65 protein-coding genes and 1 tRNA gene (1 of these 66 running past the window's edge) are annotated in these 53,111 nt (G+C 63.3%); 35 read left to right on the top strand and 31 right to left on the bottom strand.

The window, feature by feature from the left end:
• The 4 genes in view from GGQ90_RS14295 to GGQ90_RS14280 are tightly spaced (each overlapping or abutting the next) and all read right to left on the bottom strand, a layout consistent with a single transcriptional unit that may run on beyond the window.
• Nucleotides 1–480, bottom strand: the 5' portion of a protein-coding gene (locus GGQ90_RS14295; RefSeq protein ID WP_188082760.1) for a DUF3164 family protein. 207 nt of this gene lie to the left of the window's left edge; 480 of the gene's 687 nt are visible here — the first part of the coding sequence; it begins with the start codon at nt 478–480; the stop codon falls past the left edge of the window.
• Nucleotides 477–644, bottom strand: a complete 168-nt coding sequence (locus GGQ90_RS14290) for a hypothetical protein (RefSeq protein ID WP_188082759.1) — start codon at nt 642–644, stop codon at nt 477–479. The genes GGQ90_RS14295 and GGQ90_RS14290 overlap by 4 nt, the downstream gene beginning before the upstream one ends.
• Nucleotides 641–853, bottom strand: a complete 213-nt coding sequence (locus tag GGQ90_RS14285; RefSeq protein ID WP_188082758.1) for a hypothetical protein — start codon at nt 851–853, stop codon at nt 641–643. Before GGQ90_RS14285 ends, GGQ90_RS14290 begins: the two co-directional genes overlap by 4 nt.
• Nucleotides 850–1,104, bottom strand: coding sequence for a hypothetical protein (locus GGQ90_RS14280; RefSeq protein WP_188082757.1), 255 nt, complete (start codon nt 1,102–1,104; stop codon nt 850–852). Before GGQ90_RS14280 ends, GGQ90_RS14285 begins: the two co-directional genes overlap by 4 nt.
• A gap of 310 nt (nt 1,105–1,414) precedes the next feature.
• Here GGQ90_RS14280 and GGQ90_RS14275 point away from each other — a divergent pair, with 310 nt between their 5' ends.
• Together GGQ90_RS14275 and GGQ90_RS29315 are read left to right on the top strand one after the other, a co-directional pair.
• The gene (locus GGQ90_RS14275) at nt 1,415–1,750 is read left to right on the top strand and encodes a type II toxin-antitoxin system RelE/ParE family toxin (RefSeq protein WP_188082756.1); all 336 of its coding nucleotides are present in this window, start codon (nt 1,415–1,417) and stop codon (nt 1,748–1,750) included.
• A gap of 9 nt (nt 1,751–1,759) precedes the next feature.
• Entirely contained in the window at nt 1,760–2,059 is a 300-nt protein-coding gene (locus GGQ90_RS29315) for a helix-turn-helix domain-containing protein (protein ID WP_188082755.1), read from the top strand.
• 109 nt (nt 2,060–2,168) lie between these two features.
• On the opposite strand, the gene GGQ90_RS14265 is transcribed toward GGQ90_RS29315, so the two are convergent.
• From GGQ90_RS14265 to GGQ90_RS14245, 5 genes are all read right to left on the bottom strand, one after another.
• The gene (locus tag GGQ90_RS14265) at nt 2,169–2,741 is read right to left on the bottom strand and encodes a hypothetical protein (RefSeq protein WP_188082754.1); all 573 of its coding nucleotides are present in this window, start codon (nt 2,739–2,741) and stop codon (nt 2,169–2,171) included.
• A 19-nt stretch (nt 2,742–2,760) separates the two neighbouring features.
• A complete protein-coding gene (locus GGQ90_RS14260) occupies nt 2,761–3,216 on the bottom strand; it encodes a LexA family transcriptional regulator (RefSeq protein ID WP_188082753.1) in 456 nt (151 codons plus the stop codon).
• Between the two features lie 72 nt (nt 3,217–3,288).
• The gene (locus GGQ90_RS14255; protein WP_188082752.1) at nt 3,289–5,298 is read right to left on the bottom strand and encodes an ATP-binding protein; all 2,010 of its coding nucleotides are present in this window, start codon (nt 5,296–5,298) and stop codon (nt 3,289–3,291) included.
• Nucleotides 5,299–5,402: 104 nt separating this feature from the next.
• Nucleotides 5,403–5,696: a hypothetical protein gene (locus GGQ90_RS14250; protein ID WP_246428249.1), complete on the bottom strand. Its 294-nt coding sequence runs from the start codon at nt 5,694–5,696 to the stop codon at nt 5,403–5,405.
• A 53-nt stretch (nt 5,697–5,749) separates the two neighbouring features.
• Nucleotides 5,750–5,941, bottom strand: coding sequence for a hypothetical protein (locus tag GGQ90_RS14245; RefSeq protein WP_188082750.1), 192 nt, complete (start codon nt 5,939–5,941; stop codon nt 5,750–5,752).
• Between GGQ90_RS14245 and GGQ90_RS29030 the strand changes: the two genes are divergently transcribed.
• Nucleotides 5,940–6,107 (top strand): hypothetical protein, encoded by a 168-nt coding sequence (locus GGQ90_RS29030; protein ID WP_223178259.1) that lies wholly within the window; start codon nt 5,940–5,942, stop codon nt 6,105–6,107. The two genes, GGQ90_RS14245 and GGQ90_RS29030, sit on opposite strands and share 2 nt — an antisense overlap.
• A gap of 198 nt (nt 6,108–6,305) precedes the next feature.
• Here GGQ90_RS29030 and GGQ90_RS14240 read toward each other — a convergent pair whose 3' ends face one another.
• From GGQ90_RS14240 to GGQ90_RS14230, 3 genes are all read right to left on the bottom strand, one after another.
• Nucleotides 6,306–7,100 carry a hypothetical protein gene (locus tag GGQ90_RS14240; RefSeq protein WP_223178258.1) on the bottom strand — a complete coding sequence of 265 codons (795 nt, stop codon included), beginning with the start codon at nt 7,098–7,100 and terminating at the stop codon, nt 6,306–6,308.
• Between the two features lie 75 nt (nt 7,101–7,175).
• Nucleotides 7,176–7,457, bottom strand: coding sequence for a zinc ribbon domain-containing protein (locus GGQ90_RS14235; protein WP_188082748.1), 282 nt, complete (start codon nt 7,455–7,457; stop codon nt 7,176–7,178).
• A gap of 32 nt (nt 7,458–7,489) precedes the next feature.
• Entirely contained in the window at nt 7,490–7,906 is a 417-nt protein-coding gene (locus GGQ90_RS14230) for a helix-turn-helix domain-containing protein (RefSeq protein WP_188082747.1), read from the bottom strand.
• An 84-nt stretch (nt 7,907–7,990) separates the two neighbouring features.
• On the opposite strand from GGQ90_RS14230, the gene GGQ90_RS14225 reads away from it, so the two are divergent.
• Nucleotides 7,991–8,254: a transcriptional regulator gene (locus GGQ90_RS14225; RefSeq protein ID WP_223178257.1), complete on the top strand. Its 264-nt coding sequence runs from the start codon at nt 7,991–7,993 to the stop codon at nt 8,252–8,254.
• Nucleotides 8,255–8,401: 147 nt separating this feature from the next.
• On the opposite strand, the gene GGQ90_RS14220 is transcribed toward GGQ90_RS14225, so the two are convergent.
• Complete coding sequence (locus GGQ90_RS14220; RefSeq protein ID WP_188082745.1) at nt 8,402–8,599, bottom strand: hypothetical protein; 198 nt, start codon at nt 8,597–8,599, stop codon at nt 8,402–8,404.
• Nucleotides 8,600–8,974: 375 nt separating this feature from the next.
• On the opposite strand from GGQ90_RS14220, the gene GGQ90_RS14215 reads away from it, so the two are divergent.
• The 16 genes from GGQ90_RS14215 (at nt 8,975) to GGQ90_RS14140 (ending at nt 18,055) form a co-directional block, all read left to right on the top strand.
• Nucleotides 8,975–9,472, top strand: a complete 498-nt coding sequence (locus GGQ90_RS14215; protein WP_188082744.1) for a hypothetical protein — start codon at nt 8,975–8,977, stop codon at nt 9,470–9,472.
• Between the two features lie 105 nt (nt 9,473–9,577).
• Nucleotides 9,578–9,781 carry a hypothetical protein gene (locus GGQ90_RS14210; protein ID WP_188082743.1) on the top strand — a complete coding sequence of 68 codons (204 nt, stop codon included), beginning with the start codon at nt 9,578–9,580 and terminating at the stop codon, nt 9,779–9,781.
• Nucleotides 9,778–10,179 (top strand): helix-turn-helix domain-containing protein, encoded by a 402-nt coding sequence (locus GGQ90_RS14205; RefSeq protein ID WP_188082742.1) that lies wholly within the window; start codon nt 9,778–9,780, stop codon nt 10,177–10,179. The genes GGQ90_RS14210 and GGQ90_RS14205 overlap by 4 nt, the downstream gene beginning before the upstream one ends.
• On the top strand, nt 10,169–10,375 hold the full coding sequence (locus GGQ90_RS14200; protein ID WP_188082741.1) for a hypothetical protein: 207 nt from the start codon (nt 10,169–10,171) through the stop codon (nt 10,373–10,375). Before GGQ90_RS14205 ends, GGQ90_RS14200 begins: the two co-directional genes overlap by 11 nt.
• Before the next feature lie 23 nt (nt 10,376–10,398).
• On the top strand, nt 10,399–10,644 hold the full coding sequence (locus GGQ90_RS14195) for a hypothetical protein (RefSeq protein WP_223178256.1): 246 nt from the start codon (nt 10,399–10,401) through the stop codon (nt 10,642–10,644).
• Nucleotides 10,641–10,883, top strand: coding sequence for a DUF2312 domain-containing protein (locus tag GGQ90_RS14190; protein ID WP_188082739.1), 243 nt, complete (start codon nt 10,641–10,643; stop codon nt 10,881–10,883). Before GGQ90_RS14195 ends, GGQ90_RS14190 begins: the two co-directional genes overlap by 4 nt.
• The gene (locus GGQ90_RS14185) at nt 10,880–11,209 is read left to right on the top strand and encodes a hypothetical protein (protein WP_246428248.1); all 330 of its coding nucleotides are present in this window, start codon (nt 10,880–10,882) and stop codon (nt 11,207–11,209) included. Before GGQ90_RS14190 ends, GGQ90_RS14185 begins: the two co-directional genes overlap by 4 nt.
• A gap of 160 nt (nt 11,210–11,369) precedes the next feature.
• Entirely contained in the window at nt 11,370–11,798 is a 429-nt protein-coding gene (locus GGQ90_RS14180; protein WP_246428254.1) for a hypothetical protein, read from the top strand.
• Nucleotides 11,799–12,264: 466 nt separating this feature from the next.
• Nucleotides 12,265–14,388: a ParB/RepB/Spo0J family partition protein gene (locus GGQ90_RS14175; protein WP_188082737.1), complete on the top strand. Its 2,124-nt coding sequence runs from the start codon at nt 12,265–12,267 to the stop codon at nt 14,386–14,388.
• A gap of 23 nt (nt 14,389–14,411) precedes the next feature.
• Entirely contained in the window at nt 14,412–14,723 is a 312-nt protein-coding gene (locus GGQ90_RS14170; RefSeq protein WP_223178255.1) for a hypothetical protein, read from the top strand.
• The gene (locus GGQ90_RS14165) at nt 14,720–14,947 is read left to right on the top strand and encodes a hypothetical protein (RefSeq protein ID WP_188082735.1); all 228 of its coding nucleotides are present in this window, start codon (nt 14,720–14,722) and stop codon (nt 14,945–14,947) included. Before GGQ90_RS14170 ends, GGQ90_RS14165 begins: the two co-directional genes overlap by 4 nt.
• Nucleotides 14,944–15,264: a hypothetical protein gene (locus GGQ90_RS14160; RefSeq protein ID WP_188082734.1), complete on the top strand. Its 321-nt coding sequence runs from the start codon at nt 14,944–14,946 to the stop codon at nt 15,262–15,264. Before GGQ90_RS14165 ends, GGQ90_RS14160 begins: the two co-directional genes overlap by 4 nt.
• Complete coding sequence (locus GGQ90_RS14155; RefSeq protein ID WP_188082733.1) at nt 15,261–15,485, top strand: hypothetical protein; 225 nt, start codon at nt 15,261–15,263, stop codon at nt 15,483–15,485. Before GGQ90_RS14160 ends, GGQ90_RS14155 begins: the two co-directional genes overlap by 4 nt.
• A 10-nt stretch (nt 15,486–15,495) precedes the next feature.
• Nucleotides 15,496–15,720 (top strand): hypothetical protein, encoded by a 225-nt coding sequence (locus GGQ90_RS14150; protein ID WP_188082732.1) that lies wholly within the window; start codon nt 15,496–15,498, stop codon nt 15,718–15,720.
• Nucleotides 15,717–16,343 (top strand): J domain-containing protein, encoded by a 627-nt coding sequence (locus tag GGQ90_RS14145; RefSeq protein ID WP_188082731.1) that lies wholly within the window; start codon nt 15,717–15,719, stop codon nt 16,341–16,343. The genes GGQ90_RS14150 and GGQ90_RS14145 overlap by 4 nt, the downstream gene beginning before the upstream one ends.
• 122 nt (nt 16,344–16,465) lie before the next feature.
• On the top strand, nt 16,466–18,055 hold the full coding sequence (locus GGQ90_RS14140) for a recombinase family protein (RefSeq protein WP_188082730.1): 1,590 nt from the start codon (nt 16,466–16,468) through the stop codon (nt 18,053–18,055).
• Here the strand turns inward: GGQ90_RS14140 and GGQ90_RS14135 are convergent.
• The 4 genes from GGQ90_RS14135 to GGQ90_RS14120 all read right to left on the bottom strand — a co-directional run bounded on the left by GGQ90_RS14135 (nt 18,046) and on the right by GGQ90_RS14120 (nt 21,520).
• Nucleotides 18,046–18,117, bottom strand: a tRNA-Thr gene (locus GGQ90_RS14135). The two genes, GGQ90_RS14140 and GGQ90_RS14135, sit on opposite strands and share 10 nt — an antisense overlap.
• Nucleotides 18,118–18,145: 28 nt before the next feature.
• On the bottom strand, nt 18,146–19,003 hold the full coding sequence (locus tag GGQ90_RS14130) for a hypothetical protein (protein ID WP_188082729.1): 858 nt from the start codon (nt 19,001–19,003) through the stop codon (nt 18,146–18,148).
• Complete coding sequence (locus GGQ90_RS14125) at nt 19,000–20,313, bottom strand: replication-associated recombination protein A (protein WP_188082728.1); 1,314 nt, start codon at nt 20,311–20,313, stop codon at nt 19,000–19,002. Before GGQ90_RS14125 ends, GGQ90_RS14130 begins: the two co-directional genes overlap by 4 nt.
• 28 nt (nt 20,314–20,341) lie before the next feature.
• Nucleotides 20,342–21,520 (bottom strand): glycosyltransferase family 4 protein, encoded by a 1,179-nt coding sequence (locus GGQ90_RS14120; RefSeq protein WP_188082727.1) that lies wholly within the window; start codon nt 21,518–21,520, stop codon nt 20,342–20,344.
• 123 nt (nt 21,521–21,643) lie between these two features.
• On the opposite strand from GGQ90_RS14120, the gene GGQ90_RS14115 reads away from it, so the two are divergent.
• Both GGQ90_RS14115 and GGQ90_RS14110 read left to right on the top strand, forming a co-directional pair.
• Nucleotides 21,644–21,862, top strand: coding sequence for a hypervirulence associated TUDOR domain-containing protein (locus GGQ90_RS14115; RefSeq protein WP_188082726.1), 219 nt, complete (start codon nt 21,644–21,646; stop codon nt 21,860–21,862).
• A 72-nt stretch (nt 21,863–21,934) separates the two neighbouring features.
• A complete protein-coding gene (locus tag GGQ90_RS14110) occupies nt 21,935–22,588 on the top strand; it encodes an MOSC domain-containing protein (RefSeq protein ID WP_188082725.1) in 654 nt (217 codons plus the stop codon).
• Nucleotides 22,589–23,154: 566 nt separating this feature from the next.
• Here GGQ90_RS14110 and GGQ90_RS14105 read toward each other — a convergent pair.
• The gene (locus tag GGQ90_RS14105; protein ID WP_188082724.1) at nt 23,155–23,610 is read right to left on the bottom strand and encodes a universal stress protein; all 456 of its coding nucleotides are present in this window, start codon (nt 23,608–23,610) and stop codon (nt 23,155–23,157) included.
• 189 nt (nt 23,611–23,799) lie between these two features.
• On the opposite strand from GGQ90_RS14105, the gene GGQ90_RS14100 reads away from it, so the two are divergent.
• From GGQ90_RS14100 to GGQ90_RS14085, 4 genes are read left to right on the top strand one after another with little or no spacing between them, the layout of a single operon-like run.
• Nucleotides 23,800–25,110 (top strand): pyruvate dehydrogenase complex dihydrolipoamide acetyltransferase, encoded by a 1,311-nt coding sequence (locus GGQ90_RS14100; RefSeq protein ID WP_188082723.1) that lies wholly within the window; start codon nt 23,800–23,802, stop codon nt 25,108–25,110.
• Nucleotides 25,110–25,511, top strand: a complete 402-nt coding sequence (locus tag GGQ90_RS14095) for an acyl-CoA thioesterase (protein ID WP_125998523.1) — start codon at nt 25,110–25,112, stop codon at nt 25,509–25,511. Before GGQ90_RS14100 ends, GGQ90_RS14095 begins: the two co-directional genes overlap by 1 nt.
• Nucleotides 25,512–25,552: 41 nt before the next feature.
• A complete protein-coding gene (lpdA, locus tag GGQ90_RS14090) occupies nt 25,553–26,968 on the top strand; it encodes a dihydrolipoyl dehydrogenase (RefSeq protein WP_188082722.1) in 1,416 nt (471 codons plus the stop codon).
• The gene (locus GGQ90_RS14085; protein ID WP_188082880.1) at nt 26,946–27,587 is read left to right on the top strand and encodes a phosphatase PAP2 family protein; all 642 of its coding nucleotides are present in this window, start codon (nt 26,946–26,948) and stop codon (nt 27,585–27,587) included. The genes lpdA and GGQ90_RS14085 overlap by 23 nt, the downstream gene beginning before the upstream one ends.
• Here the strand turns inward: GGQ90_RS14085 and GGQ90_RS14080 are convergent.
• From GGQ90_RS14080 to GGQ90_RS14030, 11 genes are all read right to left on the bottom strand, one after another.
• Nucleotides 27,561–29,003, bottom strand: coding sequence for a DUF2142 domain-containing protein (locus GGQ90_RS14080; RefSeq protein WP_188082721.1), 1,443 nt, complete (start codon nt 29,001–29,003; stop codon nt 27,561–27,563). The two genes, GGQ90_RS14085 and GGQ90_RS14080, sit on opposite strands and share 27 nt — an antisense overlap.
• A 515-nt stretch (nt 29,004–29,518) precedes the next feature.
• Entirely contained in the window at nt 29,519–30,466 is a 948-nt protein-coding gene (locus GGQ90_RS14075) for a hemolysin family protein (protein ID WP_188082720.1), read from the bottom strand.
• Nucleotides 30,467–30,474: 8 nt separating this feature from the next.
• Complete coding sequence (ybeY, locus tag GGQ90_RS14070) at nt 30,475–30,987, bottom strand: rRNA maturation RNase YbeY (RefSeq protein WP_188082719.1); 513 nt, start codon at nt 30,985–30,987, stop codon at nt 30,475–30,477.
• Nucleotides 30,988–31,011: 24 nt separating this feature from the next.
• A complete protein-coding gene (locus tag GGQ90_RS14065; RefSeq protein WP_188082718.1) occupies nt 31,012–32,013 on the bottom strand; it encodes a PhoH family protein in 1,002 nt (333 codons plus the stop codon).
• Nucleotides 32,014–32,114: 101 nt separating this feature from the next.
• Nucleotides 32,115–33,479 carry a tRNA (N6-isopentenyl adenosine(37)-C2)-methylthiotransferase MiaB gene (gene miaB / locus GGQ90_RS14060; RefSeq protein ID WP_188082717.1) on the bottom strand — a complete coding sequence of 455 codons (1,365 nt, stop codon included), beginning with the start codon at nt 33,477–33,479 and terminating at the stop codon, nt 32,115–32,117.
• A gap of 9 nt (nt 33,480–33,488) precedes the next feature.
• On the bottom strand, nt 33,489–34,247 hold the full coding sequence (locus GGQ90_RS14055) for a lysophospholipid acyltransferase family protein (protein ID WP_188082716.1): 759 nt from the start codon (nt 34,245–34,247) through the stop codon (nt 33,489–33,491).
• A gap of 4 nt (nt 34,248–34,251) precedes the next feature.
• Nucleotides 34,252–34,674 (bottom strand): Fur family transcriptional regulator, encoded by a 423-nt coding sequence (locus GGQ90_RS14050; protein WP_188082715.1) that lies wholly within the window; start codon nt 34,672–34,674, stop codon nt 34,252–34,254.
• Nucleotides 34,675–34,800: 126 nt separating this feature from the next.
• A complete protein-coding gene (locus tag GGQ90_RS14045) occupies nt 34,801–35,226 on the bottom strand; it encodes a Ros/MucR family transcriptional regulator (RefSeq protein ID WP_188082714.1) in 426 nt (141 codons plus the stop codon).
• Nucleotides 35,227–35,337: 111 nt separating this feature from the next.
• The gene (locus tag GGQ90_RS14040) at nt 35,338–35,820 is read right to left on the bottom strand and encodes a GNAT family N-acetyltransferase (RefSeq protein WP_188082713.1); all 483 of its coding nucleotides are present in this window, start codon (nt 35,818–35,820) and stop codon (nt 35,338–35,340) included.
• A complete protein-coding gene (tsaB, locus tag GGQ90_RS14035) occupies nt 35,817–36,443 on the bottom strand; it encodes a tRNA (adenosine(37)-N6)-threonylcarbamoyltransferase complex dimerization subunit type 1 TsaB (RefSeq protein ID WP_188082712.1) in 627 nt (208 codons plus the stop codon). Before tsaB ends, GGQ90_RS14040 begins: the two co-directional genes overlap by 4 nt.
• 88 nt (nt 36,444–36,531) lie before the next feature.
• Entirely contained in the window at nt 36,532–37,110 is a 579-nt protein-coding gene (locus GGQ90_RS14030; RefSeq protein ID WP_188082711.1) for a NifU family protein, read from the bottom strand.
• 101 nt (nt 37,111–37,211) lie between these two features.
• On the opposite strand from GGQ90_RS14030, the gene GGQ90_RS14025 reads away from it, so the two are divergent.
• The 5 genes from GGQ90_RS14025 (at nt 37,212) to GGQ90_RS14005 (ending at nt 45,276) form a co-directional block, all read left to right on the top strand.
• Nucleotides 37,212–37,682, top strand: coding sequence for a pyridoxamine 5'-phosphate oxidase family protein (locus tag GGQ90_RS14025; RefSeq protein WP_188082879.1), 471 nt, complete (start codon nt 37,212–37,214; stop codon nt 37,680–37,682).
• A 280-nt stretch (nt 37,683–37,962) separates the two neighbouring features.
• Nucleotides 37,963–39,345, top strand: coding sequence for a DEAD/DEAH box helicase (locus GGQ90_RS14020; protein ID WP_188082710.1), 1,383 nt, complete (start codon nt 37,963–37,965; stop codon nt 39,343–39,345).
• A gap of 218 nt (nt 39,346–39,563) precedes the next feature.
• Complete coding sequence (locus GGQ90_RS14015) at nt 39,564–42,461, top strand: M16 family metallopeptidase (protein ID WP_188082709.1); 2,898 nt, start codon at nt 39,564–39,566, stop codon at nt 42,459–42,461.
• Nucleotides 42,462–42,856: 395 nt separating this feature from the next.
• Nucleotides 42,857–44,137, top strand: a complete 1,281-nt coding sequence (locus GGQ90_RS14010) for a Xaa-Pro dipeptidase (protein WP_188082708.1) — start codon at nt 42,857–42,859, stop codon at nt 44,135–44,137.
• Nucleotides 44,134–45,276, top strand: coding sequence for a glycosyltransferase family 4 protein (locus GGQ90_RS14005; protein ID WP_188082707.1), 1,143 nt, complete (start codon nt 44,134–44,136; stop codon nt 45,274–45,276). The genes GGQ90_RS14010 and GGQ90_RS14005 overlap by 4 nt, the downstream gene beginning before the upstream one ends.
• Here GGQ90_RS14005 and GGQ90_RS14000 read toward each other — a convergent pair.
• On the bottom strand, nt 45,273–45,860 hold the full coding sequence (locus GGQ90_RS14000; protein ID WP_188082706.1) for a TetR/AcrR family transcriptional regulator: 588 nt from the start codon (nt 45,858–45,860) through the stop codon (nt 45,273–45,275). The two genes, GGQ90_RS14005 and GGQ90_RS14000, sit on opposite strands and share 4 nt — an antisense overlap.
• A 116-nt stretch (nt 45,861–45,976) precedes the next feature.
• On the opposite strand from GGQ90_RS14000, the gene GGQ90_RS13995 reads away from it, so the two are divergent.
• The 4 genes from GGQ90_RS13995 to GGQ90_RS13980 all read left to right on the top strand — a co-directional run bounded on the left by GGQ90_RS13995 (nt 45,977) and on the right by GGQ90_RS13980 (nt 52,408).
• Nucleotides 45,977–47,176: an efflux RND transporter periplasmic adaptor subunit gene (locus GGQ90_RS13995; RefSeq protein ID WP_188082705.1), complete on the top strand. Its 1,200-nt coding sequence runs from the start codon at nt 45,977–45,979 to the stop codon at nt 47,174–47,176.
• Between the two features lie 3 nt (nt 47,177–47,179).
• Nucleotides 47,180–50,359, top strand: a complete 3,180-nt coding sequence (locus tag GGQ90_RS13990) for an efflux RND transporter permease subunit (protein WP_188082704.1) — start codon at nt 47,180–47,182, stop codon at nt 50,357–50,359.
• A gap of 2 nt (nt 50,360–50,361) precedes the next feature.
• Nucleotides 50,362–51,780 carry an efflux transporter outer membrane subunit gene (locus GGQ90_RS13985; protein ID WP_188082703.1) on the top strand — a complete coding sequence of 473 codons (1,419 nt, stop codon included), beginning with the start codon at nt 50,362–50,364 and terminating at the stop codon, nt 51,778–51,780.
• A 94-nt stretch (nt 51,781–51,874) separates the two neighbouring features.
• Entirely contained in the window at nt 51,875–52,408 is a 534-nt protein-coding gene (locus GGQ90_RS13980) for a methylated-DNA--[protein]-cysteine S-methyltransferase (RefSeq protein WP_188082702.1), read from the top strand.
• Nucleotides 52,409–52,604: 196 nt separating this feature from the next.
• Here GGQ90_RS13980 and GGQ90_RS13975 read toward each other — a convergent pair whose 3' ends face one another.
• On the bottom strand, nt 52,605–52,982 hold the full coding sequence (locus GGQ90_RS13975) for a hypothetical protein (RefSeq protein WP_188082701.1): 378 nt from the start codon (nt 52,980–52,982) through the stop codon (nt 52,605–52,607).
• Nucleotides 52,983–53,111 lie beyond the last annotated feature (129 nt).

Below are 53,111 nucleotides of genomic sequence, written 5' to 3'. Positions count from 1 at the left end.
AAAGGCGCGGTTGATGATCGCGCGGATCTCGATGCGGCTGTCGGCCGACCATTCGCGCAGGCACTCATCGACGATGCCTTTGGCGACCTGCAACTCGGGACCGAACTCGATGGCCTCTGCCACGGCCACGACGATCTTGAACAGGCCGTCATAGCTGGTGAAGGTGAGGTTGCCCTTCGATCCGCCACGCTTGGCCTGATATTCCTGCTCCAGCAGTTCGACGAACTCGTCGACATCGTCGAAGCTATGCTGGCGAAACCGCGCGACCTGGGCAGAGAGGGGGAGGGCAAATCCGACGATCTTGCGGACCAGCTCGTCCTGCAGCTTGTCGGCCGACTTGACCGCGCCGTCGGGGATCAGCCCGCCGTCAGCGTTGGTCCAGTAGATCGCGCCATCGATCTCGCGGCGCCCGGGCGGGGGAGACACAGCGCCGTCGCCGGGGGAAGCGCTCGCTGTGCCGCCGGGAGATACGCCGGTCATGCGCAGGCGCTCCCGGCGATGCGCTGGGCGGTTGGACAGGCGGGGTGACCAGATTGCGATCGCGCAACGTGGCCAAGCAAGGCGCGCATCAGCTTCTTGCCGACGCGCATCTCGCCCTCGCCCTGGGCAAGCCGGTGCAGCTGGGCGAGATCCTGCCCGTTCACGCTGCAGCTGCCTTGCGCAGGTCCACGATGCGCGGCCAGCGATAGCCGATCGGCTCCATCTCTGGTTCGGGGCTCAGGATCAGCCCGCCGCGCGCGACGCGCATCGGCCGCTCAATGCCCAGTGCATCCTTCATGATGCGATAGGGCGTGCGACCATAGCCGCGCGCTTTCAGGCCGCGGATCTCCATCCGGCGGGGGAGGCTGCTCATGGGCTTTCCTTCAGTACCAGGCTTCGGACTTGTTGCCCTGCGTCCGCCGATAGCGCGGCTTTCCGCTCGAAGGGGGCGACGATGGAAGCGGCGATGGCCCGGGCCCGCTCTTCCAGGTTCGCCAGACGATCGTCGTGGCGGCCACGGTGGGGCAGCAGGGCATCGTGGATCAGCCGGTCCAGCGCATGGCTGGCATTTTCAAGGCTTTCAGGGATCGAGGGCCGGGGGGAAGCTCGATCGTTCGTGGCCATGGCGGGCCTCCATCGACGCAAAAAGCCCGCCGACCTGGGGGATCGACGGGCTCTGGACGCAGTTCATGCGGGGTCGGATTTGCCAGTTACGTGGCCATTTGGGGAGGCTCGTTTTCGTAACGGCCCGCATTTTCTTCAGCGATTGACAAAATGTACCATATATGGCACATGCAAGCCGACCGGGCAGTGGTCCGGGTGTATGCTCAGATTGAGCAGAAGGTAACCGCGGCAATAATGCCGCAAAACCGCGGCGATCCCGCCGCATGTAATGGAGGACCGTATGAGAAAGAGACGATGTTAGGAGCCAAATATGTACCAGGTGGTGTTTTATCGGACTGCAAGCGGTAACGATGTAGTCCAGTCATTTCTTCGCAACTTACCCAGTGACGATAAGAAGGCGGTTGGCGCAGACCTCAAGACATTGCAGTTCGGATATCCCATTGGGATGCCGCTCTGTAGGTCATGCGGCCCTAAGCTTATGGAGCTTCGCAGCTCTTTGCCTTCCAAGCGAGAACTTAGGCTTCTCTGGTTTTTCGACAAGGCATCACAGCAGATTGTGGTCGTGCATGCCTTTATTAAGAAAACCCAAAAAACGCCAAATCAGGATCGCGAACTGGGGGAAAAGCGCAGGAGTGAATGCGAGTAGGAGTATAGAATGGTGGAAACAAGGGATCGGCTTGATCCCCGCGAATTTTCGTCTCTCGACAGCTGGCTGGATGAGGAAGGCATTCGTGAAGAAGTAACCGCCGTGGCGATTAAGCGTGTAATCGCCCATACCCTTCGTGAGGCAATGAAAGAACAGGGCCTCACGAAGGCTGCCATGGCATCTAGAATGCAAACCAGCAGAACCCAGCTTGATCGGGTGTTGGATCCCAACGAACATAATGTGACGCTTGATACGCTCGCACGCGCTGCGAACAGCATTGGGCGGAAGCTGGTGGTGGAACTGGTTTAATTCAGTTCCGCCCCTTTTTCAGTCATACTGGTACCCGCGACTTGAGCGGTGCCGCCTGCGCTTCACTGCTGACAAGTCGGCCTATCCGCCTGACTGTCGAACCGCGTTCCTAGAACAGGCCCGCCTGCGCGGCGGCAACATCCGCCTCGCTGACGTCCCGGCGCACGTGCATATGAATCCGCGCCCACAGGTGAAGCCCATCGACCAGCATCTTGCGGGCCCGGCGTACATGCATGCCATGGGCGGCTGCGGCGCGGACCAGGCCGACATCATGCACGATGACATCCAGCAGCATGGTGGCGCCGGCGCCGATCTGCGCGCGCCAGCGGGAATAGGCCATCTCGCTCCAGACGGCGCCGAGTGCTTCGTGAAAGGCATGATCATGGCGGGCGTCGTCGATCCGTGCTTCCAGGCTGCAGGTCCGAACGTTGGCCACGGCCATGATCCGCTCGGCCGCCGCCGCTATTTCCTGTGACCAGGCCAACTCGTCATCCGACAGATATCCCGACGCGTGCAGTCGCGCGATCGCGCCGGCACGGCGCTGTCGATGCGCCTCATGCGTTTCTGGCGTCCCCGCATTTTTGTGATGCCATCGGTCGAGCAGCTTCGCGCGCGCCTTGCGGAAGCCGCGCTCCTCGATCGCGCGCGCGGGATGGCGCCCCGCCCACGCGCGCCGGCCCATCTCCGCATGGCTCAGCCCTTTATAAGGACCTTCCTTTATCAAATTCCCCGTCATGCCCGTCCCGCTCATCAGATTGGCCGGCACCATGCACGCACGGGTGCGCGGGCGGGAGGCTCGCATTCGTAACGGTATCTGCGCTGACGACCAGGCGGCCGTCCTGGTCCAGGTCGATCAGGGGTGTGCCCGGCGGGTTGATGATATAGCCGCGTGCTTCCAGTTCTCGCAGCACCATGTCCGCATGATGGCGCGAAGGGATGGTACCGCCCTTTTTGCCGGGCGTGCGATGAACCAGCTGCTCGCGCTCCAGCTTGCGGATTGCGTCCTGTACGCGCGCCTTGTTGGTGTGGCATGCGGCCGCGATCGCGGAGAGCGACGGCCCGGAAAGGTAGCGATCATGATAGTCGCAAAGGAACCGATAGACCTGATCTTTCCGGCTCGGCATGTCCGGCGCCAGGCGGACCGCCTTGATCTCCATGCTCCACGCCTCCCTGCTTGCGGGAATGTATGGAGGATACGCTTGAAAATCCAGTAAGTCGGCCGTCTCAGATCAATGCTGGGTTGAAACGCCGGGCTGTGTATCGCCATCGGATGCGATCCGCTTGAAAAGCTCGACGATAGACATCGGGCAGAACTCGGGAAGGGTGAAGATGACGCGTTTCACCACTTGGAATTTCGGCCCCTCAGCCAGTCTGTTTGCTTTCAGCCAGGGAAGCTTTGCGACCACGCGTTCTTCCAAGGGGTGAGCGGGATATTGCGCCATTGCTGTCGGCACTTCGATGCTTCGCCCATTTCGGTAGAGGACCTTTGTGATGTCCCCGGCCTTGTCGAAGCCAAGTGTGTCATATGCAATGACGTCAGCCAACTGTTGTAGTTCCGAGTCAGGGCATTCTGTGACTTGGGTAATCCTAGGGTGGGGTTCTGGGAATTTGCGCTCATAGATCGCGAGCAATGCGAGCAGCAGCGGATCCAGAATTACGTTTTCCAGCGCATAATGCGTGCCTTCGGCCAGCACGAACACGGGGCCTTGGTCTTCTGCTTTCAAATCCCAGTCGACGACACCGTAAACATTCCCCTCGGTGACACCATGTACGGCGCTGACGATCTTTCTCACAATCGCGCAACCAGTGTTGATGTCGGTTTCACCGACTTTGACGTCCTCGGTCGAAGGTTTGATCTTAAGTCCGCAACTGGAGAAAACGAGGTTCCGGGGCAACCCAAGGTCAGCGGCCAGTACGCCGTGCAGTTCATTGAGAACCATTGTATCGACGTCGCTTTCGGTGAAAACCTGTCGATTGGCATTGACGTTGATGGATAGCGTCGGAATGCCGAAAGTCAGTTTTCTTATGGCCGTCTGGCGGTCGATTTTCTGAGGCGCGGTAACACCTTCCAGCTTCTCATAGATGCAGTCGCCCGGAGCAACGGCAACGGTGGTGGGGGTGTGCGTGGCGATGATGCATTTTATTCCGCGCTTCAGCACGAACTCTCGGTGGATCGCTTCCAGCCATGTTTGCACCATCGGGGGGTGTAGGGACGCGTCGACTTCGTCGAGCAACAGCAGCTTTGGATGTGCCTTCCTCATCGACCGCGGATCTCCCTGAAAGAAGGACAGCAGGAAGCGCAGGATTGTCGTTTCGCCCGATGAGAGGCTGCTGATGTCGACCATGGCGCCGGTCTTTGTATGTCTCAGACGAAGTGGCCACTTATCAGATTTTATTAGATTGGTATCGTCATTATGAGGAATTGTGTAAGGCAAATTAAACTGCTGCATCAATTCAGATAGCTCATCTGCTGGGTTTGGCCCGTATTTTTTTATAAACTCTTCATTCGTTAGGGCGGGCTGGCCACGGTGTCGCGCGTATCTCACTGTGTGAATGTCATTTTCTAGCTCAAGAACGTTGTATCTATGGAGGACGTCGGCAAAATTAATTTCCAGTGAATTGACATCTATTCCTTCTACGTAAATTGAGAAGTCGTCATACTTTACGTCGAAAACTGAACATTGGAGTGTTTCTGCTGTCGCGCGCAGAGCACTATTGAATTGGGCTGAGGCATGATCGTAGCGCGCGCCTCTGCCAGGGAACGCATTTTCGGCCTCTGTGAAGGCGTCTCGTACAGCATGTTCTGCGTCTTCCACTTCAAAAGCTGTTATGAAATGTTCAGGGCCAAGGCTCCATTCGTCCCAATCTTCGGGAAGAACCTTGTCATCGGTAGCGAGAATTCCTGTTAGGATGCGACGAGGCGTACTGAGCGCTGAGGACCGCCGCGCATCGAAGCTTGCCTGGTCCAATCTGAATTCTGGCGGAGGGATTTTCTGCCATTTAGCAAGATCCGACACTCCAGCGATCGAAATTGCCATGCTATCCAGCATGACAACGTCTTTGAGCTTTCCTCCAGTTTTAACATCGAGATCTTCAACGGAAATATTTCCATGCATTATACTCTGCAGGAGCTGGCTTTTGCCTGATCCGTTCGGTCCAATAATCACCGTAAAATCGGGAAGTTCAAAAGGATCGCTGCATTTGATGGATCGATATGATTTAGAGCAAATTAGCTTCAAGTCACTCCCTCCCCTGTTGGTGTGAGTTGCGCAGGCTCGCTGGATGATAATCTTCTGAATGCGTAGTTATGCAGCTGGTATCGACGGCGGTAAAGTGTGGTTGATCATGGCAGTGGATCCAGCATCTCCAGGATCCGTCCGCGCACGGCTGAAATGGCGTCGGCGGCGTCATCCGTCCGATCCTCCCAATCTTCGCCGCCCAATGTGCGGGCGACCTCCTCGACGATCGCAGCATGATCGCTGACGGCCGCGCGAATGATCGCGTCGATTACACGGACCATGCGAAAACTCCCGTCGATCTCGACGGAGGTGCCATGACTGCTCACGCTTTCGTCGCCCAGCTGCCGGCGCAATTCGTCCAGCGCCGCATCGGTTACCTTCTGTCGGAAGTCATCCATCGCGATCATCCTCCTGTTGAACTGGTTCGACCCGGCCGCCCTGGTACCGGCCTTCAACGCTCGAAATAGCGTGACCGCGCGAGGATGGCCTCGCCCTGCGCGGTAAGGATGTCGCCGCCCAGCAAGGTGCGGATCAGATTCTTGTTGATCAGCTCCGCGCGAGATCGGGGCGCGATAGCCAGGCCGCGCTTGACGCGGTGAAGCGCAAGCAGATCTTCGTCGGTCAGCCGCAATTGCCTATCCATGCTCGCTGCGCCTCCCGCGACAGGAAAGGCAGGGGCCGATATCGGCAAGGGTGCCGCCGCCGCTCACAGCAGCTTCACCGCCACGACCAGCATGATCAGGATCAGCGAAGCCACAACCATGCCGCCGCTGAAGATTTCCGGCCGCCTCATTGGGGGGCCGTTTTGATGGACAGGATTTTTCGCTGGGGCTTGGTGGCGTGCTCTGCCGCGTCCGCCTTTTGCCCGGTTGCTATTCCCCCCTCATTTCGGTCGGCGCAATCACCCCTTTGCTTGATGATGTCCGCCAGATCCCCGTTTTCAACAGCATGATCCCCCGATCTGCTCACCTATTTTCTCCCGCTTGAATCTGATCGTTGATGACGGCTTACTGCGGTCGGTCCGCCTCCGGATCTATTCCCGCGGCAATGAGACTTCTTTCGAGCTCCAGTTGTTCTTTCTTCCGTTCATCTCTCGGTGGAGAGGAGGTGGTCGCATAACTCCCTTCCTTTGCTTGTATCGAAGGCTGCTGCACGGAAGCTCGATGCTTCGGTTCGATATGCTGATCCCTTTTATTAGATCTATCCGCACCGACCGTTGGGCCTAAGCTTACGCTGCTGCGCAGTTCGCTATGGCCAGCGCTTCGAGCAGCGTTATCTGCGGCATCGATCGCTGAGTTCATGGCCTCGTCTGCAGCCCGCGCGGCATTTTCAGCTGCACTTTCAATATTGATCTCATCGGGCACGGTCTGCCTCGTCACTCCCGTAATTCCAAAAACGACCAGAACAATCACCCCGACAACGATCACGCCACCTATGATACGCTTGTTGCGCTCAACTTCATCTGGAAGAGGGGAAATGTGACCATTCGCATCCGCAACAGGACTTCTCTGATCTGGCGCAGCTAGTGTGCCCGCGACATCGTCTCTTTCTGCGACTGTTGGCCTCGCAGCTGCATTGCCACGCAGCCGACCGTCCAATACCCCGCCAACAAGCAGAATGCAGCCACCCAAGAAGAGCATCCCTCCACCATGGAATACAAGCTCCCGTAGTTGTGCGCGCGGCATGTTGTAGGTTGCCGTGGAGCGGCCGGAGCCGACGAGGGAGCCGCTATATGGCATCGTCACCATTTCTGGGGTGGTGACCGTCGACGGCATGAACATCAGCGCGAAGGCAGCGATCACAAAGCCAATGCCGATTAGACCTAGTCCGCAATACTTCATCCGTCCCCCCAACATCGATGCGATGGATGCCGTCGCTCAAGCCTTAGTCTTGGGAGCTTGGAACTCATGACCGCAATGTTTGCATACCAGTGCATCCGGTTTCACCAACTCGGCGCAACGTGGGCATTTCTTGCTGTCACCGGCGGCGATTTTGGCGGCATCGGCTTTTTGCTCGTTGCCCATGAAGAATGCTGCGATAATTCCAAATGGGCCGAATAACAGACCGACTACAAAGCCGATGGGGCCACTGCCGCCTTTGCTAGAGGCAATCATCGCCGCGATCCCGCCGCAGACGAGCCAAACAATTACGAACTCCATTTCCCCCACCCCTATGATTTAATGGATGCGTGTCATCGTTCCTCGCCGTTATCCAAGCCAGGCTCGCTGTCTTCCCCCCGATAACCCCGCGAGGGGGCATGCACCGTGTCTGACGGCGTGCCACCTCCCGCCATCGACCGCGCTATTTGCAGCAGGGCGCGGCGATCGGCCGGGGCGAGGTGACCGAAGTGTTCCATCATTTCCCGAGATTCAGAATCCGCAGCAGGGGGAGCGGGCGCATCCTCGTTTGGATCATCGACCTCGCCCTCTAGGTAGGCTGGCGTCGTCCCCAGTTCGCGCGCAATGCGATGCAGATAGCGCGAGCCGCTACTGGCACCTTGGAATAGCTTGGCAATCGTCTGTTGAGAGACGCCCACGCGCCGCGCCAGTTCTGCTTGGGAGATCTGGCGCTCTCCCATCACATCTCGCAGGCGGTCAGAATAGATCATCGCGCGATTTTACACCCGTGGTTGTGGCACGAAATTGAATTTGTGCTCTTGACTGGCCATCAACCTAGGTTGTAACAACCCTGTATGAATCAGAAATCACCCATGGTTGTTACTGCGCCTCGCATTGCTGAGGCTTTGGGGTCGCAGTCGGCGCTCGCCAGGCTTTGTGGTGTGAGCCAGCAGTCCGTATCTAAATGGGTGCTGCGCAATAAGGAGCTTCCCGCCGAACATGTTCTCGCCGTGGAACATGCCACCGGCATTTCGCGCCACGATCTGCGCCCGGATATCTACCCGCGCGAGGCCAGCGCCGCTGCCGGCGACGATCGTATCGAAGGGGTGCGGCCATGAGCTCACCCTTCACGCCCGAACAGGAAGCGCGCTTGGTCGAGCTCATCCGCGAGCACTGCAAGCCTTACGATGCGGCGCTCGACGTGGTCATGGCTGTGACTGAGCTCTCGCGCCAGGCGACTGTGTCGCGCAGCTGGCGCTTTGGGGTCACGCGGTCGGATCGTCCAGTCGAAGATGCTGGTGGAGATCCGAAATGAAGCGGCCCACCTCGCCCTCTTGGCCGCTGCCTTGCGCAGCCACGGCGATCTGCTTGCAGGTTTCATCGAAATGCTCGCGGCTGATCGCGCCGGTGCGGACCAGCCCTGCCAGTACGCCGCGCAGGATGACTGCTGTCGCCTTGTCCATGAAGTTTGCCTTTCGTGTGGTTGTGGCATTTCACACGATAGCCGGAAGGGGCCGGGCGTCCAGCCCGGCCCTGGAAGGTCCAATTTCTCTGCGCGCGCGCCGTTCATATTCCGGCGCTATCGCCGCTGCACCGCCCCGTCTCGGGCGTTCGCCGCACGCTTTTGCCCGCTTCCTTACCCCCGGCTCCCGACGTCGACCCGACTTCGCCGGGCAAACTGCCGCCGCCGGCACTGATCTGAATAACCGTCCGGCGGCGGCTCTTCTCTTTCCGATGGGGCGCGCCGGTCGCTCCGGATCTGCTGCAGCCAATCTGGTCGATGGCGCGCGGTCCATCCCCTGCCTTCGGGTCGCACCTTTGCGGGGAGCCGGCAAATCATGACCCTGTCACGTCCACCCTTGTCCCTGGATGCCGCGCTGGCGCGCATCGCTGGCCAGCTGCCCGGCGATTGGGAAAGAATGGCCGCGCTGACCGGCTATCAGAAACGTACCGTCCAGAAATGGGGGGCGTTCGATGTCGCCTCGGATGAGGGGGAGGCGCGGGACATTCCGATGCGCGCCGCCATCGTCCTGGATATCGAATATCGCCGCGCCGGCGGCGCCGGTCGCCCCATCTACGACGCCTATGGCTATCTGCTGGGTGTCGACGAGGAAGAGCGTTTTGCCGATGCCTTCGACATCCTGCGCCACGCGGTCGATGTCGTGCGCGAAGTGGGCCAGGCCAAGGCCGCCCTGCTCGAGGCCGCTTTGCCCGACGCGACCGACGCCGATCGGCGCGATGCGCAGCGCGAAATCATCGAAGCGATCGAGGCGATGAAAGCCGCGCTGCTCAATCTGGAGCGGCAGACGCCGCCGCGCCTGGTGGCGCCGCCGTAAGGCGCGACCAGCGGCCCCCGCCGAAACGAACCGCCACCAATGCCCGGCCGGCCCGATGCGAATGCGCGCTTTCGGGAAGGCTTTTCTGTCGCCCGGAGTATCGTCATGAAAACCGATCGCCTGCTGCTGTCTGAGTTTCGCGCCGCCCTCCATGACATGGACAGCGACCTGATCGGCGTACGTCTGAATATCTGTCCCGGCGCCCGCTCCGCAGCGATCGAGCGGGCACGTGCCCACCTCCGCGCAGCAATCGGCGAACTGACCGACGTCATGGCTGGTCCGCTGCTCGGGGATCGGACGGCGGCATGATGACGCCGGGCAGCTATCTCAAACTGCGCCGCCAGGCGGCGGGCCTGTCGGTCGACGATGTCGCCGGCCTGGTCCATACCGCCCCGCATCTGGGCGCCTTCGATCGCTCCGCCTGGATCGGGCGGATCGAAAGCGACGTCGCCGCCATCAGCCCGGATGTCGTGCGCGCACTGGCGTCCGCTTTTCGCTTCGATCGGCGTGTGCTGCTGCGGCTGATCGATCTGCGCAGCTACGGCACCGATATCGGCGTCACCCCGCGCATCTGCGCAATCTGCGCCTGCAGCGACGCCGATCCGTGCCTGGACGAACAGACCCACCGGGCCTGCGCCTGGGTCAGTGCCGATCTCTGCAGCGGCTGCGCGCCCACCGCGAAAGAGGAGACCGCCCGTGCGGCCTGAAACCATCCATCCCATGGGCTGCGAATGCGGCCGTTGCAACGCGCCTCGCCGCCATCCGCTTTATCAGCAACCGGTCGTCGATCCGCGTGACATCGATGCCGCGCGCAAGGGGCTGATCGCCGGGCTCTGGGTCGGGGGCATCCTGACCGCCAGCAAATTTGGCCCCTCCATCATCGACTGGATGACGTCGCGGTGACCATGTCCCTTTCCCGTCAGGATATGCAGTCCATCGAACGCGTCAGCCAGGCAATGTCGTCCGGCTTCATCATGGCCGGCAGCACGATCATGCTGCCCTTCGCCAATGATCCGCAAATCAGTCCGCTCGGCATGCTGCTCGGCATCGCCCAGGCGCACATCGATGGGCTGGCATCCGCGCTGACCACGCTCGAGCCCGAAACCCGCGAAAACATCATCGCCACCGTCCCGCAGCAGCTGCGGGCGATTATCGAAAGGACGCAAGGATGAGCGAGGGCAATATCGCAGCCGACCAGCTGCGCCTTCTGATCGAGCGCATCGAGCGCCTCGAGGAAGAGAAGAAGGGCCTCGGCGACGACATCAAGGACGTCTATCTGGAAGCCAAGGCGACCGGCTACGATGCCAAGATCATGCGCCAGATCATCCGCCTGCGTAAGATGCAGCCGCATGATCGCCAGGAGCAGGAGGCCATCCTTCAGACCTATCTCGCTGCGCTGGGGATGGAATGATGGGCGCAGCGTCCGAAATCCTGCCGCCGATCGACAGCGCGCCGCTCGAGCCCTTCGCCATCCCGATCCTGCTGGACGAAGAGGGCTATGCCTGGATCCCGCACGGCTTTCGGGCCGGCTTGTTCATGTGGATGCATGTGGGCGAGGGGGCGGCCATCGGCTGGGCGCCCATCCCTGAACTGGACAAGGCCCTCGTCACCATCTGGGGCGGCAACCCCTTCGCGCCCACGGACGAGGCGATCGCCTTCGTCGTCAGCCGGCGCGGCCTGCGTGGCATCATCGACATGCTGACGTCGATCGAGCGGCAGATGGAGCCGCACCCATGAACGAGCCGCGTACCGACAGCAACTGGAGCTTCTGGCTCATTTTTGCCGCCACCTTGCTGCTCGCCGGCATCGGCGGCATGTGGCCCCTGATCGAGGCTTGCCTGCTGTGAAGCGGTCGCCGGCGCCTTCCTGCGGGTCCTGTACCCTTTGCTGTACGGTGATGAAGGTCACCATGGCGAACAAGGTCAAGCCGGCGCACAGCAAGTGCGAACATTGCACCGATCGCGGCTGCGCCATCTATGCCGATCGGCCGGAAGTCTGCGCGACATTCGAATGTCTGTGGCTGGCGACACAGCAATCGCCGGCGCTGGCGCTTCCCGCCGCGATGCGGCCCGACCGATGCGGCGTCGTGATAGATTTGAATTGCGCCGGCACACTGCTGGCGCACTGCGCCTATCCTTCATCCTGGAAAAGGGCGCCGATGCGACAATGGCTGCTCTCCTTGGCCAGGGGCGGACATAATGTCTTGCTCGACAGCAATGAAGGCACCGCGCTGCTGCGCGCGGACGGTAGCACGCTCGCCCTGCGCTGTATCGGCGTCGATCCTGTGTCCAACAACAGGGTCTATGTGGCGGAGAGCGCGATATGAGCCCCGGACCGGTCTCGTCCAGCCATACCGGCCCTGCCGATGATGCGCCCTATGTGCCGTCCTGGTGCTACCCACGCGGTCCCAGGCAATGCCCCTGCGGCCACCATGAAGGCTATCATAACGATGTCGGGGCATGCCTGCTTGCGGCCACCTGTGCTTGCACGGGGCTGCCGGACCATTGCCGCTCTTCCGATGAGGAGATGCGGCCGTGAAGACTGCCGCCCTCTGCAGCTGCGCGGCATGCCATGCGCTTGACGCCGAATATCCGAACGATGGACGCCAGCTGGCTCTGGTCACCTGCCCGGAGCCGACGCTGATCGCTTCCCACCCCGATCGCTCGCCTGCCACTCCCCCCATTCGCCGGCAGGCGATGCGACCCCGCGCCGGGCGAATGCCCTGTCCCGGCGCGGGGAAACTTTCCCGTCAAAACCTCCCCACCAAGGAGAATCCATCCAGGAGAAGTCCCATGCCCTTTACGACAATGACGATCGGCGAGCTATGTGTTTCGCCCTATAACGTCCGCACCAATGAAGCGGACGCCAATGCGATCGCGGGGATGGCGGAATCGCTTCTCAACCGCGGTCAACTCTATCCCCTCGTCGTCCATCCCATGCCCGGGACCAAGGGCAAGAAAAAGCAATGGGGGGCGCTCGCTGGCGGCCGCCGCTATCGCGCCTTCAGCATGCTCATCACCCAGGGCAAGCTGCCGGCAGATCATCCCATCGATGTCATCGTCCGCGACATCACCGACGAAGGCGAATTGCGCGAGCTCAGCCTGGCTGAAAATATCGTTCGCCGGGATCTGCGTGATTATGAGAAATATGCGGCCGTCGCGATCGCGCATGCCAAGGGGCGCAGCTTCCAGGATATCGCCGACACCAACGGCCAGACCATTGAGGTCATCCGCCAGTGGAACCGGCTGGGCAATCTGGAGCCCACCATTTTCGCAGCGCTGGAAGCGGGCCAGATCGGGACCAGGCACGCGATGGCATTCGGTGCGACCAGCGATCACCAGATGCAACTGCGCGCCTTCGACATCTTCATGCAGCGCGGCGATCGCGATCAACCCCATGCGCCTGGCATCATCCGCAAGCTGCTGAAGGTGGGCGATAGCGAGCAGGCCAAATATCTGCGCTTCGTTGGCGAAAAGGCCTATGTGGACGCTGGCGGCCGATATGAGCTCGACCTGTTTGCCGATCAGGCGGAAGAGCGCGGTTGCGTCCGCGACGAGGCGCTGCTCCTGCAGCTGGTCGACGCGAAGCTGACCAGGCAAAAGGATCTGCTGCGCCTGCAGGTGGCGAACCATAGCCCCGGCCGGGATTTGCGGTTTGAGGCACATCCGCCGCGCGACGCCAATTTTGGCGGCCCCGCCCGCGATCTGGAGATCGTTGCCGAACCTGCGGCGGCACATCCCGACGATGCCGATCGGGCCGAGCATATCCAGAACGAGATGATCGAACTGGAGAAGCGCGCGGAGCTCCTGCTCGCCGATCCCGCACTGGACCAGGCGGCGAAGGACAATGCGATCGCGACGATTGATATCGACTATGATCCGCTTCAGGCGGAACTGGCGGCGATCGACGCCCGCCGTCTCCTGGTGCTGCCGGCGGGCGACGTCATGGCGACGCTCGATATCGAGCAGGATGGCAGCCTGGAAACGCGCTTCTGGTGGGCCAGCCGCAAGGCGAAGCGCGCGGCGGAAAAGCCGGCCGACGCGACCAGGCCGGTGTCGGCCGGTCCCATCGCCAAGCCGGAGGCCGCCGCGGCCATGCGCGAGATGATGCCAAAGCCGGCGCCAGGCGGTCGCGCGATCGACCAGAGCTACGGCTATGGTGAACGGCAGAAAGCGGACACGGCGATCCGGGAGGAGCATGGCCTTACGGCAGATGCCCTGCAGATCATGCGCAGCCTGCGGCGAGAGGTGTTGCGCAGCGTCCTTCTCGACGCCGCAGAGGCTGATGATGCCGTCGGCCGGGACTATGCGATGTGGAGCCTGCTGCGGTTCGAGCTGGCTGGCGGCTACGGGTTCGAGATCGGCGCCCGGCGTCTTTCCACCGGATATGAGCCTTCGATCGAGCATTCAGCGGCAGTGTTGCCCCATGTCGAGCGCTCGATCGCCGGCATGCGCTGGCGCAAGCAATTGTCGGACCTGCATGGCCATCCCAGCATGAGCGGGGACCTGGTCGACGCATTCCGCGCGTTCATGGCGGAAAGTGAGGGGTGGAAGCTGAAGGCCGGCGCCGTGCTCGCCGGGCTCATGCTGGAGCGGAGCCTGGGTGCGCCAGGCTATCAGATCCCCGTGCATGATCTGCTGGCCGATCGGACGGGCCTGAAGGACGCGGACATTCGCGCCTATGTCGAGCCGACGGAGGAACTGGTCGACTTGCTGCCCAAGGCGCAGCGCCTGGCGCTGGCGCAACCGCATGTCGACAAGACGGCATTCGGTACATGGGGCAAGCTGAAGGCGGGCGAATTGACCGCTCCGGTCACCCGCGCCCTGCGCCAGGCGAAGAACTGGGTTCACCCGCTGATGCGCTTCGATCGTCCGCCGGCGCCGGCACCGGCTGAGATGCGGGAGGCGGCGGAATGACGACGGATTATCTGCACCGCGAAATGGCGGAAGAGATCATGCAGATCGGGGAGGAGATCGGACCGCAGATCGACGCCCTGATGCGCGAGGCGTTTGATCGCGCGATGCAGGTCGCCGATCTGGGGGATGAACGGCATCATGACGCGCTTTCGCTCAGCTTCCAGCTATGCGCGGTCATGGTTGCGAAGGCGACGATCCTCCTCGGCGATCGCTACCCGCTCGCGGATCCTCAGCGCGTGTGGACGACCGCCATGACCGACCTGCAACTGCGCACGCAACTTGCCATGCAGCAGATGCAGGAAGGGCGCTTCCGTGCCGGGGGCGCAGTTCAGTGAAGGATCGCAGGATGACAGTCCCCGCACCCATTGCCGAGGATATCTCTCGGCGTCTCAACCAGATCGCATCGCATTTTTCCGGCACGCCAAAGATCACGCTGCTCGTCCGCAACGACCTTGGCCCTGAAAAGGATGGCGACCTCGTCATGACGAATGACGAACTCCCGATCGCAATTGCAGCGCTTGAGATGCGTCATGCGAAGGATGTGGGGAAACGGTCATGAGCAGTTTCTTCGACATGATCCTCGCCGTCGTTCTCGCGCGTCTCCCGCGCCCGACCGAAGACTGGCAAGTCGGGGACCTCGCGATTTGCATCGGGACGGAGCATTTCGCGGGGGATCCTGCCGACCCCAAGCCGGAGGACATGTTGCGTGTGAAGCATGTCTGTACTGTCGGGCTATTTCTGCACTTCGACGGCAAGCCGGACAATAAGCACTGGATCGCCGCGAATTTCCGCAAGGTGAAGCCGGACAGGGAGCCTGCCGCCGATGAGGAATGGGTGGAGCAGCTTCAGCGCTTCCGCAGGAAAGAAGTCGCATGAGCCTGGATTATATCCGCCAGGCTTACCGCGTCCCCGCCTATCCGCGGCGGCGCATCCGGTATACCGGCGGCCATAAGCCTTGCCTCGGTACGATCGAGGGAGCCAGCAGCGCGCACCTTCTTGTCCGGCTCGACGGCATGCCGGATGCGCTGCCTTATCATCCCACCTGGGAAATCGAGTATCTCGATCCGGCAGCGGCGGAGGGCGGTCATGCCCTGTGAAGTGGTACCGATGCCGTCCGGAGGGGCCGCGATCATCTGCTCGACCGGTCCCCGCAAGCGCTGCGCCTGCGGAAAACCGGCGCCGTTCCTCTGTGACTGGAAGGTGCCGGCGCGCCGCAGCGGCACCTGCGACGCGCCGCTCTGCGCGACCTGCGCGACGTCACCAGCTGAGGAAAAGCACCTCTGCCTCGCCCATGCGCAGGCCTATAAGCAATGGAAGGCCGCCCGCGCATGAGCGTCGATATCGCCCCCGGCTATCCGCTGGACTGGCCGACGGCTCGGCCGCGCACCGCTAAGCCGAAGCCCGCCCTGTTCCGGCATGATGGCCGTTCGCTCACGCTGACGACCGCCAAGCGCCGGCTGAGCGAGCAATTGACCGCCATGACAAGGAGCGGTCAGAAGTGGCGCACCACCGACATCATCCTGACCTGCAACATTCGCTACACCGCGTCCGGCGCGCGCGATCAGAAGCTGAGCCGGCGGGATCCCGACGATGCCGGCGTCGCCCTTTACTTCGATTTGGACGGGCGCCCCCATGTGCTTGCCTGCGATCGTTGGGACACGGTCCAGGATAATATCGCGGCGATCGCCGCGCACATTGAGGCGCTGCGCGGGCAGGAGCGCTGGGGCGTCGCCGATCTGCAGCAGGCGTTTGCTGGCCACATGGCTCTGCCTCGTCCGTCTCCCTGGTGGGAAATCCTGCAGGTCGCGCGCGATGCGACCCTCGCTGAGATCGGCGCTGCCTATCGCGCCCCCGCCAAGTCCGCCCACCCCAATGCCGGCGGCGATCGCGCCGCGTGGGATAGGCTTTCCGCTGCATTTGAAGAGGCCAAAAAGGCCAGGGCCACCCATCCATGAACGTAAGGAGTTTGTCATGGGACAACATCAACGGCTCGATCCGGCAGTCGCCCGAGTCATCGAAACGCTCGCCGATCTCATGGCCGAGCGCGATTTCCACGGCCGCAGTGCGCGCCTGACAGATGCGCACCATCCTCTACGCCCGCTATTCGAGCGACCTGCAGAACGCCCTTTCGACCGCTGATCAGCTTGCCGGGCTGAAGGAGCGCGTCGAACGGGAGGGCTGGACCGTTGTCGGCAGCTTTCACGACGATGAAATCAGCGGCCGTGCCGGCATCGGCGAGATGCAGCGGCCGGGGCTCAATGCCATGCTCGCGCGCGTCGAACTGGGCGATGTCGATCAGGTGCTGGCCGAAGCCACCGACCGGATCGCGCGCCACAGCGGCGACGCGCATGCGGTCCGGGAGCATCTCGAACATTTTGGCGCCCGGCTCTTCACGCTGGCGGACGGACATGTCGACGAAATCACGGGGACCATCAAGGGGCTGATGGATTCCCGCTTCCTGAAGGATCTCGCTGATCGTGTCCGGCGCGGACAACGCGGCCAGCATAGTCGGGGCTTCAACGCTGGCGGCCGGGCCTATGGCTATCGCGTCGTCAAGCCGATCGGCCCGGACGGTGAAGTGGTCCGCGGAATCCTGGAGATCAACGAAGAGGAAGCCGCCGTCATTCGTCGGATCTTCGACGAGGTTATCGAGGGGCGATCGGCCTATGCCATTGTGCGCCAACTCAATGCCGAGGGCATTGCAGCGCCGGCCGGGGGCAAGTGGCGGATCGGCACCATCCATGGCGATCGCGCCCGCGCCAATGGCATCCTGCGCAACAATCTCTATCGCGGCATCATGGTCTACAACCGGACCAAACGCGTCTACCATCCCAAGACCCGCCGACGCCTGGTGCGGACCAATCCTCCCGAGCAATGGTATATGGTTGATGTCCCGCACCTGCGGATTGTCAGCGATGCTCAATGGGTGGCGATCGAAGCGCAATATGCGGCGTTTGATGGGACCAAGCTGGAAAAGAGGCGGCGTCCCAAACGCCTGCTCTCGAAGCTGGGGCGCTGCTCTGTATGCGGCGGCGCCTGGACGATCGTCAGCCCCGATAAATGGGGTTGCTCGGAGCGTAAGACGCGCGACGGCTGCAGCAACACCCGTACCATCTCGAACCGCAAATATGAGGCGAGGGTTCTGGGCGATCTCAAGCAGATCCTGCTCGATACCGATGCCGTCGCGCTGTTTATCGATCGCTACAATGCCGGCATTCGGAAACGTCAAGCAGAGGCGATCGCTGCTCGTGATCCGCTAGAGCGCAAGCTGATCGAGGCGCGCGGACGTGTCTCGCGCCTCGTCGATGCCATCGCCGACGGTGCCGGCGAATTCCAGGAAGTGAAGGATCGACTGCGCAAGGCTCGCGCCGAGCTAGCCGAACTGGAGCGCAAGCTGGGCGACTTGATCACCCCGCCACCCATTACCGTTTCTCAGGATCTTGGCGACCGCTATCGCGAATATGTCGACCATCTGGATACCGCATTGGCGGCCGATGGCATGGCACGCGAGCGCGCTGTCGCTGCGATCCGATCCCTGATCGATGTCATCATCCTCAGCCCGGCGGCTGAGGGGCGTGGCGTGGATGTCCGCGTAGAGGGCCGCATGGCCGAGATCATCAACCTGGCAAAGCAGGAAGAAAGGTATGCTAACGTCGGTGCCGGCTGAGGGGATCGAACCCCCGACCTTCGGTTTACAAAACCGCTGCACTACCGCTGTGCTAAGCCGGCACACCTGACGGGTCGGACGCCCTTACTATCAGATCACGCCGAACGTCCAGCCCTCAGTGCGCGCAATTTCGTCGGACATGGCTGCTGCTGCCCAAAGTGCCGGATTTTCGCCCATCGCGCGCATCCAGGCCGCAGTCAGCAGGGCGTCGGTCTGATGGTCGGCGATGATCGGACCGGCGTAGGGAGCGGTCGAGAACGTCGTCAACGCGTCATTCAGGGCGGTCAGATCGCGCATCTTGGTTCGCCCCTTGGGCCGCCCGGCTGCGCGCGCAGCGATACTGGTGTAGATTTCGACGATCAATGATCCTGTGTCGGGCCTTAGATCGAAGGGCCAGACCGGCACATGCGGGCGGACCTGATGGAGCAGACGCATGCCGGCAAAGCTGGCCTTGGCCACCTGCGCGGCGCCGATCGCGTCATAGATGGTCGAGGGCTTGCCGCCGCCGGCGGCGTTATAATGGGCTTCGCAAGCCCGATTGTGCAGGAAGGCGGCCTTTATTCCATCGGCCTTGCCGAAATAGAAATGGCGACGATGGGTGGTTTCCAGCAGACTGGCTGCGCCCAGGTCGGGGTCGTCGCAGACCGCATCGACATAAGCCCAGAAGGCAGGGGCTTCCGTCGGCGTCGGATCGCCCGGCAGATAGGCGCCGCGCGCCACGAAGGGCGGAGCGAAACTGAAGTCGAAGCCGAACAGGGTCGGCGCTTCCCGCGCGGCGGCGATCAGCCAGTCGGCGACGGCCCGACGTGACCAGATTCCGCCCGGCGCCTCGACCAGTTCCGGCGCGTCCCGACCGGTGCCGCAGATCGCGACCGCTATCCCCTTGTGCCGCGTGCCCTTGGCGCCCGACCAGTCGATCGCCGCGAAGCGCGCGAAACGCGGCGTCACGCCGCGCCGCGCTCGGCGCGCAGCTTGTTCCAATAGGCGATACGTTCAGCGATCCGCGCCTCGAACCCGCGCTCCGTCGGGGTGTAGAAAGTCTGCGGGCTCATTTCCTCGGGCCAGTAATTGGCGCCGGAAAATCCGCCCTCGGCATCATGGTCATATTGGTAATTCTTGCCATAGCCGACCTGCTTCATCAGCTTGGTGGGCGCATTGACGATATTCATCGGCGGCATCAGCGACCCGGTTTCGCGCGCGGTACGGAAGGCCGTCTTCATCGCCATATAGCCGGCGTTCGACTTGGGCGCTGTGGCGCAATAGATGCAGGCCTGAACGATCGCCAGTTCGCCTTCTGGCGAGCCGAGAAACTCATAGGCGTCCTTGGCGGCGAGGCACTGCACCACCGCCTGCGGGTCGGCGAGGCCGATATCCTCGGTCGCGAAGCGGACGAGCCGGCGCAGCACATAGAGCGGCTCCTCGCCAGCGGTCAGCATCCGCGCCATATAATAAAGCGCGGCCTGGGGATCGGAGCCGCGCAGCGATTTGTGGAGGGCGGAGATGAGGTTGTAATGGCCCTCGCGATCCTTGTCATAGACCGCGACGCGGCGATGGAGCAGGGCGGAGAGGCCGGCCGGATCGAGCGGCGTGGGAATGTCGATAGAATAGAGCGTCTCGACCTGGTTGAGCAGGAAGCGACCGTCGCCGTCTGCGCTGGCCAGCAGCGCTTCGCGCGCGGCGGCATCGAGCGGTAGCGGCCGGCCGATCAGTGCTTCGGCCCGGTCCAGCAATTGTTCAAGCGCGGCGGTGTCGAGCCGGCGCAGGATCAGCACCTGTGCGCGGGACAAGAGCGCGGCGTTCAGTTCGAAACTGGGATTTTCCGTCGTGGCGCCGACCAGCGTGACCGTGCCGTCCTCGACGAAGGGCAGGAAGCTGTCCTGCTGGGCACGGTTGAAGCGGTGGATTTCGTCCACGAACAACAGGGTCTTTTCGCCGCGCCGGCCATGCTCCTTTGCGGCGGCGAACACCTTCTTGAGATCGGCGACGCCGGAAAAGACGGCGGAGATCGGCTCGAACCGCATGCCGACGGCATCGGCCAGCAGCCGCGATATCGTCGTCTTGCCGGTGCCGGGTGGTCCCCAGAAGAGGATCGACGAGAGGCGGCCGGCCGCCACCATTCGGCCGATCGCGCCGTCAGGCCCGGTCAGATGTTCCTGGCCGACGACATCGGCCAGGACCGCCGGACGCAATCGATCGGCGAGGGGGGCATGGTCGGCACCGGCCGGAAGAACATCATCGGAAGAGAAAAGATCAGCCATCGTCCCTGATATAGGCAAGCGGGGCCGATCAGGGAACAGGGCTGGAACGGATCTTGGCGCCTTGGGTGCGTTGGCGGATGATCCGCAAATAGGTGTCGACCAGTGCCTGGTTGACCCGGTCCCAGCCGAAATGTTCGGCCTGGGCTTCGGCGGCCGCACCTGCGCTGGCACGGGCGGCGGCGTCGGTGCAGTAGATTTGCAGGGCATCGGCGAACTTGCCGATCGCGCCGGGGCGGATCAGCCGGCCCGTTATGCCTTCCTGCACCAGGTTTTCGCTGCCGGTGGCGCGGGCGGCGACGGTCGGCAGGCGGCAGGCCATCGCTTCCAGCGTCACATTGCCAAAGGTCTCGGTGACCGACGGGTTGAACAGCATGTCCATGCTGGCGACCGCGCGGCCCAGGTTGGCGCCGCCCTGGAAGCCGGTGAAGACGGCGTCGGGCAAGCGATTCTGGAACCATTCGCGCGCCGGGCCTTCGCCGACCACCAGCACCTTGTGCGGCACCTTGCGGGCGGTCAGTTGGTCGATCGTGTCGGAAAAGACGTCGAGCCCCTTTTCCATCACCTGGCGGCCGATGAAGCCGATCACTGGCACATCGTCGGCAAAGCCGAGCGAACGGCGCCAGTCGAGATCGCGGCGCTGTGGATTGAAGATTTCGCGATCGATGCCCCGGGTCCAGATGCCGACATCATAGCTCATCCGCTGCTCGCGCAGCAGCTGGGCCATGGATTCCGATGGGGCGACAATGGCGTCGCAGCGGCGATAGAAGCGGCGCAAGATGCCCTCGATCGCCGGCTCCAGGAAGGCGAGGCCATAATAGCGCGGATAGGTCTCGAACCGGGTATGGACCGACGCCACCGCAGGCAGATTGCGGTCACGCGCCCAACTCAAGGCCCGATGGCCCAGCGGATCGGGGCTCGACAGGTGGATCATGTTGGGCGCGAATATCTTCAGGTCGCGCCGGGCTGCACGCGACAGGTGCGTAGGGATGCGATACTCCGGGCGGCCGGGCACAGGGATCGACGGCGTGCTGACCAGATCGCCGGTCGGCGGGAAGGCGGGTGTGTCGGTGGTCGGGGCATAGACGCGCACCTGTGCGCCCTGGCGCAGCAGATAGCCTACGAAACGGTTGAGCGCCTGGTTTGCACCGTCGCGCACATAATTATAATTGCCGCTGAACAGCGCGACACGAAGTCCGGTAACATCCATCGCGGCCCCTTAGACCAGACCGGCGAAAAACCCAAGGAACCAGAGCGGGCCTCGGGAATTTTGCTGAAGCTGACCGGGAAAGCCGGCCGGCATGATTGCCCCTGAAGGAGAGGATGTCTGCTGATGGCCGAGAGATTCCGTATGGGAACACGGGTCAAGTGGAATTGGGGGCAGGGTGTCGGCCGGGGACGCATAGCTGAACGGTTCGAGCGGCATGTGGAGCGGATGATCGCCGGCTCGCTGATCCGTCGCAACGGGTCTACCCGCGATCCCGCCTATCTGGTCCAGACCGACAAGGGCGACTTGGTACTCAAGCTTGGGTCAGAACTGAGCGCCGCCTGAGCTACGGGCGGACGGGTCAAGCTGACCGCAACTGGCCATCGTCATCGCGCTGCAACCATGGCATGGAGCAGCATGACCCAGTCTTTCATGACCATCGACGCGTTACTGATCGGCATGCCCCGGCCCTTTCGCGATGACGAACATAGTGCCATCGGCAAGCAGCCGGTCGCCGGCCCGATCCGCATCAACTGGCTGGGCTTCGAGGGCGACGGGGTGGCCGATACCGTCCATCATGGCGGCTGGGACAAGGCGATCCACCTCTATCCGCAGGATCATTATGGCTGGTGGCGCGACAGGAAGCCCGATCATCCGCTGCTCGATGCGCCCGGTGCCTTTGGCGAGAATATCGCGAGCCGGGGCATGACCGAGAGCGACATCTGCCTGGGCGACCGGTTCAGTCTGGGCAGCGCGATGGTGGAGGTGAGCCATGGCCGCCAGCCTTGCTGGAAGCTCGACCATCGTTTCGGTGCCCGCGATGTGATGGCGACGATCGTCAAGACCGCCCGTTGCGGCATCTATTTCCGGGTCGTCAAGGAAGGGGAGGCGGAGGCTGGCACGCAGATGGCGCTGCTCGACCGCCCCTTGCCGGACTGGAGCATCGAGCGGGTCTTTCGCCTGCTGATCGGCGGTGGCCACAAGGCCGATCCCGATGCGGTGCGGGCACTGGCCGAGATGCCGGTTCTGGCGGAGGCCTGGCGTGAACGGGCCCGCAAGCTCGCCGCTTGATCGGCAAGGCTTGGATCGTTTTTTCGACATGTCAAAGAAGCGGTGAAGGCTAGGCCGGCAGAGGCGTTGTAGGACAGCGAAAAATGCGGTCCGGCATCGTCGCGCTGGCGCTCGGCTGACGCGACAGTGGATTTCCTACGAAGTTCACAGTGTCGTCGGGTGATTAGGCCTGTGATGCGCCCGTGACGCATCGATAACGCGCCACTCACGCGTCCGTGACGCGACAGTCAGGCCGAAATCAGGATCACCGCCACGCGCCATCGACGCGACAGTCGGGCGACAGTGAAGCGACGGTATGGAGAGCGAGAGACGGCATGCGGGGAAGCTTTCCATCATCGGAGTAGATCAGCCTGACCCGAATAGGAAAGGTCGGCTCTGTTGAGCCCATGATTAGGAATGGCGCCTTGCGAGCTGAAGCGGACCTAACCTTCATCGTCACCCTGAACTTGTTTCAGGGTCCATTCCTCCCAACAGTCGATGCTTTGTGGGGCTTGGTGGATGCTGAAACAAGTTCAGCATGACGTTGGTGGAATAGGGGGGGGCTTTTTTGCCCTCCCGCTTCGCGTTCAACTCAGCAGGTCGATCGCGTCGCTGTCGAGACCGCCGGGGATGATCATGATCGGGCAGGGCATCTTGCCCGCATCCGATCCGGTGAAGTGGGATACCAGCGCGCCGGGTGGGCCGCTGGCGGCGGCGCCCAGCACCAGGGCGGCAACGTCGTCCATTTCCTCCAGCGTCTTGCGCACGACCGCGACGGGGTCGCCCTGGCGCACGGTGATGCTGGGGCGGATGCCGGATTCGTCGGTCAGCGTGCCGGCCGCACTGGTCACCAGCGCTTCGGCCCGTTGCAGCGCCTCATCCTCCATTGTCGCCTGGACGCCGCCCCACTGGACGAACTCGGATGGCGGGATCAGCGCCAGGATGCGGATCGTGCCGGCCGTCTTGGCGGCGCGGCGGGCCGCGAAGCGCAACGCGGTTTCCGCCTCGGGCGATTCGTCCACGACCACCAGATATGTCCGCATTGTTCGATATCCCCGAGAAACAAAAGTCGGCCTTGCCGGGCCGTCAAAACCACCCCGACGAACCAACGAGGTGAAATGTGGGGCATTATCGCCCCTCGCGCAAGGCGTGGCCTTGACCGTTCCGGCCAAAGGGTGAAAACGGGCACCGAAACGGCGCGTGCCAGATAATCAAGAAGAGGCCCCGAACGCATGAGCAAGACGATCCAGATGCCTGCCCTGTCCCCCACCATGGAAGAAGGGACGCTGGCCAAATGGCTGGTCAAGGAAGGGGACAAGGTGTCGTCCGGCGACCTTCTCGCCGAGATCGAAACCGACAAGGCAACCATGGAGTTCGAGGCCGTCGATGAAGGCATCGTCGCCAAGATCCTGGTGTCGGAAGGCGCCGAGGGCGTGAAGGTCGGCACCGTCATCGCGATCATCGCCGAAGAGGGCGAAGATGTTGCCGAAGCCGCTGCCGGCGGTGGCGCTGCGCCCGCTCCCAAGGCCGATGCGGTGCCGGCCAAGGCCGAAGCCGCCGCACCTGCAGCCAAGGCTGATCCAGTTCCGGCCAAGGCCGACGCAGTCGCGCCTGCCGCCGCCCCGGCGGAAGGTCGCGTGAAGGCGAGTCCGCTCGCCCGTCGCCTGGCCGAAGCCAAGGGTGTCGACCTGGCTGCCGTCGCTGGCTCCGGCCCCAATGGCCGCATCGTGAAGGCCGACCTGGATGGCGCTGCCGCTGCGCCCGCCAAGGCGGCTGCGCCTGCCGCTACCCCGGCTGCTGCTGCACCCGTCGCTGCCCCGGCGCCGATTGCCGCCGCCGCGCAGGATTTCGGCATCCCCAACGAGGTCATCAAGCTCAGCGGCATGCGCAAGACGATCGCGCGCCGCCTGACAGAGTCCAAGCAGCAGGTGCCGCACATCTACCTGACCGTGGACGTGCAGCTCGACAAGCTGCTGAAGCTGCGCGGCGAGCTGAATGCCGGCCTGTCGGGCCGTGGCGTCAAGCTGTCGGTCAACGATCTGTTGATCAAGGCGCTGGGCGTGGCCCTGATGCAGGTGCCCGAGTGCAACGTGCAGTTCGCCGGCGACCAGATGCTGCAGTTCAAGCGCGCCGATATTTCGGTGGCCGTGTCGATCCCCGGTGGCCTGATCACCCCGATCGTCACCGGCGCCGACATCAAGGGCGTGGCCGCCATCTCGAACGAGATGAAGGACCTGGCCGAGCGCGCCAAGGCCGGCAAGCTGCAGCCGAGCGAATATCAGGGTGGCACCGCGTCACTGTCGAACATGGGCATGTTCGGCATCAAGCAGTTCGAAGCGGTCATCAATCCGCCGCAGGGCATGATCATGGCGATCGGCGCGGGCGAAAAGCGGCCCTTCGTGGTCGATGACAGCCTGCAGATCGCGACCGTCATGTCGGCGACCGGCAGCTTCGACCATCGCGCGATCGACGGTGCCGACGGCGCCCGTCTGATGAAGGCATTCCGCGAACTGATCGAAAATCCGCTGGGCATGCTGGCCTGATGGCGAAGATCGACGAGCAGCCGCCGGTCGAAAGCCCGGCGGTGCGCGTCATCGCCATGCCCGCCGATACCAATCCCCACGGGGATATTTTCGGCGGCTGGCTGATGAGCCTGATGGATTCGGCTGCGGGTTCGGTCGCGGCACGCTACAGCCACGGTCGTGCGGTGACGATCGCGGTGGAGGGCATGACCTTCCACCGTCCGGTCATCGTCGGCGACGAGGTATCGGTGTTCGCGACGCTCAAGTCGGTCGGCCGCACATCGATGAAGATCGATGTCGAGGCGTGGCGTCGTGCCCGTCACGACGATCGATCCTATCGCGTGACCCAGGCGACCTTCACCTTCGTGGCGATCGGTGAGGATCGCCAGCCCCGTTCCGTGCCGCCGCTGCCTGCTCAATAAGGGCGCGGCCTGACCAAGATATCGAAATAGCGAGAGAGACCATGGCTGATACCTATGACCTGATCGTCCTCGGCTCCGGCCCGGGCGGCTATGTTGCCGCCATCCGGGCGGCGCAACTGGGCCTCAAGACCGCGATCGTGGAGCGCGAAAATCTGGGCGGCATCTGCCTCAACTGGGGCTGCATTCCGACCAAGGCGCTGCTGCGTTCGGCCGAAATCTTCCATTATATGCAGCACGCCAAGGACTATGGCCTGGCGGCCGAGAAGATCAGCGCCGACATCGAGGCGGTGGTGAAGCGTTCGCGCGGCGTTGCCAAGCAGCTCAATCAGGGCGTCACGCACCTGATGAAGAAGAACAAGATCACCGTCCATATGGGCGATGGCAAGCTGACCGGAAAGGGCAAGCTGACCGTCACCAAGGACGGCAAGAGCGAAGAGCTGACCGCCAAGCATATCATCATCGCGACCGGCGCGCGCGCCCGCGACCTGCCGCAGCTCAAGGCCGACGGCAAGCGCGTGTGGACCTATCGCCACGCCATGACCCCGGCGGAAATGCCGACCAAGCTGCTGGTCATCGGTTCGGGCGCGATCGGTATCGAATTCGCCAGCTTCTACAACGACATGGGCGCCGACGTGACCGTGGTCGAGATGATGGACCGGATCGTCCCCGTAGAGGATGCCGATGTCTCGGCGTTCCTGGAGAAGGCGGTCAAGAAGCAGGGCATGACCATCCTGACCGGCGCCAAGATCGAGAAGATCGCCGCGACCGACAAGGCCGTGACCGCCACCATCAAGGACAAGGCCGGCAAGGACATCACCGCCGAATACAGCCATGTCATCGTGGCGATCGGCATCGTCCCCAATGTCGAGAATATCGGCCTGGAAGATGTCGGCGTCGAGCCCGACCAGCGCTATCATATCAAGACCGACGCCTATGGCCGCACCAATGTCGACGGCATCTGGGCGATCGGCGACGTGACCGCGCCGCCATGGCTGGCCCACAAGGCGAGCCATGAAGCCGTGACCACGGTCGAGGCGATCGCGCAGGCGCTGGGCAACAAGGATGTCCACCCGCATGCGATGGACGTGCGCAACATCCCGGGCTGCACCTATTGCCACCCGCAGATCGCGTCGGTGGGCCTGACCGAAGCCAAGGCCAAGGAAGCGGGCTACGACGTCAAGGTCGGCATGTTCCCCTTCATCGGCAATGGCAAGGCGATCGCGCTGGGCGAGGCCGAGGGTTTCACCAAGACCGTGTTCGACGCCAAGACCGGCGAATTGCTGGGCGCCCACATGATCGGCGCGGAAGTGACCGAGATGATCCAGGGCTATACCATCGGCAAGACGCTGGAGACCACCGAGGCCGAACTGATGCAGACGGTGTTCCCGCACCCGACCATCTCGGAATCGATGCATGAAAGCGTGCTCGCCGCTTATGGGCGTGCGCTCCATATCTGATCGGCAGCTCATGCTGGCAAAGGGCGCGGGGATATTCATCCTCGCGCTTTTTTGCGTGCTGGCGATCGCGCTGGCGCAGCGAAACGGGTTGCTCGACGATCTGAACATCGGCCTGATGGGCTGGGCTGGGCAGGGGCGCGAGACCGCGCTTGGCGGGCATGTGACCATGGTCATGCGGCTAGCTTCGGCGATCGGCGGCACGGCGATCCGCATCATCCTGTCGCTGGTCGTGCTGGGTGCGCTGGCCTTTACCGGGCGGCGTGCGGCGGCCTTGTGGTTTGCCGGGGTGGAGATTGGCGGCACGCTGCTCAACCTGATCCTCAAGCAGATCTTCGCCGCGCCGCGGCCCGACCTGCTGCCGCATCTCGACATCGTCCATAGCTATAGTTTTCCCAGCGGCCATGCGGCGGGGAACATGATGTTCTTCGGCGCGCTGGCGATGCTGGCCGGGCGGCGCTGGGCCTATGGCGCGGGTGGGGCGATGATCGCGCTGATCGGCGCCAGCCGGGTGTGGCTGGGCGTGCATTGGCCAAGTGATGTGTTGGCCGGATGGATCGAGGGGCTGGGCTGGCTTGTGCTGTGCGCGGCCTGGCTACCAGCGCGGCGAGGGCAGCAGTAAGGCGCGGGTGATACTGCCGTGCGGCGGCATGCCGTCGGCGGTGACGAAGCCATGGACCCAGAAACTGTCCCAGGCGCTGAGCATCGCGATGATGAGCAGGGCCAGGCCCGCGCCGGCGCAGAGCAGGCGGGCGCCGCGCAGCGGATTGGCCGGCATCAGTGCCAGCAGCACAAGCGGCAGCAGCGGCAGGAAGTAGCGGCCCTGCGTCCCCTGGACATAATCGGCGCCGAGCGGCGTGCCGGTCAGATACATGGCGGTTTCGATCAGCAGCGCGGTGCCGGCCGCGATCGCCAGCCACCAGAGGCGCTGGCCAAGGCCGAAGCGCGCACCTGATCCGCTCAGCACCGCGCTGCCCAGCATCAGCAGGGCGAGTGGGTAGGCCAGCAGCGGCAGCAGGATCGCGTTCCAGCCGAGGCGGCCGACGATCTGAAGTGCATAGACGGGAGCGCGTTCGACGATGCTGGACGCGAGGACGCGGGCATAGCCGGCCGGATCGGCCAGGATCACGGCCAGTTGCTGCGCCAGCGGCGCGGTCAGCACGCTCTCCCCTGTCTTGCGCGAGGTGATGTGATAGAGCGCCTGGCTGCCGCCATTGGCCTTCATCCAGACAGCGAAGATGACAGCTCCGAGCAGCATCGCGCCAAGGATCAGGGCGTTGCGCGACAGGGTGAAGCGGGTGGGCCAGCGCAGGCCGGCGGCCATCAGCGGCAGATAGACGCCCTTGGCCAGCGCCAGCAGCGGTGCGGTGACGAGTGTGGCGACCGTGCTGGCGGGGGTCGGCGTCATGAAGCCGATCCGTAGCGCCAGAGCGAGGCCGAGAAAGCCGATGCCGTTGATGACCGCATCGGGCGAGAGCGAGCCGATCTGATAGCAGAAGGTCGGTAGCAGCGCGGTGCCGAGCAGCGCCATCCGGCCGAAGGGAATGAGGCATAGCGCAGCGGCAAGGAGGAGCAGCGCGGTCAGTGCATTGGAGATACGGCCGGCATAGAAGGCGCCGATGCGCGGCAGGCCCAGCGCGTCGCCGACCCAAAGGCCGACGGCGCCGGGGGCATAGAGGGTCGGCGCATAGCTGGCGACATTGGGAAATTCGGCAAAGCGCGTGCCAGTGCGGGCGGCGTCGGCGGACCAGGCCCGGTCGATCATGCCCTTGTCATAGCGATGGAGTTGGCCGTCCGGTTCGGTCGGGAAATCGACGGCGTGGAGGCCGACCGCCGCTCGCGGCAGGTCTGCGCCGATCCGGTCGTCCTGGATTTCCGTCACGACATGGCCCTGCGACAGGGCCAGTGCCTTCATATAATGTTGGTTTTCATCCGGCGCCTGAAAGGGCGGAGTCAGGATCACGCAGAACAGCGTCGCGAGGGATATGGCGAGAAACAATATTTGTTCGAGGCGCGGCCATGGCGCGACGACTGTCATGTCGGCATAAGGATTGGTCCTGAAAGAAGATCGCGCGTTCCGCATGCCTGCCGTTCGAATGAGTATTGATACGTCCTAGATATGTCCCGTTAACATTTTGCCATGCGAAAGACGAAGGTCGAAAATATGAACCAGGGCGATAATTTCGGAGCGCATCGGCAATTCTGATGGTCGGGAAAGGACCATTTTTTGCTACGCTCGCAATGACAATACCGGATTTTGACTGCTGGCGACCAGTTGCAGACTGTTTCCCCTCCCGTTTACGGGAGGGGGTGATGGGAGGCATGTGACTCTCATCAAGGGGGCGGGCTGGACGTCGGACAAGCCCACCCCACTGCGACTAACGCGCTGCGCGCGCAAGTCTCGCAGCCCCTCCCGTTTACGGGAGGGGCGTGGCGGGAAACCAACCAACATGGCCACCCAAAAAAAGGCTGCGCTCAGGAGAGCAGGCGCTAACATGCCCAAGGCCCCTGCCTTCAAGCTGTCGATAGTGACGTAGAAGCGGAAAGAGACCCTCAGGCCTCTTCCGCTTCCAGTTCCTGTTCGACCGGCGGGTGGAGCCGCAGGCGGGTGACGCGGCGGCCGTCGCTGGCCAATATTTCCAGTTTCCAGCCGCTCTGTTCATGCGGGAGGATCTCGCCCGGCTCGGGGACGCGACCGGCCAGTACGAAGGCGAGGCCGCCCAGCGTATCGACATCTTCCTCGATCTCGCCCAGGCGCGGGTCGATTTCTTCAGCGACGTCGTCCAGTTCGGCGCGGGCGTCTGCATCCCACATGCCGCCTTCCAGCGGCACCAGCATGGCTTCGGGCGCGTCGTCATGCTCGTCCTCGACCTCGCCGACGATTTCCTCGACCAGATCCTCGAAAGTCAGCAGCCCTTCGGTCCCAGAATATTCGTCGAGCACGATGGCCAGATGGGTGCGCTTGGCACGCATTTCGGCGAGCAGGTCGAGCGCGCCCATGCTTTCGGGCACATAGAGCGGCTGGCGGATCAGCGGCTCCAACGTGTCGGGCACCGGCGCCTTGCCTGCCAGGATTGCGAAGGCATCGCGGATATGGATCATGCCGACGATCGTATCGAGCGTTTCGCGATAGACCGGGATGCGGCTGTGACCGGCCTCGGCGAACAGTTCTGCCAGTTCGGCAAAGCTCGCCTTCTCCTCGATCGCGACGATGTCGGAGCGGGGCACGGCAACATCGTCGACCGTATGTTCTGAAAAATGCAGCAGATTGCGGACCATCTGCCGCTCGATTGCGGACAGGTCGCCCTTGGCAGGCGGGGCCGCGCCCTCTTCCTGCTCATCCTCATCATATTCGTCGAGCGCCTCTTCCAGTTCCTTGCGGAGGCTGGGGGCTTCATTCTCGCCGAACAGGAGCGACTTCAGGCCGCTCCATAAACCGCCCTCGTTACTACTGTCCGCTTCCTTGGAACCGGCGCTATCCTTCGGGCTGCCTTCAGCCATCGTATTTCCTATTTCCCTGTTTCTCTATCCCCGTAGGGATCAGCCAGACCAAGGCTGAGAAGCGTGCGGATTTCCAGCGCTTCCATCGCCTCGGCTTCATTGTCGTCCATATGGTCATATCCAAGCAAATGAAAAGTCCCGTGGACGATCAGATGCGTGGCATGGTCGGCGACCGATATGCCCTTTTCCGCAGCTTCGGCGGTACAGACCCCCTCGGCCAGGACGATATCGCCCAGCAGCACTTCGCCATCGTCGGTATTGGCCGTCACTTCCAGCAAATCTTCCTGCACCATCGGGAAGGACAGGACGTTGGTCGGCTTGTCCTTCTCGCGATAGGCGCGGTTGAGCTGGTGCACCTCGGCGTCGTCGGTCAGCTTGACCGCGACTTCATAGAGGGTGGCATCGGTAGCGAATGCGGCATAGGGACTGTGCGCAATGGCGGCCGAAACCGCCTGTTGCGCGAGAAATTCCCAGTCCGTGCCGGGCCAGCCTTCTTCATGAAGGACAGCGACTTCAATCATATATTTGAGATCCGTTGTGAAGATTTATGCATCCGGCCCCTCATAGGCCTGGACGATGCGGCCGACCACCGGATGGCGGACGACGTCGCCGATGCCGAAGGGGACCATGGCAATGCCCTCGACCCCGTCCAGCCGCGCGACCGCGTCGGCCAGGCCGGAAATGCCGGGCTGCGGCAGATCGACCTGCTTGGGATCGCCGCAGATGACCATGCGGCTGCCTTCGCCAAAGCGGGTCAAGAACATCTTCATCTGGGCGATGGTGGTGTTCTGCGCCTCGTCCAGCACGATGAAGGCGTTGGCCAGGGTGCGGCCGCGCATGAAGGCCAGCGGGGCGATCTCGATCTCGCCGCTGGCGATCCGCCGTTCGACCTGTTCGGCCGGCAGTGTGTCGTGCAACGCATCGTAGATCGGCCGCAGATAGGGATCGACCTTTTCCTTCATGTCGCCGGGCAGAAAGCCGAGCTTCTCGCCCGCTTCGACGGCGGGGCGGGACAGGATCAGGCGGTCGACGCTGCCGGTAATCAGCTGGCTGACCGCCTGGGCGACGGCCAGATAGGTCTTGCCGGTGCCTGCCGGGCCGAGCGCGAAGATGATGTCGTTCCGGGTCAGTGCCTCCATATAGGTGACCTGGGTGGCGGAACGGGGGACGATCGTCTTCTTGCGGGTGCGGATCATCACCTTGGGCGGTTCGGCGACGTCATGCCGGATGATGCCGTCCAGGGTCGGTTCGGCCGACATGGCGATCACGGCTTCCACCGCGCCGCCGTCGATTTCCTGTCCGGCGACGATGCGGTTGTAGAGGCCGGTCATGACGTCGCGGGCGCGGGCGGCGGCTTCGGCCTCGCCCTCGATCTGCAGCTTGTTGCCGCGCGCGGCGATATAGACGCCGAGCCGGTTTTCGATCGCGACCAAATTCTGGTCATATTGGCCGAACAGCGCACCCAGAAGATGCGGCTTTTCGAACGTCACTTCCAGGCGCGCGCGCTCGGCAATGTCGGTGCGGGGATGGTGTGGTTTCTTGCCCATTCAAAAGCCTCCCTGGCTCGTCATGCATCTCGTCAAGGCCGGTCGCGACCGGGTTTCGGGGAGATGGCTTCCCAACGGTGCGGGAATGACGAGGCTTTGGTTCAAGCGGCTTTCCTCCTGCTGATTTCGCCGGCCAGGCTGTTCGGGCCGGCGCTGATGATATCGACATCGACCATATCGCCAATAGCAAATTCGGGCGCGGTGACATGGACGGATTGCAGCCAGGGCGTCTTGCCGATCAGCTGGCCGGGATAGCGGCCCTTGCGTTCGAGCAGGATGCTGGTGGTGCGGCCCACCGTGGCGCTGTTGAAATCGACCTGATGGCGGTTGATCGCGGCCTGCAGCCGGGCCAGCCTTTCGTCCATCACCGCCGCCGGGATCTGATGATCCATGTCCGCCGCCGGGGTGCCGGGGCGGGGGCTGTATTTGAAGGAATAGCATTGCGCGTAGCGCACCTGGTCGACGATCTTGAGAGTATCTTCGAACTCCGCGTCACTCTCGCCGGGGAAGCCGACGATGAAGTCGCCCGACAAGGCGATGTCGGGCCGGGCCTCGCGCACGCGCTCGATGATGCGCAGATAGCTGTCGACCGTGTGGCTGCGGTTCATGGCCTTGAGAATACGGTCATTGCCCGACTGCACCGGCAGATGGAGGAAGGGCATCAGCTTGGGCTCGTCGCCATGGGCGGCGATCAGGCCATCGCTCATGTCGTTGGGATGGCTGGTGGTGTAGCGGATCCGCTCCAGCCCGCCGAGCCGGGCCAGTTCGCGGGCCAGGCCGTCCATGCCCTGCAACCGGCCCCGGTCGTCCTCGCCGGTCCAGGCATTGACGTTCTGGCCGAGCAGGGTGATCTCGCGCACGCCGCCATCGACCAGCGCCTTGGCTTCGTCCAGGATCGCGGTCCAACTGCGGCTGATTTCCGCGCCGCGCGTATAGGGCACGACGCAATAGGTGCAGAATTTGTCGCAGCCTTCCATGATCGTCAGGAAGGCGGTCGGCCGAGCCTGCTTGGTGCGGCCGGGCAGGGCGGCGAATTTGGAATTGGCCGGCATGTCGGTGTCGACAGCCTCCTCGCCGCGCTGCGCCTTGCCGATCAGGTCGGGCAAGCGGTGATAGGCCTGCGGGCCGACGACGATGTCGACATTGCGGGCGCGGCGCTGGATTTCGCCGCCCTCGGCCTGGGCGACGCAGCCGGCGACGGCGATCATCGGGCGAGTGCCATCCTCGCGGGTCAGGCGGCCAATGTCGGAATAGACCTTGTCCACCGCCTTTTCGCGGATGTGGCAGGTGTTGAGAATGACGAGGTCGGCCTCTGCGCCGTCGGCAGCGGCGGTCATGCCGCGCTCGCCCAGCATTTCGGCCATGCGTTCGCCATCATAGACGTTCATCTGGCAGCCGAAGGATTTGACCTGGAAGGTGGCCGGGCCCTTGCCGGCTGTAAGTTCAGGGGCGTCGTTACGATTCATGCCGTCCAGCTATACAGGCGCTTGGCGCGAAGAGGAAGGTGGCAGGTGCGCGGCAATGCTCGCGGCGATCCGCTGGTGCGCGGTGGCGGCCAATATCTTGCGATCGGCGCAACTGGCCGGGTCGAACGGCTCCAGGAACCGGATGGTGACGGGCAGGCGGCCCTTGCGCTCCAGCAGTCGCTTCGCATTGGTGCCGGCCGGTTCGTCGCCATGCCAGGCGATCTGAGCCGTGGCCGCGCCATAGTCGATATGCACCGGCTGGATCATCACCGCGCGGGGCGGCGGCATCAGCACGGCGAGCAGCGAGGGCTTGAAGGGCAGCAGGCCGCTGCCGTCGCTGGTCGTGCCTTCGGGAAAGAGGGCGACCGGCTGATGGCCGGCGAGCGCGGCGCGCAGCGCGTCGAGCTGGCCCGACAGGCTGCCGCGCTTCTCGCGCGAGACGAACAAGGTGTTGTTCTGGGCGGCGAGCCAGCCGATCACCGGCCAGCGGGCGATGCCGTCATGGGCGACGAAAGCGGCGCCGGTCGCATCGGCCAGCGCCAATATGTCGACCCAACTGACATGGTTGGCGATCAGGAACATGTCGCTCTCGACCGGGCGGCCTTCCACCCGGATGCGGGCGCCGACTGCCCGCGCCGCCATCCCCAGGAAACGGCGTGGCCAAGGAGATGGGCGGCGAAACAGGCGCCACAAGAGATGCGGGGGCAGGCAGAATAGCAGGCTGCCGAACAGGGCGGCGATGCGGCCGGCCCGGCGCAGTGGCGCCAAGGCGTCAGTCCTTGCGGTCGAGGGCGACGCCGTAAAGTTCCATGCGATGGTCGACCAGGCGGAAGCCGAGCTTTTCGGCGATCTGCTTCTGCAGCAGTTCCAGTTCGGGATCGACGAACTCGATGACGTTGCCGGTTTCGACGTCGATCAGATGGTCATGATGCGATTCCGGGGCCGCTTCGTAGCGGGCGCGGCCGTCGCCAAAGTCATGCCGTTCCAGAATGCCGGCTTCTTCGAAGAGGCGCACGGTGCGGTACACAGTGGCGATAGAGATGCCCGGATCGATAGCGGCAGCGCGTTTGTGCAGTTCCTCGACATCGGGATGGTCGGTCGCGTCGCTCAGCACCTGGGCGATAACCCGGCGCTGTTCGGTGATGCGCAGGCCCTTTTCGTGGCAGAGGGCTTCGACGTCGATCTTGCGGTTCATGCGGGGGGCTGGCTCGCTTCAAAAATGGGAAAGTCGGACATTGCCTAGCCGCTTTTGTTGCAACGGAAAAGGGGCGCATCGTCGATGCGCCCCTTTCGCAATAGGTAAATACCGAAAGTGTGGGGCTTATTTGCCGGCACGGGTCCGGCGGCGCTTGGTGCCCAGGCCAATCTTCTTGGCCAGGTTGCGGCGCTGTTCGGCATAATTGGGGGCAACCATCGGGTAATCGGCCGGCAGGCCCCACTTGGCGCGATAATCGTCCGGGGTCATCTGATAATGGGTCATCAGGTGCCGCTTGAGCATCTTCAGCTTCTTGCCGTCTTCCAGGCAGATGATGAAGTCGGGCTTGATCGATGCGCGCACCGAAACAGCCGGTTCCGGCTTCACTTCGGGGGCGGGCGCCGGGGTCGAAAGACCCGACAGCGCGGTATGAACATTCTGGATCAGTGTCGCAACGTCGGACACAGCAACGCTGTTATTCGAGACGTGCGCAGCGACAATGTCGGAGGTCAGAGTGATGAGCAGTTCGCTCTGTGCCGATTCGTTTTCCATTTTTCTTGTTTCCTGCAAAGGCTTCTATTGTGCGACCCGCCCGAGGAAATGGATTCAGAGCGGTATATCTTGGCTAGACCCTGTAGCCAGGCTTCGCAAGAGAAGATTGCCTTAAACAAGCATGTCGATGCGAAAGCTCAAGGCATCATGAAGCTTGCCATCATTGCCGCGATAGTAACCGGGGCGACGATGTACGTATTCGAAGCCAATATTCTCGTAGAGTTTGACCGCCATGTTCGATGCGCGGACTTCCAGATTCATCGATGTGATGCCGCGGCGACGCGCAAGTGTCAGGCTGTGTCCAAGCAAGGCCCGGCCGATGCCGCGGCCGCGCCATAGCGGATCGACCGCCAGTAGCAGCAATTCGCATTCGTCCAACACCGACCGGATCAGCGCGAAGCCCAGCGGGGCGGCATCGATATGGGCGATGGTGAGCCATGTGCCGGGCATGGTCATGACGCCCGACAATTGGGGCAGGGTCCAGGCCTCGCCGAAGAGCGGGTCGAATGCACGGGTCATGACGTCCATGGCGTCGGCGAGCGCGTTGCGCTCTCCCGCTTCATAGGTATCGAGCGTCAGGCCGGCGGGGATCATGAAGCTGCACGCTCCGCGATCGTCTTGGCATCCGCCGCGCGGCCATAGAGGGGCGAGGAGGAGAGGGGGGGCAGGCCGGCAATCAGGCTGTAGCGGGCGGCCTCTGGGTAGAGCGCGATCGCCGTGCCATCGCCGCGTGCGGTCACCAGCGCCTCGGCGCCGGTGCCGTAAAATTGGGCCATGTCGAGTTGGGTCGCGAGCGTGCTGATGGGGGTGGAGGCGGGCTGGGTCGTGGCAATGCGGCCGTCCGCCTCGAAGACTTGCCAGAATAGTTCGCCATGACCACCCGTAATGGTGACCGCGATCGGCCCATCCCGATGGTCGTCGGCAGCCATCGCGGCGATGAGCGAGAAGGCACTATAGCCATGGAGCGGCACCGACCAGGCGAGCGCCAGCGCGCGGGCGGCAGCGATGCCGATGCGCACGCCGGTGAAGCTGCCCGGACCGACATCGACCGCGATCGCGTCGGCGCGCCCGCCATCAGGCAGCGCGGCGATCGCGGGTAGCAGGGCTTCGGCATGGCCGCGCCCGACGATTTCATGAAAATGGCCGATCGGCCGGCCGTCTTCCAGCAGCGCAACGGACAGCGCCTGCGTGGCGGTGTCGATGACCAATATGCGCAAATTCACTCCCCCGAAGCCACGATGCCGATATGGATATGGCTGCGGTTAATCGATCCGGCGCGATTTGCCAAATCCGGTCATCGCAGGGTCAGACTGCGCGGACTTCCGTCACTTCGGGCACATAATGCTTGAGCAACTGCTCGATGCCGTTCTTGAGCGTGGCGGAGGAGGAGGGGCAGCCGGCGCAGGCCCCCTGCATGCGCAGATAGACCGTGCCCTTGTCGAAGCCGCGATAGATGATGTCGCCACCGTCATTGGCGACAGCCGGGCGCACGCGGGTTTCGATCAGATCCTTGATCTGGTCGACGATCTCGGCATCTTCCGGATCATCGGTGAAGGCCTCTTCCTCGGCCGGGACGCTGAAGCCGGCAGCGCTGCCCGCGGCGAAGAGCGGCATGTTGGCCGAAAAATGGTCGAGCAGGATCGAGAGGATTTCGGGCTTCACATCGCTCCATTCGGCGCCCGGTGCGATCGTGACGGAAATGAAGTCGGCACCGAAGAAGACGCCGGTCACGTCGCCGAGGCCGAACAGCGCGTCGGCCAGCGGCGATGCTTCCGCCTCCTCGGGGGTGGCGAAGTCGCGGGTGCCGGCGGCACCCATTACGGCCTGGCCCGGGAGGAATTTGACGGTCGCCGGATTGGGCGTGAGTTCGGTCTCGATCAGCATAGTCGCTATGTGGCGACGTGCGAGCGCGAGATCAAGTCGGCAAACGGAACTTCCCTTGCCACCGGCCATTGATTGGGAAAGGTCAACCAAGGAGAGCCATGATGAGTGCCGATGAGAATATTCGCGACCGTTTCTGGGCGGATCTGTCGAGCAGTCCCTTCCTGATGGTCGGACTGCAGGGAAGTGGCGCGCACAGCGTGCCGATGACCGCGCAACTCGACCCGGACGCCAATCATTGCTTCTGGTTCTATACGAGCCGGGACAACAGGCTGGCGGCGGGTGGCCCGGCCATGGCGCAGTTCGCGGCCAAGGACCACTATCTGTTCGCCTGCATCAACGGGACGCTGGTGCCGGAAACCGACGAGGCAGTCATCGACCGCTATTGGTCGAAGCAGGTGGAAGCCTGGTATCCGGGCGGACGGCAGGATCCCAACCTGCTGATGCTGCGCCTCGATCTGGGCACGGCGGAAATCTGGCGCGCCGATCTGTCGATAGGTGGCGTATTCAAGATGATGTTTGGCGGCGATGTACGGGCCGAGTTGCAGGACAAGCACGCCGAAATCGCACTATGAAGGTGTGAATATGAAGCGGCGGCTGCGGACAACGGGTCCGTGGCCGCTTGCTTTTCCGGCCGATCTCATTCATATGTGATGCAGCGCAGCATGGCCCGGAAGGCCCTATAGCGATTGGCAGCGTGATCGTCCCGTGCTTTGACAAGTCATGCGGACCGGCCAATGACAGTCTGCGCCAAGCTTGAGGCTTCCCTTTTCACGCGGGTCGTTTCGTAACCCGCCTCGCGCCCTCCCTGCGTCCGCAGGACGAGTTGGCGCCCGGCCGACTTGTGAGTTTTTCATGCAATTCAATGAACTTGGCCTTTCCGAGCCGATCATCAAGGCGCTGACCGCCAAAAATTATGCCCAACCCACGCCAATCCAGCAAAAGGCCATTCCGGTCCTGCTGGAAGGCCGCGACCTGTGCGGCATCGCCCAGACCGGCACCGGCAAGACCGCGGCCTTCGCGCTGCCCAGCCTCGACTATTTTGCGCGCAACCCCAAACCGACTCCGATCAAGGGCTGTCGCATGCTGGTGCTGTCGCCGACCCGCGAACTGGCCGCGCAGATCGCCCAGAGCTTCCGCGACTATGGCCGTTTCATGCGTCTGTCGGTCGAAACCGTGTTTGGCGGCGTGCCGGTCAACAAGCAGATCCGTGCCCTTTCGGCCGGTGTCGACATCGTCGTCGCCACGCCTGGCCGCCTGCTCGACCTGATCGACCAGCGCGCCTTCACCATCAAGGACACGGAAATTTTCGTCCTCGACGAAGCCGACCAGATGATGGACATGGGTTTCATCCACCCGCTCAAGCGCATCGCCAAGCTGTTGCCGCGTGATCGCCAGAACCTGTTCTTCTCGGCCACCATGCCCAAGGAAATCGAGGCGCTGGCTGGCCAGTTCCTCAATGATCCGGTCAAGGTCAGCGTGGCGCCGCAGTCGACCACGGCCGAGCGTGTCCGCCAGCAGCTGACCTTCGTCAACCAGGCGGAGAAGCAGGCACTGCTGCATATCGTGCTGAAGACCGAAGAGATCGACCGCGCGCTGATCTTCACCCGCACCAAGCATGGCGCCGATCGCGTCGTGCGCTTTCTGGAAGGCGCCGGCATCGATGCATTCGCGATCCACGGCAACAAGAGCCAGGGCCAGCGCACCACCGCATTGCAGGCGTTCCGCCAGGGCAAGGTGAAGCTGCTGGTGGCGACCGACATCGCCGCGCGCGGCATCGACGTGTCGGGTGTCAGCCATGTCATCAATTTCGAAATCCCGAACGTGCCGGAACAGTATGTCCACCGCATCGGGCGCACGGCGCGCGCAGGGGCGGATGGCATCGCCATCAGCTTCGTGGCGGATGACGAGCGGCCCTATCTGAAGGCGATTGAACGGGCGACCAAGGTAAAGCCCGAAATCGTGCCGCTGCCGGAGAATTTCCTGGAGGCGGTGCGTAACCTGCCCAAGCCGGCTGCGCCGCGCAAGGGGCCGAGCCAGAGCCCGGCCCAGCAGGCCAAGCGGGCCGAAGGCCAGCGTCGGTATCAGGATGGGCAGAAGGCCCAGCGTGGCGCGCCCGACAAGGCGCATCGTGGCGAAGGCGATGGCGCGAAGAAGCCGTTTCGTCGCCGTCGCGGCGGCGGCGGCAGCGTCGGTGCGCACAAGGGCGCGGTTCAGCGCACCGGCGCGCCGCGCTGATCGCTGATCCCGGGAGGCGCGATGCAGCCGCATCAAGCCCTCCTGGTCTCGTTGCTGTAAGCCATGGATTCCCCCGGGGCCTGATGAGCGATGCTCGTCAGGCCCCGTCCATTTTCCTGCTCCTTCAGTCGACATCACAAGGCAAAGCGGGTGGAAGCCGGGACGTGACCATCATTGTCAGTGGTCATTCAGGAAAATGCCGCTAGGCTCCCCTGCCTATGCGTTTGACCCCCCGCCGTTCGGCCGCTTCGCTCACCATCCTTGCCCTGCTTTTGTCGGGCTCCCCCCTGCCGCTTGCGGCGAAAACCGATCCGGCGATTGCCAGCGGCAAGGTCGCGTCGGGTGGCAGTCAGGCGGATATCCGCCCCTGGCTCTACGAAAATAGCGATGTGCCGATCGATGCGGCCTGGCGCTTTGGTACCCTGTCCAACGGCCTGCGCTATGCCATTCGCCGCAACGGCGTGCCGCCGGGGCAGGTGTCCGTTCGCCTGCGGATCGATGCCGGATCGCTGATGGAGCGGCCCGATGAGCAAGGCTATGCCCATTTCATGGAGCATCTGTCGATGCGCGGGTCGCGCCATGTGCCCGACGGCGAATCGAAGCGCATCTGGCAGCGGCTGGGCGTGACCTTTGGCAGCGACAGCAATGCCGCGACCACGCCGACCGGCACCACCTATGCGCTTGACCTGCCCCAGGCCAATCAGACGAGCCTTGGCGAAAGCCTGAAGATCCTGGCCGGCATGATGACCGATCCCAATATCGTCGACAGTGCGGTTGACGCCGAACGGGCGGTGGTACTGGCCGAACGGCGCGAGAGCGACGGGCCGCAGATGCGGATTTCCGATGCCAGTCGCCAGCATTTCTTTGCCGGCCAGCCGCTTGCCGATCATGCGCCGATCGGCACTGTCGCGACCCTGAACGCGGTGACGGCGGCCAAAGCCGAAGCCTTCCACCAGCGCTGGTATCGCCCTGAAAACACCGTGATCGCGATCGCCGGGGATATCGATCCCGCGCTGGCCGAACAGTTGCTCAAGGATAATTTCGCCAGCTGGCAGGATAGTGGCAAGGGCGCGGAGCAGCCTGATTTCGGCGAGCCCGACGCCAAGGCGCCGGCCACCCGCGTCGTGGTGGAACCCGGCGCGCCGACGGGCCTCACCATGGCCTGGCTGCGCCCGTGGAAGCCGCATGCCGACACTATCGTCTATAATCAGGACAAGCTGACCGACATGCTGGCGTTGCAGATCGTCAGCCGGCGCCTGGAGCAGGCCGCGCGGGCAGGGGGCAGCTTTCTGGCGGCGGGCGTCGACCAGCAGGACATCAGCCGATCGGCCGATGGCACTTTTCTGACCATCACGCCGACCGGCGACAATTGGGAAAAGGCGCTGGCCGATGTGCGCGCGATCATCGAGGATGCCAAGGCCGCGCCGCCGACCCAGCAGGAAATCGATCGCGAATATGCGCAACTCGACACGGCGCTGGCGATTCAGGTTGAAAATGCCGACACGGAAGCCGGCGCCAAGCAGGCGAGCGATCTGGTGAGTGCGGTCGATATCCGCGAAACTACCGTCAGTCCGCAGGCTGCGCTGGATATCTTCCGTTCGGGCAGGCCTGCGATGACGCCGCAGAAGATCCTCGATTCCACCCGTCGGCTGTTCTCCGCCGGCGTGTTCCGCGCGATGCTGATCACTGGCAAGGTCGAGGCGGGGCAGGACCAGAAGCTGGCCGCCGCGCTCGCTGCGCCGGTCAAGGCGGCGACCAATGCCCGTCTGGCCGACAAGGCGGTGACGATGGACGACCTGCCCAAATTCGGCGCGCCCGCGACGGTGGTGTCGCGCACTCCGGTCGCGTTGCAGGGCATGGAGAGCATCACTTTCTCCAACGGCGTCAAGCTGACGCTGTTCGCCAATGATGCCGAGACCGAAAAGGTGCGCATCAATGTCCGCTTCGGCCATGGCCAGCAGGCCTTTTCCCCGACCAATCCCGTCGCAAGCTGGGCTGCGGGCTACGCGCTGGTGGCGAGCGGCATCGGCAAGCTGGGCCAGCGTGAGCTGGATGACCTGACCAACGGTCGTCGCATGGGCATGGATTTTTCGACCGACGATGACGCGTTCGAATTGCAGGCCGTGACCCGTCCGGCGGATTATAAGGATCAACTGCGCCTATTTGCGGCCAAGCTGTACCAGCCCGGCTGGGATCCGGCGCCGATCGCGCGGGTGAAAACCGGCGCGTCGGTGGCCTATGATGCGATGTCGCGGGCGCCCGATAGCGTGCTGGCGCGCGATCTCAACTGGTTGCTGCATGACAAGGATGTGCGGTTCCGCACGCCGTCCAAGGCGGAGATCAACGCGTTGACGCCGCAGAGCTTCCGCCAGACCTGGGAACCGATCCTGGGGTCCGGCCCGATCGAGATCCAGATTTTCGGTCAGGTGAAGGCCGAGGAGGCAATTGAGGCCGCGGCCGCGACTTTTGGCGCGATGCCGGCGCGCCCGGACGTGCCGGTGCCGGCCGCGAACAAGGTGCAGCGTTTCCCCGCCCATGTCGAACAGCCGGTCATCCTGCGCCATGATGGCGACAAGGAACAGGCGGCTGCCGTCATGGCCTGGCCGACATCGGGCGGTTTTGCGCTGACGAAGGAAGCACGCCAGCTCGAAATCCTGACCCAGATCTTCAATGATCGCCTGTTCGACAAGCTGCGCTCGACCGAGGGTGCGGCCTATTCGCCCAGCGTGCAGAATAGCTGGCCCTTCTCCTATGACAGTGGCGGCTACATATTGGTGACGAGCCAGGTGCGGCCCGACCGGGTCAATTATTTCTACAGCGTCGTGAAGGAAACGGCGGCGGATCTGGTCAAGGCACCGATCAGCGCCGACGAATTGCAACGCGCGGTGGTGCCGATGCGTCAGCAACTGATGCGGGCCAGCACCGGCAATGCCTTCTGGATGAGCCAGATGGAGGGGGCAACCCATGACCCCCGGTATATCCAGGCAATGCAGACGATGAGCCAGGATCTGCTCAACCTTACGCCGGCCGATATCCAGTCGCTGGCGACCAAATATCTGGTGCCGGGCAAGAGTTGGTCGGCGGTGGTGCTGCCGCAGGGTATGGCCGCCAAATAGGTGGCAGGATCAGGCGGAGGCAACTTGCATTTCCTCCGCCTGCAAAAATTGCTGATAGAAACGCGCCTATTCCAGATGCATGTTGCGCAGCGTCGATGTGGCGTATCGCGCGACGAACTGGCGGCTGCGGTCGCGCCGCTGCTCGAACTAGGCGCGGCCGAAATTCGCTTCCAGGTCCATGAAATACCTCGCTCGATCGACATGCCAAGGGTCGAGCGGCGAACGGGTTGTGGGCGAAGCGAGGGCTTGCGATGGACGGGGTCGAAACAGTTGGCGGCCTTCCATCTTTGTCCTTGCCGCTGGTCGGCTTTGGCCGCTAGGTCAGGGGCTTGAGGGCAGCGATGATCCGGCCAAGAAGGGCAAGGCAGCGCTGGTCCCAGGGGGATTTACATCGCATGTTGAAGACTGTCCGGGCATCGGCCATGGCCGCCACCATCCTGTTGTCGCTGGCCGCCGCGCCGGCGCTTGCCGCGCAGGTGGTCGTCACCGCGGACCATATGGTCGATGTGCTGGCCGGCAAGACGATCGATTATCCGGCTGTCTTCATCACCGACGGCCGCATCACCGGCATCGCCGATGCCCGGACCGTGCGCTGGGGCAGCGATGTCAAGCATATCGACCTGTCGGGCAAGACCATATTGCCGGGCCTGATCGACATGCATGTCCACCTCACCAGCCTGGCCGAAGTGGGCGGGTATCAAGGGCTGCGTTATACCGACAGTTTCTGGACAGCCGTGGGCGTCAAGAATGCGCGGATCACGCTGAAGGCCGGTTTCACCACGGTGCGCAATGTCGGTTCGGCCGATTTTGCCGATGTGGGCCTGAAGCAGGCTATCGAGGAAAGGCAGATCGTCGGGCCGCGGATCATTCCGGCCGGCTATGCGATCGGCGCGACCGGCGGCCATTGCGATGGCGGCGGCCTGCCACCCTCGATGGATCGCAAGGAGCCGTCGGTGGTCGACAGCCCGCAGGAGGCGCGCGCCAAGGTGCGCTGGCTGCACAAATATGGCGCACGGGTGATCAAGATCTGCGCGACCGGTGGCGTCTTCTCGCTGGGTGATGCGGTCGGCGCGCAGCAACTGAGCCTTGACGAGATGAAGGCGATCGCCGACGAGGCGCATATGCTGGGCCTGAAGGTCGCGGCGCATGCCCATGGCAATGACGGCATCCGCACCGCGATCGAGGCGGGGATCGACACGATCGAACATTGCAGCCTGGCGGATGACGAGACGATCAAGCTGGCGGCGAGCAGCAAGACCTGGTTCGACATGGATATCTATAATGACGATTATATCCTGGCGACCGGCACGGCCAATGGCACCGAACAGGAGAGCCTGGACAAGGAAAAGCTGATCGGGCGTCTCCAGCGGGAAACCTTTCGCAAGGCGGTGAAGGCGGGCGTGCCGATGTTGTTCGGCACCGATGCCGGCGTCTATCCCCATGGCGACAATGGCAAGCAGTTCGCCAAGATGGTCGAATGGGGCATGACGCCGATGCAGGCGATCCAGGCGGCGACCGTCAGCGGTGCCAGGGCGTTGGGCTGGGAAGCCGACGTCGGCGCGATCGCGGTCGGCCGCTATGGCGACATCGTCGCGGTGCAGGGCGATCCGCTCAAGGACGTGACCTTGCTGGAGCATGTGAGTGACGTGGTGAAGGGCGGCGAACTGGTCGAATGAGCGTGAAGGTCATCTTGTCGGTCGAGGCGCTGGAGCCGCGCCTGTCCGGTATCGGTCGCTATAGTTGGGAACTGGCGCAGCGCATCGGTGATGCGCCTGAGGTGGATGGTGTCCGCTTCTATCGCAATGGCGAATGGATCGCTGACCCGACAAAGCTGCTGGAAGAGCCCGTCACGCCCAAGCAGCGGCACAAGGTCCATCGCTGGCTGCGCAAGCGCACCACTGGCTTGCGCAAGTGGGGACGGGACATGCGCGATGCGGCCGTCATGCGGTCGCATCTGTTCCATGGGCCTAATTATTTCCTGCCGGCGGCAGCCGAGGGGGGCGTCATCACCGTCCATGACCTGTCGGTCTTCCGTTATCCCGAAACCCATCCAGCGGCGCGATTGCAGCAGTTCGAACGGAATTTCGCGGCATCGATTGCCCGCGCGGCCCATATCATCACCGACAGTGCGACCACGCGGGACGAGGTGATCGATTTTCTCTCGCTTTCGCCCGCGCAGGTCACCGCGGTGCCATTGGCGGCCAGCCCGGCCTTCATGCCGCGTGATGCTGCCCAATTGCAGCCGGCGCTCGCGCGCTATGATCTGGCACCACAAGGCTATGCCCTGTGCGTGTCGACGGTGGAGCCGCGCAAGCGCATCCCGCAGTTGTTGCAGGCATGGGAAATGCTGCCCTCGTCGGTGCGCGGCCGTTGGCCGTTGATGGTGACGGGCGGGGCCGGTTGGCTGAGTGACGATGTTCAGGCGCTAATGGCGCGTGGCGCCCGCGAGGGCTGGGTGCGCTATCTCGGCTTCGTACCGGAGGAGGATCTGCCGCTGCTTTATGCTGGTGCGGCGCTGTTCGTCTATCCGTCCGTTTATGAAGGCTTTGGCCTGCCGCCGGTCGAGGCCATGGCGAGTGGGGTGCCGACCGTCGTCGCCAATGCCTCCTGCCTGCCCGAAGTGACGGGTGGCGCGGCCATGCTGGTCGAGCCGGAGGATATCGACGATTTCGCGCATCGGCTGGAGCGGGCTCTGGTCGATGCCGAATGGCGGACGCGAGCGCGTGATGCCGGACTGGCCGTCGCCGGCGGCTATAGCTGGGATCGGTGCGCGCGTGAAACGGTAGCGCTTTATGGCCAGGTGGCAGGCGGTTAACGCACCGCTTTCAATCCGGCGACGATCATCTGGGCGGCGCGCCGGGCTGATGCTTCCGGGCTGAGGTTGGGACGCGACAGGCTGCGATGGCCCAGGCCGAACATGCAGGCCAGGATCATCTCCTCTGCGCCATCCAGCGCCTCGCCTGACAGGTCAGGGTTGGCGGCGCAGGCAAAGTCACGAATATCGTCGCGGAAGCGGCCGCACATGGTGCCGATCATTTCCCCGACCGTCGGATTGCGGAAGCTTTCGGCCAGGATGTCGAAGGAGAGCGCCTCATCCTTTTCGTCAATGACGTGCAGCATCAGTTGCTCGAACGTATCGTCGATGCTCAACTCGCCACTGTCGAGCCGTTTGCGCAGGATATCGACATCCTCCGCCCACTGATCGGCGTCGGCGTGGACGATGGCCTCAATGATATCTTCCTTTCCTTTGAAAAGTCGATATATTTGCCCCACTGATACCTGTGCGGCGGAAGCGAGTTCGGCCATGGACGTCTGGTGGAAACCATGGCTGTTGAACAGGTCTCGCGCCGCTGCAAGAACACGGTCGCGACTGCTTTTTTCATGCTGCGCTGCAACCATTTTACCCTCGGAAATTTGTTTTTCTCTTGAATTCCCTCTGACAGCTTCTTAGGTGCGCGGCAAGCGGAATGAACGTTCATTCCGGTCCTGCGATATTTATCGGATTGGGAAAATCGATGCAAAAGGGGAACTTGTTCGGATTGCTGGCCTGCGTTTCGGCCCTCGCGCTGAGCGCTTGCGGTCAGGAAGCACCGCCCGCACCGCCGCCGCCCAGCGTGGGCGTGGTGACGCTCAAGACCGAGTCGGCGCCGTTGCTCAACGAGCTTCCGGGCCGTATCTCGGCCTTCGAAACGGCCGAAGTCCGGCCGCAGATCAGCGGCATCATCCGCCGTCGCCTGTTTACCGAGGGCGGCAACGTCCAGGCCGGGCAGATGCTCTACGAGATTGACGACGCGCCCTATCGGGCTGCCCTCGCTCAGGCGCAGGGTTCGCTGGCCAATGCCCAGGCGGCGATCCGCTCGACCGGGCTGCAGGCGCAGCGCTACAAGGATCTGGTCGGCATCAACGCGGTGTCGAAGCAGGAATATGACGATGCCGCAGCGGCTGCCCAGCAGGCGCGCGCCAATGTTGCGGCGCAGCAGGGTGCGGTCCAGGCCGCGCAGGTGAACCAGAATTTCACCCGCATCCGCGCACCTATCTCCGGTCGTATCGGCCGCTCGCTCCAGACTCCCGGCGCGCTGGTCCAGACCGGCCAGACCGAGGCACTGACGACGATCCAGCGCACCGACCGTGTCTATGTTGATGTCACCCAGTCGGCGGCGCAGATCATCGACCTCAAGCAGGCGATGAAGGCCGGCGGCATCAGCGAGGCGCAGGGTGCCCGCATTCAGCTGATCCTGCCCAATGGCAGCATCTATCCGGTCGAAGGCCGGTTGGAATTTGCGGACGTCACGGTGGATTCCAGCTCGGGCGCGGTCACGCTGCGTGCGATTTTCCCCAATCCCGATGGCCTGCTGCTGCCGGGCATGTATGTCCGCGCCAAGCTGATCGAAGGCGAACGCACCCAGGCGATCCTGGCGCCGCAGCAGGGCATTTCGCGCGATGCGCGCGGCCGCGCTACGGCGATGGTCGTGGGCAAGGACAACAAGGTCGAGATGCGCCAGGTCACCGTCGACCGCGCGATCGGCGACAAATGGATCGTCACCAGCGGGCTGAAGCCCGGCGACAAGTTGATCGTGGAGGGGCTGGTCAATCTGCGCCCCGGCACGGTGGTTAAGCCCGGCGCCCCGCAGCAGGTCACCGCGCCCGAAGGTAGCGCGGCTGCGCAGGGTGGCGCGAAGGCGGCTGCCGGATCGAACGCAGGCGAGGCGCACTAAGTCATGGCCCGCTATTTTATCGACAGGCCCATCTTTGCATGGGTCATCGCCATCGTCATCATGCTTGCGGGTTTGCTCGCGGTCCGGTCGCTGCCGGTCGCGCAGTTCCCGGAAATCGCCCCGCCGGCAGTGACGATCCAGACCACCTATCCCGGTGCCAACGCCCAGACGCTGGAAAGCACGACGACGCAGATCATCGAGCAGCAGCTCAAGGGCATCGACAATCTGCGCTATTTCGCGTCCACCAGCGATGGTTCGGGCAATCTTAGCATCACCCTGACCTTCGAGCAGGGCACCGACCCTGACATCGCGCAGGTGCAGGTGCAGAACAAGCTGTCGCAGGCGACCCCCTTGTTGCCGCAGGAAGTGCAGCAGCAGGGCCTGCGCGTCGGCAAGTCCACGTCCAGCTTCCTGCTGATCATGGCCGCCTATTCGGACGACGGCATCCATGACCAGGAGGATGCTGCGGACTTCATCGCGTCGAGCCTTCAGGATCCGTTGAGCCGCGTGACCGGCGTCGGCGATACCCAGTTGTTCGGTTCGCAATATGCGATGCGCATCTGGCTCGACCCCTACAAGATGGCCAATCTGGGCGTGACCACCGGTGACGTGAAGTCGGCGATCACCGCGCAGAACGCCCAGGTGTCGGCCGGCCAGATCGGTGGCTCGCCCTCGCCCAAGGGGCAGGCGCTCAACGCCACCGTCACCGCCCAGTCGCGCCTGCGCACGCCCGAAGAATTCAGCAATATCCGCCTGCGCAGCAACAGCGACGGCTCGGTCGTGCTGATGAAGGACGTTGCCAAGGTTGAACTGGGCGCGGAAACCTATGGTTTCGGGGTGAAGTTCAACGGCCATCCGGCCTCGGGCTTCGGCATCAAGCTGGCGCCGGGTGCGAATGCGCTCGACACGGTGGAAGCCGTGAAGGCGCGCGTGGACCAACTGTCGAAGAATTTTCCGAGCTGGGTCAAATATGACTTCCCGGTCGACAACTCGACCTTCGTCAAGCTGTCGGTGGAACAGGTGGTTCATACCCTGTTCGAAGCCGTGCTGCTGGTGTTCGTGGTCATGTTCCTGTTTCTGCAGAACTGGCGTGCGACGCTGATCCCCACCATCGCGGTGCCGGTGGTGTTGCTGGGCGCGCTTGCGATCCTCAGCGCGGCGGGCTTCACCATCAATACCCTGACGCTGTTCGGCATGGTGCTGGCGATCGGCCTGCTGGTCGACGACGCGATCGTCGTCGTCGAGAATGTCGAGCGTCTGATCCAGGATGAGGGGCTAAGCCCCAAGGAAGCAGCCAAGAAGTCGATGGACGAGATCAGCGGCGCGCTGATCGGCATCGGCCTGGTGCTGTCGGCGGTGTTCCTGCCCATGGCCTTCTTCGGCGGCTCGACCGGCGTCATCTTCCGCCAGTTCTCGATCACCATCGTGTCGTCGATGATCCTGTCGGTGCTGGTCGCGTTGATCCTGACCCCGGCGCTGTGCGCCACCATCCTGAAGCCCGCTTCGCACGGGCATAGCTGGAACGGGCCGATCGGTTCTGTCCTGGGCCGCTTCTTCGACTGGTTCAACCGGACCTTCGACAAGGGGGTCGTGCGCTATGGCGCGGGCGTCGAGAAGGTCGAGCGCAGCTGGGTTCGCACCATGCTGATCTATGGTCTGGTCGTGGTCGGCATGGCTTTCATCTTCCTGCGGCTGCCCAGCGGCTTCCTGCCGGACGAGGATCAGGGCATCATCATCAACCAGGTGTCGCTGCCTGCGGGTACGACGCTGGAAGAGACCGAACGGGCGTTGGCCCGGATGCGCGACCACTATCTGGTGGATGAAAAGGCCAATGTTTCGGCTGTCTTCACCGTCGCGGGCTTCGGCTTCGTCGGTCAGGGCCAGAATGTCGGCATCGTCTTTGCCCGCATGAAGGATTGGCACGAGCGCACGAGTGCCGACAGCCGCGTGCCCGCGATTGCCCTGCGCGCCAATATGGCGTTCCAGAAGATTTCTTCGGGCATGGCCTTCGCCTTCGTGCCGCCGGCGGTGCAGGAACTGGGCAACGCGTCCGGCTTCGACTTCCAGCTGCTCGATCAGGCCAATCTGGGTCATGAGAAACTGCTGGAAGCCCGTAACCAACTGCTGGGCATGGCGATGGGCGACAAGCGCCTGGCGCAGGTCCGTCCCAATGGTCTGGAAGATACGCCACAGTTGAAGCTCAACGTCGATCAGGCAGCGGCCGGTGCGCTGGGCATCGCCCAGTCGGACGTCAATGATACGATCAGCACCAATCTGGGCGGATCCTATATCAACGACTTCATCGACCGCGACCGCGTGAAGCGTGTCTATGTCCAGGCCGATGCGCCCTTCCGGACCTCGGCCGATGCGATCAACGCCTATCATGTGCGTGGCAGCACGGGCGTGATGGCACCGCTCTCCGCCTTCTCCACCACGGAATGGGTCCAGGGTCCGGCCCGTCTGGAGCGCTATAATGGCGTGCCGTCGATGAACATCCAGGGCGCCCCGGCGCCCGGCGTGTCCAGCGGCACCGCGATGAAGGCGATGGAGGAGTTCGCGGCCAAGCTGCCGGCCGGTATCGGCTATGCCTGGAACGGCATTTCCTATGAGGAACAGACCTCCGGTGGTCAGGCGCCCTATGTCTATGCGCTCTCGATGCTGATCGTCTTCCTCTGCCTGGCTGCGCTCTATGAAAGCTGGTCGGTGCCGATCGCGGTCATGCTGGTCGTGCCGCTGGGCGTGCTCGGCGCGGTGATCGCGGCGACGCTGGCGGGTCTCAACAACGACATCTATCTGCAGGTGGGTCTGATCACGACCATCGGCGTGTCGGCCAAGAACGCGATCCTGATCGTGGAATTTGCCGAAGAGAAGATGCGGGAAGGGCTGTCGCCCGCCAAGGCGGCACTGGAAGCGGGCAAGCTGCGTCTGCGGCCGATCCTGATGACCAGCTTCGCCTTCATCTTCGGCGTGCTGCCGCTGGCCGTGTCCAAGGGCGCGGGTGCGGGTGGCCAGAACGCCATCGGCTGGGCCGTGGTCGGCGGCATGCTGTCTGCCACCGTCCTCGCCATCTTCTTCGTGCCGGTCTTCTTCACCGTGGTGAAGCGGTTGTTCCGCGAACATCATGAAGGGGAAGAACAGCGAAACGCCGACGGCGAAACGCCGAACGCACCGCAGGAGGCATAAGAATGTTGCGTAATATCAAAGCAATGTCGGTCGCCTCTCTGGCGCTGACGCTGGCCGCCTGTGACATGGCGCCCAAATATGCCCGCCCCGAACTGCCGGTGCCGCAGGCCAGCCCCCAGGGGCCGGCCTATGCGGCCGCGGCGGACGGCGGCGCGGCGATCGTGCCGGCCGACACCGCCTGGCGCGATTTCTTCACCGACCCGCGTCTGGTGCGGGTGATCGAGACCAGCCTGGCCAATAATCGCGACCTGCGCATTGCGATCGCCAATGTCGAACAGGCGCGGGCGCAGTATAAGGTGCAACGGGCCGATCTGCTGCCGACCGTCGGAGCGACCGGCACGGCGACCTATTCGGAACAGCCGCTGGTCCAGTTCGGCCAGAGCCAGCGCCTCAACACCGACGTCTATCAGGCGCAGGTCGGCATCTCGTCCTGGGAAATCGACCTGTTCGGCCGGGTGCGCAACCTGACCAAGGCGGCGCAGGAGCAATATTTCGCCTCGGTCGAAAACCGTAATGCGGCCCAGACCGCATTGGTAGCGGAAGTGGCGACGGCATGGGTGAACATGGCCGCCGATCAGGAATTGCTGTCGATCTCGCGCACGCTGGCGACCGCGTTCAAGGAGACGCTGGACCTCAACCAGGCGCGCTTCGACAAGGGCATCGCCTCCGAACTGGAAGTGCGTGAGGCACAGACCAGCTATGACCAGGCGCGCGCCGCCATTGCCAGCGCCACCACGCTGGTTGTGCAGGACCAGAATGCACTGAACCTGCTGGCGGGCACGACGCTTGGCAGCGATGATCTGCCGTCGGCGCTGCCGGAAGGGCATGTCACGCTCGACAATCTGCCGGCGGAACTGCCCTCGACCCTGTTGCTGCGCCGGCCCGACATCGCGTCGGCCGAGCATCAACTGATCGCGGCCAATGCCAATATCGGCGCGGCACGGGCGGCCTTCTTCCCGCAGTTGTCGCTGACGGCCGCGCTGGGCACGGTCAGCCTTGGCCTGTCCGGCCTGTTCAAATCGGGCAGCGACACCTGGTCGGTGGCGCCCAGCGCCACCCTGCCGATCTTCGACTTCGGCCGGAACAAGGGCAATCTGCGCTACGCCAGGGCGACCTATGACGCGATGCTCGCCACTTATGAAAAGAGCGTGCAGACCGGCTTCCGCGAGGTCGCCGATGGGCTCGCGCGGCGCGGTACGATGACCGATCAGGTCGAGGCGCAGACCTCGCAGCGCGATGCCGCCCGCAAGGCCTATGACCTGACGCAGGCTCGCTTCCGTGCGGGTGTCGACGGCTTCCTGCCGACCCTGGTGTCGCAGCGGACCCTGTCGACCGCGGAGCAGAGCCTGGTGACGACGCGCCTGGCGCGGCTCACCAACATGATCGAACTGTATCGTGCCATGGGTGGCGGCCTGAAATGATGCGGCCTGCCGCTTGCGGGCTTTGACCGCAAGCGGCAGGAAGCGGGGGCGGGGATCATCGCCTATCTCCAGCGATGACGCATGGAGGATGACGATGACCCTGGCCTGTATGACGATGACGTCGCCGGTGGGCGACCTGACGCTGGTCGCGAGTGACGAAGGACTGATGGCGGTCCTGTGGCCCGACGATGATCCCGCCCGCGTCCGCCTGGGCACCCGGTCCGAAACAACCGACCATCCGGTGTTGCGCGACACGGCCTCCCAGCTATCGGAATATTTCGCCGGCCAGCGGCAGCATTTCTCCGTCCCGCTGCATTTCCAGGGCACGGATTTCCAGCGCCAGGTCTGGGCTGCGCTGCTCGATATCCCGTTCGGCGAAACGCGCAGCTATGCCGACATCGCCCGCGCCATCGGCCGCCCGACCGCGACCCGCGCCGTCGGCGCCGCCAATGGCCGCAACCCGATCTCGATCATCGCGCCCTGTCACCGGGTGGTCGGTAGCAACGGTGCGCTCACCGGCTTTGCCGGCGGCGTCGAGACCAAGAAATATCTGCTCGATCTGGAGCAGGGTGGGGACGATCTTTTTTCGTTTGCGCCAGCGCCGTTTGTCGACGCCGGAGCGGGATAGTGCCAGACCAGCCTCATGTCATTGCGCGTCGATCGCCCTATGACACTGGGCGCTAGGGCCAATCGACATTCAGCCCTGACGGCCTGCAAATGGCGGTTCTCCGCGCTTCCGGTGCTCACGTACTTTAAGTACGCTGCGCTCCGGGTCACGGAAAACCACCATTTTCGTCACGTCATCATCTGAATGTCGATCGCCCCTAGTGCATCATGCCGAAGCTGGCCTTCAAAAAGAGGCCGAGGATTAGATTATTTTCATCGGATGCGTAGCCGATCTTGAAGCCGGGCAGGACGGGCGATTTTGCCGTGGGTACGAAATAGATCGGTAGTTCTGCACCAAAATCATCATTCAGGCTGTCATAGGTGAATTTGGGCGAATAGGCGATATTTGCCCCGAAAATGCTGAGGCCCGTCGCGCGCCGATATTCGATGGAGAGGTTCAGCGAATCCCCGCGATCGGGGCCTTTCGGAGCCGCCTTGGCGCAATCCTTGTCCGGATCGGTCACGACGGCTTTGCACAGGATCTGCTCTTCCGCCGCTTCATAGCTGGACTGATAGTCTATGCCGAAACTCACCATACTCCTGCGATCGCTGGGGTAGAAGGCGAGAAAACGTTAGCGTCCGCGCTCGTGGTGTAATTTCCGGTGTAGATTGAGGCGATCGCATGGGTGGGGCATGCCCCACCCATGCGAATTCGATCTCGGTGG

Source organism: Sphingobium scionense (genome assembly GCF_014197035.1).
GTDB lineage: Bacteria > Pseudomonadota > Alphaproteobacteria > Sphingomonadales > Sphingomonadaceae > Sphingobium > Sphingobium scionense.
Note: the sequence above shows the minus strand (reverse complement) of the source record. Positions and strands in the feature narration are given on the sequence as shown.

Bases quoted from the DNA above. Each gene is read 5' to 3' on its own strand.
- GGQ90_RS29030 (WP_223178259.1), top strand. From the start codon at position 5,940: ATGCTCGCTGCGCCTCCCGCGACAGGAAAGGCAGGGGCCGATATCGGC.
- GGQ90_RS14010 (WP_188082708.1), top strand. From the start codon at position 42,857: ATGTTGAAGACTGTCCGGGCATCGGCCATGGCCGCCACCATCCTGTTG.
- GGQ90_RS14095 (WP_125998523.1), top strand. From the start codon at position 25,110: ATGGCGAAGATCGACGAGCAGCCGCCGGTCGAAAGCCCGGCGGTGCGC.
- GGQ90_RS14225 (WP_223178257.1), top strand. From the start codon at position 7,991: ATGAATCAGAAATCACCCATGGTTGTTACTGCGCCTCGCATTGCTGAG.
- GGQ90_RS14030 (WP_188082711.1), bottom strand. From the start codon at position 37,110: ATGCTGATCGAGACCGAACTCACGCCCAATCCGGCGACCGTCAAATTC.
- GGQ90_RS13995 (WP_188082705.1), top strand. From the start codon at position 45,977: ATGCAAAAGGGGAACTTGTTCGGATTGCTGGCCTGCGTTTCGGCCCTC.
- GGQ90_RS14185 (WP_246428248.1), top strand. From the start codon at position 10,880: ATGATGGGCGCAGCGTCCGAAATCCTGCCGCCGATCGACAGCGCGCCG.
- GGQ90_RS14100 (WP_188082723.1), top strand. From the start codon at position 23,800: ATGAGCAAGACGATCCAGATGCCTGCCCTGTCCCCCACCATGGAAGAA.
- GGQ90_RS14250 (WP_246428249.1), bottom strand. From the start codon at position 5,696: ATGGATGACTTCCGACAGAAGGTAACCGATGCGGCGCTGGACGAATTG.
- GGQ90_RS14045 (WP_188082714.1), bottom strand. From the start codon at position 35,226: ATGGAAAACGAATCGGCACAGAGCGAACTGCTCATCACTCTGACCTCC.
- GGQ90_RS14175 (WP_188082737.1), top strand. From the start codon at position 12,265: ATGCCCTTTACGACAATGACGATCGGCGAGCTATGTGTTTCGCCCTAT.
- GGQ90_RS14245 (WP_188082750.1), bottom strand. From the start codon at position 5,941: ATGGATAGGCAATTGCGGCTGACCGACGAAGATCTGCTTGCGCTTCAC.
- GGQ90_RS14115 (WP_188082726.1), top strand. From the start codon at position 21,644: ATGGCCGAGAGATTCCGTATGGGAACACGGGTCAAGTGGAATTGGGGG.
- GGQ90_RS14005 (WP_188082707.1), top strand. From the start codon at position 44,134: ATGAGCGTGAAGGTCATCTTGTCGGTCGAGGCGCTGGAGCCGCGCCTG.
- GGQ90_RS14220 (WP_188082745.1), bottom strand. From the start codon at position 8,599: ATGGACAAGGCGACAGCAGTCATCCTGCGCGGCGTACTGGCAGGGCTG.
- GGQ90_RS14125 (WP_188082728.1), bottom strand. From the start codon at position 20,313: ATGGCTGATCTTTTCTCTTCCGATGATGTTCTTCCGGCCGGTGCCGAC.
- GGQ90_RS13980 (WP_188082702.1), top strand. From the start codon at position 51,875: ATGACCCTGGCCTGTATGACGATGACGTCGCCGGTGGGCGACCTGACG.
- GGQ90_RS14280 (WP_188082757.1), bottom strand. From the start codon at position 1,104: ATGGCCACGAACGATCGAGCTTCCCCCCGGCCCTCGATCCCTGAAAGC.
- GGQ90_RS14195 (WP_223178256.1), top strand. From the start codon at position 10,399: ATGCAGTCCATCGAACGCGTCAGCCAGGCAATGTCGTCCGGCTTCATC.
- GGQ90_RS14120 (WP_188082727.1), bottom strand. From the start codon at position 21,520: ATGGATGTTACCGGACTTCGTGTCGCGCTGTTCAGCGGCAATTATAAT.
- GGQ90_RS14000 (WP_188082706.1), bottom strand. From the start codon at position 45,860: ATGGTTGCAGCGCAGCATGAAAAAAGCAGTCGCGACCGTGTTCTTGCA.
- GGQ90_RS13985 (WP_188082703.1), top strand. From the start codon at position 50,362: ATGTTGCGTAATATCAAAGCAATGTCGGTCGCCTCTCTGGCGCTGACG.
- GGQ90_RS14285 (WP_188082758.1), bottom strand. From the start codon at position 853: ATGAGCAGCCTCCCCCGCCGGATGGAGATCCGCGGCCTGAAAGCGCGC.
- miaB (WP_188082717.1), bottom strand. From the start codon at position 33,479: ATGAATCGTAACGACGCCCCTGAACTTACAGCCGGCAAGGGCCCGGCC.
- GGQ90_RS14020 (WP_188082710.1), top strand. From the start codon at position 37,963: ATGCAATTCAATGAACTTGGCCTTTCCGAGCCGATCATCAAGGCGCTG.
- GGQ90_RS14015 (WP_188082709.1), top strand. From the start codon at position 39,564: ATGCGTTTGACCCCCCGCCGTTCGGCCGCTTCGCTCACCATCCTTGCC.
- GGQ90_RS14155 (WP_188082733.1), top strand. From the start codon at position 15,261: ATGAGCCTGGATTATATCCGCCAGGCTTACCGCGTCCCCGCCTATCCG.
- GGQ90_RS14210 (WP_188082743.1), top strand. From the start codon at position 9,578: ATGAAAACCGATCGCCTGCTGCTGTCTGAGTTTCGCGCCGCCCTCCAT.
- GGQ90_RS14110 (WP_188082725.1), top strand. From the start codon at position 21,935: ATGACCCAGTCTTTCATGACCATCGACGCGTTACTGATCGGCATGCCC.
- GGQ90_RS14050 (WP_188082715.1), bottom strand. From the start codon at position 34,674: ATGAACCGCAAGATCGACGTCGAAGCCCTCTGCCACGAAAAGGGCCTG.
- GGQ90_RS14080 (WP_188082721.1), bottom strand. From the start codon at position 29,003: ATGACAGTCGTCGCGCCATGGCCGCGCCTCGAACAAATATTGTTTCTC.
- GGQ90_RS14275 (WP_188082756.1), top strand. From the start codon at position 1,415: ATGTACCAGGTGGTGTTTTATCGGACTGCAAGCGGTAACGATGTAGTC.
- GGQ90_RS13975 (WP_188082701.1), bottom strand. From the start codon at position 52,982: ATGGTGAGTTTCGGCATAGACTATCAGTCCAGCTATGAAGCGGCGGAA.
- GGQ90_RS14215 (WP_188082744.1), top strand. From the start codon at position 8,975: ATGACCCTGTCACGTCCACCCTTGTCCCTGGATGCCGCGCTGGCGCGC.
- lpdA (WP_188082722.1), top strand. From the start codon at position 25,553: ATGGCTGATACCTATGACCTGATCGTCCTCGGCTCCGGCCCGGGCGGC.
- ybeY (WP_188082719.1), bottom strand. From the start codon at position 30,987: ATGATTGAAGTCGCTGTCCTTCATGAAGAAGGCTGGCCCGGCACGGAC.
- GGQ90_RS14180 (WP_246428254.1), top strand. From the start codon at position 11,370: ATGAAGGTCACCATGGCGAACAAGGTCAAGCCGGCGCACAGCAAGTGC.
- GGQ90_RS14170 (WP_223178255.1), top strand. From the start codon at position 14,412: ATGGCGGAAGAGATCATGCAGATCGGGGAGGAGATCGGACCGCAGATC.
- GGQ90_RS14140 (WP_188082730.1), top strand. From the start codon at position 16,466: ATGCGCACCATCCTCTACGCCCGCTATTCGAGCGACCTGCAGAACGCC.
- GGQ90_RS14105 (WP_188082724.1), bottom strand. From the start codon at position 23,610: ATGCGGACATATCTGGTGGTCGTGGACGAATCGCCCGAGGCGGAAACC.
- GGQ90_RS14145 (WP_188082731.1), top strand. From the start codon at position 15,717: ATGAGCGTCGATATCGCCCCCGGCTATCCGCTGGACTGGCCGACGGCT.
- GGQ90_RS14235 (WP_188082748.1), bottom strand. From the start codon at position 7,457: ATGGAGTTCGTAATTGTTTGGCTCGTCTGCGGCGGGATCGCGGCGATG.
- GGQ90_RS14065 (WP_188082718.1), bottom strand. From the start codon at position 32,013: ATGGGCAAGAAACCACACCATCCCCGCACCGACATTGCCGAGCGCGCG.
- GGQ90_RS14075 (WP_188082720.1), bottom strand. From the start codon at position 30,466: ATGGCTGAAGGCAGCCCGAAGGATAGCGCCGGTTCCAAGGAAGCGGAC.
- GGQ90_RS14040 (WP_188082713.1), bottom strand. From the start codon at position 35,820: ATGATCCCCGCCGGCCTGACGCTCGATACCTATGAAGCGGGAGAGCGC.
- GGQ90_RS14230 (WP_188082747.1), bottom strand. From the start codon at position 7,906: ATGATCTATTCTGACCGCCTGCGAGATGTGATGGGAGAGCGCCAGATC.
- GGQ90_RS14150 (WP_188082732.1), top strand. From the start codon at position 15,496: ATGCCGTCCGGAGGGGCCGCGATCATCTGCTCGACCGGTCCCCGCAAG.
- GGQ90_RS14260 (WP_188082753.1), bottom strand. From the start codon at position 3,216: ATGGAGATCAAGGCGGTCCGCCTGGCGCCGGACATGCCGAGCCGGAAA.
- GGQ90_RS14265 (WP_188082754.1), bottom strand. From the start codon at position 2,741: ATGGGCCGGCGCGCGTGGGCGGGGCGCCATCCCGCGCGCGCGATCGAG.
- GGQ90_RS14085 (WP_188082880.1), top strand. From the start codon at position 26,946: ATGGGCGTGCGCTCCATATCTGATCGGCAGCTCATGCTGGCAAAGGGC.
- GGQ90_RS14025 (WP_188082879.1), top strand. From the start codon at position 37,212: ATGAGTGCCGATGAGAATATTCGCGACCGTTTCTGGGCGGATCTGTCG.
- GGQ90_RS14160 (WP_188082734.1), top strand. From the start codon at position 14,944: ATGAGCAGTTTCTTCGACATGATCCTCGCCGTCGTTCTCGCGCGTCTC.
- GGQ90_RS14205 (WP_188082742.1), top strand. From the start codon at position 9,778: ATGATGACGCCGGGCAGCTATCTCAAACTGCGCCGCCAGGCGGCGGGC.
- GGQ90_RS13990 (WP_188082704.1), top strand. From the start codon at position 47,180: ATGGCCCGCTATTTTATCGACAGGCCCATCTTTGCATGGGTCATCGCC.
- GGQ90_RS14190 (WP_188082739.1), top strand. From the start codon at position 10,641: ATGAGCGAGGGCAATATCGCAGCCGACCAGCTGCGCCTTCTGATCGAG.
- GGQ90_RS29315 (WP_188082755.1), top strand. From the start codon at position 1,760: ATGGTGGAAACAAGGGATCGGCTTGATCCCCGCGAATTTTCGTCTCTC.